46 protein-coding genes, 1 tRNA gene and 1 pseudogene (1 of these 48 running past the window's edge) are annotated in these 57,671 nt (G+C 57.3%); 14 read left to right on the top strand and 34 right to left on the bottom strand.

Going from position 1 to position 57,671, the window contains the following annotated elements:
• The 10 genes in view from ACSBQV_RS15415 to phnF are tightly spaced (at most 16 nt apart) and all read right to left on the bottom strand, a layout consistent with a single transcriptional unit that may run on beyond the window.
• Window positions 1-176, bottom strand: the start of a protein-coding gene (locus tag ACSBQV_RS15415; RefSeq protein ID WP_015376431.1) for a DapH/DapD/GlmU-related protein. Its footprint begins 427 nt before the window's first position; the window shows 176 of its 603 coding nt (coding positions 1-176); it begins with the start codon at window positions 174-176; the stop codon falls past the left edge of the window.
• Window positions 173-742 carry a ribose 1,5-bisphosphokinase gene (gene phnN / locus ACSBQV_RS15410; protein ID WP_016929305.1) on the bottom strand — a complete coding sequence of 190 codons (570 nt, stop codon included), beginning with the start codon at window positions 740-742 and terminating at the stop codon, window positions 173-175. The genes ACSBQV_RS15415 and phnN overlap by 4 nt, the downstream gene beginning before the upstream one ends.
• A complete protein-coding gene (gene phnM / locus ACSBQV_RS15405) occupies window positions 742-1,878 on the bottom strand; it encodes an alpha-D-ribose 1-methylphosphonate 5-triphosphate diphosphatase (RefSeq protein ID WP_033638888.1) in 1,137 nt (378 codons plus the stop codon). Before phnM ends, phnN begins: the two co-directional genes overlap by 1 nt.
• The gene (gene phnL, locus ACSBQV_RS15400; protein WP_099783274.1) at window positions 1,878-2,582 is read right to left on the bottom strand and encodes a phosphonate C-P lyase system protein PhnL; all 705 of its coding nucleotides are present in this window, start codon (window positions 2,580-2,582) and stop codon (window positions 1,878-1,880) included. The genes phnM and phnL overlap by 1 nt, the downstream gene beginning before the upstream one ends.
• 16 nt (window positions 2,583-2,598) lie before the next feature.
• Window positions 2,599-3,387 carry a phosphonate C-P lyase system protein PhnK gene (gene phnK / locus ACSBQV_RS15395; protein ID WP_033636845.1) on the bottom strand — a complete coding sequence of 263 codons (789 nt, stop codon included), beginning with the start codon at window positions 3,385-3,387 and terminating at the stop codon, window positions 2,599-2,601.
• Complete coding sequence (locus ACSBQV_RS15390; RefSeq protein ID WP_060426495.1) at window positions 3,387-4,247, bottom strand: alpha-D-ribose 1-methylphosphonate 5-phosphate C-P-lyase PhnJ; 861 nt, start codon at window positions 4,245-4,247, stop codon at window positions 3,387-3,389. Before ACSBQV_RS15390 ends, phnK begins: the two co-directional genes overlap by 1 nt.
• Window positions 4,240-5,325: a carbon-phosphorus lyase complex subunit PhnI gene (locus ACSBQV_RS15385; protein ID WP_099783272.1), complete on the bottom strand. Its 1,086-nt coding sequence runs from the start codon at window positions 5,323-5,325 to the stop codon at window positions 4,240-4,242. Before ACSBQV_RS15385 ends, ACSBQV_RS15390 begins: the two co-directional genes overlap by 8 nt.
• On the bottom strand, window positions 5,325-5,906 hold the full coding sequence (gene phnH, locus ACSBQV_RS15380) for a phosphonate C-P lyase system protein PhnH (RefSeq protein WP_099783270.1): 582 nt from the start codon (window positions 5,904-5,906) through the stop codon (window positions 5,325-5,327). The genes ACSBQV_RS15385 and phnH overlap by 1 nt, the downstream gene beginning before the upstream one ends.
• Before the next feature lie 3 nt (window positions 5,907-5,909).
• The gene (phnG, locus tag ACSBQV_RS15375; protein WP_016929298.1) at window positions 5,910-6,353 is read right to left on the bottom strand and encodes a phosphonate C-P lyase system protein PhnG; all 444 of its coding nucleotides are present in this window, start codon (window positions 6,351-6,353) and stop codon (window positions 5,910-5,912) included.
• Complete coding sequence (gene phnF / locus ACSBQV_RS15370; protein WP_015376439.1) at window positions 6,354-7,082, bottom strand: phosphonate metabolism transcriptional regulator PhnF; 729 nt, start codon at window positions 7,080-7,082, stop codon at window positions 6,354-6,356.
• A 227-nt stretch (window positions 7,083-7,309) separates the two neighbouring features.
• Between phnF and ACSBQV_RS15365 the strand changes: the two genes are divergently transcribed.
• The 4 genes from ACSBQV_RS15365 (at window position 7,310) to ACSBQV_RS15350 (ending at window position 12,504) form a co-directional block, all read left to right on the top strand.
• Complete coding sequence (locus tag ACSBQV_RS15365; RefSeq protein WP_099783268.1) at window positions 7,310-8,365, top strand: permease; 1,056 nt, start codon at window positions 7,310-7,312, stop codon at window positions 8,363-8,365.
• A 41-nt stretch (window positions 8,366-8,406) separates the two neighbouring features.
• Window positions 8,407-8,589: a hypothetical protein gene (locus ACSBQV_RS15360; RefSeq protein WP_099783374.1), complete on the top strand. Its 183-nt coding sequence runs from the start codon at window positions 8,407-8,409 to the stop codon at window positions 8,587-8,589.
• 602 nt (window positions 8,590-9,191) lie between these two features.
• Window positions 9,192-11,732: an N-6 DNA methylase gene (locus tag ACSBQV_RS15355; RefSeq protein WP_434991461.1), complete on the top strand. Its 2,541-nt coding sequence runs from the start codon at window positions 9,192-9,194 to the stop codon at window positions 11,730-11,732.
• The gene (locus ACSBQV_RS15350) at window positions 11,716-12,504 is read left to right on the top strand and encodes a retron system putative HNH endonuclease (RefSeq protein WP_099783264.1); all 789 of its coding nucleotides are present in this window, start codon (window positions 11,716-11,718) and stop codon (window positions 12,502-12,504) included. The genes ACSBQV_RS15355 and ACSBQV_RS15350 overlap by 17 nt, the downstream gene beginning before the upstream one ends.
• A 275-nt stretch (window positions 12,505-12,779) precedes the next feature.
• On the opposite strand, the gene nrdG is transcribed toward ACSBQV_RS15350, so the two are convergent.
• The 3 genes from nrdG to ACSBQV_RS15335 form a co-directional block, all read right to left on the bottom strand.
• Window positions 12,780-13,244 carry an anaerobic ribonucleoside-triphosphate reductase-activating protein gene (gene nrdG, locus ACSBQV_RS15345; protein ID WP_099783262.1) on the bottom strand — a complete coding sequence of 155 codons (465 nt, stop codon included), beginning with the start codon at window positions 13,242-13,244 and terminating at the stop codon, window positions 12,780-12,782.
• Window positions 13,245-13,411: 167 nt separating this feature from the next.
• A complete protein-coding gene (gene nrdD / locus ACSBQV_RS15340; protein ID WP_099783260.1) occupies window positions 13,412-15,550 on the bottom strand; it encodes an anaerobic ribonucleoside-triphosphate reductase in 2,139 nt (712 codons plus the stop codon).
• Between the two features lie 244 nt (window positions 15,551-15,794).
• On the bottom strand, window positions 15,795-16,709 hold the full coding sequence (locus tag ACSBQV_RS15335; protein WP_033651455.1) for a LysR family transcriptional regulator: 915 nt from the start codon (window positions 16,707-16,709) through the stop codon (window positions 15,795-15,797).
• Between the two features lie 104 nt (window positions 16,710-16,813).
• Here ACSBQV_RS15335 and ACSBQV_RS15330 point away from each other — a divergent pair, with 104 nt between their 5' ends.
• A complete protein-coding gene (locus tag ACSBQV_RS15330) occupies window positions 16,814-17,338 on the top strand; it encodes an NAD(P)H-dependent oxidoreductase (RefSeq protein ID WP_042783555.1) in 525 nt (174 codons plus the stop codon).
• A 28-nt stretch (window positions 17,339-17,366) separates the two neighbouring features.
• Here the strand turns inward: ACSBQV_RS15330 and treC are convergent, their stop codons facing one another.
• The 3 genes from treC to treR form a co-directional block, all read right to left on the bottom strand.
• Complete coding sequence (gene treC / locus ACSBQV_RS15325; RefSeq protein WP_099783258.1) at window positions 17,367-19,031, bottom strand: alpha,alpha-phosphotrehalase; 1,665 nt, start codon at window positions 19,029-19,031, stop codon at window positions 17,367-17,369.
• A 197-nt stretch (window positions 19,032-19,228) separates the two neighbouring features.
• The gene (treB, locus tag ACSBQV_RS15320; protein ID WP_099783256.1) at window positions 19,229-20,644 is read right to left on the bottom strand and encodes a PTS trehalose transporter subunit IIBC; all 1,416 of its coding nucleotides are present in this window, start codon (window positions 20,642-20,644) and stop codon (window positions 19,229-19,231) included.
• A 129-nt stretch (window positions 20,645-20,773) separates the two neighbouring features.
• Window positions 20,774-21,721 carry a trehalose operon repressor TreR gene (gene treR, locus ACSBQV_RS15315; protein WP_042783558.1) on the bottom strand — a complete coding sequence of 316 codons (948 nt, stop codon included), beginning with the start codon at window positions 21,719-21,721 and terminating at the stop codon, window positions 20,774-20,776.
• 424 nt (window positions 21,722-22,145) lie between these two features.
• On the opposite strand from treR, the gene mgtA reads away from it, so the two are divergent.
• Both mgtA and ACSBQV_RS15305 read left to right on the top strand, forming a co-directional pair.
• Window positions 22,146-24,854, top strand: a complete 2,709-nt coding sequence (gene mgtA, locus ACSBQV_RS15310; RefSeq protein WP_099783254.1) for a magnesium-translocating P-type ATPase — start codon at window positions 22,146-22,148, stop codon at window positions 24,852-24,854.
• Between the two features lie 267 nt (window positions 24,855-25,121).
• Window positions 25,122-27,512 carry a beta-N-acetylhexosaminidase gene (locus ACSBQV_RS15305; protein WP_099783252.1) on the top strand — a complete coding sequence of 797 codons (2,391 nt, stop codon included), beginning with the start codon at window positions 25,122-25,124 and terminating at the stop codon, window positions 27,510-27,512.
• 29 nt (window positions 27,513-27,541) lie between these two features.
• Here ACSBQV_RS15305 and ACSBQV_RS15300 read toward each other — a convergent pair whose 3' ends face one another.
• From ACSBQV_RS15300 to argF, 9 genes are all read right to left on the bottom strand, one after another.
• Window positions 27,542-28,270: a proteasome-type protease gene (locus ACSBQV_RS15300; RefSeq protein WP_099783250.1), complete on the bottom strand. Its 729-nt coding sequence runs from the start codon at window positions 28,268-28,270 to the stop codon at window positions 27,542-27,544.
• Window positions 28,271-28,345: 75 nt separating this feature from the next.
• The gene (locus tag ACSBQV_RS15295; protein ID WP_099783248.1) at window positions 28,346-29,140 is read right to left on the bottom strand and encodes a transglutaminase family protein; all 795 of its coding nucleotides are present in this window, start codon (window positions 29,138-29,140) and stop codon (window positions 28,346-28,348) included.
• Window positions 29,137-30,063 (bottom strand): alpha-E domain-containing protein, encoded by a 927-nt coding sequence (locus ACSBQV_RS15290; RefSeq protein WP_099783246.1) that lies wholly within the window; start codon window positions 30,061-30,063, stop codon window positions 29,137-29,139. The genes ACSBQV_RS15295 and ACSBQV_RS15290 overlap by 4 nt, the downstream gene beginning before the upstream one ends.
• Window positions 30,057-31,493, bottom strand: coding sequence for a circularly permuted type 2 ATP-grasp protein (locus tag ACSBQV_RS15285; RefSeq protein ID WP_004933380.1), 1,437 nt, complete (start codon window positions 31,491-31,493; stop codon window positions 30,057-30,059). The genes ACSBQV_RS15290 and ACSBQV_RS15285 overlap by 7 nt, the downstream gene beginning before the upstream one ends.
• Before the next feature lie 260 nt (window positions 31,494-31,753).
• A complete protein-coding gene (gene ridA, locus ACSBQV_RS15280; RefSeq protein ID WP_033651447.1) occupies window positions 31,754-32,140 on the bottom strand; it encodes a 2-iminobutanoate/2-iminopropanoate deaminase in 387 nt (128 codons plus the stop codon).
• Window positions 32,141-32,299: 159 nt separating this feature from the next.
• Complete coding sequence (gene pyrI, locus ACSBQV_RS15275) at window positions 32,300-32,764, bottom strand: aspartate carbamoyltransferase regulatory subunit (protein ID WP_033641690.1); 465 nt, start codon at window positions 32,762-32,764, stop codon at window positions 32,300-32,302.
• A 12-nt stretch (window positions 32,765-32,776) separates the two neighbouring features.
• Window positions 32,777-33,712 (bottom strand): aspartate carbamoyltransferase, encoded by a 936-nt coding sequence (gene pyrB, locus ACSBQV_RS15270; protein WP_004933375.1) that lies wholly within the window; start codon window positions 33,710-33,712, stop codon window positions 32,777-32,779.
• A 289-nt stretch (window positions 33,713-34,001) separates the two neighbouring features.
• Window positions 34,002-35,570 carry an ABC transporter substrate-binding protein gene (locus ACSBQV_RS15265; RefSeq protein WP_099783244.1) on the bottom strand — a complete coding sequence of 523 codons (1,569 nt, stop codon included), beginning with the start codon at window positions 35,568-35,570 and terminating at the stop codon, window positions 34,002-34,004.
• A gap of 196 nt (window positions 35,571-35,766) precedes the next feature.
• Entirely contained in the window at window positions 35,767-36,786 is a 1,020-nt protein-coding gene (gene argF, locus ACSBQV_RS15260) for an ornithine carbamoyltransferase (protein ID WP_099783242.1), read from the bottom strand.
• A gap of 162 nt (window positions 36,787-36,948) precedes the next feature.
• Here argF and rraB point away from each other — a divergent pair, with 162 nt between their 5' ends.
• Window positions 36,949-37,374 carry a ribonuclease E inhibitor RraB gene (gene rraB / locus ACSBQV_RS15255; RefSeq protein ID WP_025305115.1) on the top strand — a complete coding sequence of 142 codons (426 nt, stop codon included), beginning with the start codon at window positions 36,949-36,951 and terminating at the stop codon, window positions 37,372-37,374.
• 179 nt (window positions 37,375-37,553) lie between these two features.
• A complete protein-coding gene (gene miaE / locus ACSBQV_RS15250) occupies window positions 37,554-38,318 on the top strand; it encodes a tRNA isopentenyl-2-thiomethyl-A-37 hydroxylase MiaE (RefSeq protein ID WP_015376459.1) in 765 nt (254 codons plus the stop codon).
• A gap of 15 nt (window positions 38,319-38,333) precedes the next feature.
• Here miaE and ACSBQV_RS15245 read toward each other — a convergent pair whose 3' ends face one another.
• From ACSBQV_RS15245 to pepA, 5 genes are all read right to left on the bottom strand, one after another.
• On the bottom strand, window positions 38,334-39,941 hold the full coding sequence (locus tag ACSBQV_RS15245; RefSeq protein WP_099783240.1) for a GMC family oxidoreductase: 1,608 nt from the start codon (window positions 39,939-39,941) through the stop codon (window positions 38,334-38,336).
• Window positions 39,942-40,168: 227 nt separating this feature from the next.
• The gene (locus tag ACSBQV_RS15240) at window positions 40,169-40,672 is read right to left on the bottom strand and encodes a GNAT family N-acetyltransferase (protein ID WP_033636872.1); all 504 of its coding nucleotides are present in this window, start codon (window positions 40,670-40,672) and stop codon (window positions 40,169-40,171) included.
• Window positions 40,673-40,872: 200 nt separating this feature from the next.
• Window positions 40,873-43,749: a valine--tRNA ligase gene (locus ACSBQV_RS15235; RefSeq protein WP_308348912.1), complete on the bottom strand. Its 2,877-nt coding sequence runs from the start codon at window positions 43,747-43,749 to the stop codon at window positions 40,873-40,875.
• Window positions 43,750-43,761: 12 nt separating this feature from the next.
• Window positions 43,762-44,211 carry a DNA polymerase III subunit chi gene (locus ACSBQV_RS15230; protein ID WP_099783236.1) on the bottom strand — a complete coding sequence of 150 codons (450 nt, stop codon included), beginning with the start codon at window positions 44,209-44,211 and terminating at the stop codon, window positions 43,762-43,764.
• An 84-nt stretch (window positions 44,212-44,295) separates the two neighbouring features.
• Window positions 44,296-45,807: a leucyl aminopeptidase gene (gene pepA, locus ACSBQV_RS15225; protein ID WP_004933352.1), complete on the bottom strand. Its 1,512-nt coding sequence runs from the start codon at window positions 45,805-45,807 to the stop codon at window positions 44,296-44,298.
• Between the two features lie 282 nt (window positions 45,808-46,089).
• Here pepA and lptF point away from each other — a divergent pair, with 282 nt between their 5' ends.
• The 5 genes and pseudogenes from lptF (at window position 46,090) to ACSBQV_RS15200 (ending at window position 51,666) form a co-directional block, all read left to right on the top strand.
• Complete coding sequence (gene lptF / locus ACSBQV_RS15220; protein WP_099783233.1) at window positions 46,090-47,184, top strand: LPS export ABC transporter permease LptF; 1,095 nt, start codon at window positions 46,090-46,092, stop codon at window positions 47,182-47,184.
• Window positions 47,184-48,254, top strand: coding sequence for an LPS export ABC transporter permease LptG (gene lptG, locus ACSBQV_RS15215; protein ID WP_033641698.1), 1,071 nt, complete (start codon window positions 47,184-47,186; stop codon window positions 48,252-48,254). The genes lptF and lptG overlap by 1 nt, the downstream gene beginning before the upstream one ends.
• Window positions 48,255-48,406: 152 nt before the next feature.
• Window positions 48,407-49,126: a LuxR family transcriptional regulator gene (locus ACSBQV_RS15210; RefSeq protein ID WP_099783231.1), complete on the top strand. Its 720-nt coding sequence runs from the start codon at window positions 48,407-48,409 to the stop codon at window positions 49,124-49,126.
• A 990-nt stretch (window positions 49,127-50,116) separates the two neighbouring features.
• A tRNA-Leu gene (locus ACSBQV_RS15205) sits at window positions 50,117-50,201 on the top strand.
• Window positions 50,202-50,407: 206 nt separating this feature from the next.
• Window positions 50,408-51,666, top strand: a pseudogene (locus tag ACSBQV_RS15200) (tyrosine-type recombinase/integrase).
• Window positions 51,667-51,861: 195 nt separating this feature from the next.
• Here the strand turns inward: ACSBQV_RS15200 and ACSBQV_RS15195 are convergent.
• From ACSBQV_RS15195 to ACSBQV_RS15180, 4 genes are read right to left on the bottom strand one after another with little or no spacing between them, the layout of a single operon-like run.
• Window positions 51,862-53,448 (bottom strand): Eco57I restriction-modification methylase domain-containing protein, encoded by a 1,587-nt coding sequence (locus ACSBQV_RS15195; protein ID WP_434991460.1) that lies wholly within the window; start codon window positions 53,446-53,448, stop codon window positions 51,862-51,864.
• Between the two features lie 5 nt (window positions 53,449-53,453).
• On the bottom strand, window positions 53,454-54,053 hold the full coding sequence (locus tag ACSBQV_RS15190; RefSeq protein ID WP_158234579.1) for an HNH endonuclease: 600 nt from the start codon (window positions 54,051-54,053) through the stop codon (window positions 53,454-53,456).
• Window positions 54,031-54,684 (bottom strand): response regulator, encoded by a 654-nt coding sequence (locus ACSBQV_RS15185; RefSeq protein ID WP_099783224.1) that lies wholly within the window; start codon window positions 54,682-54,684, stop codon window positions 54,031-54,033. The genes ACSBQV_RS15190 and ACSBQV_RS15185 overlap by 23 nt, the downstream gene beginning before the upstream one ends.
• 20 nt (window positions 54,685-54,704) lie before the next feature.
• On the bottom strand, window positions 54,705-57,299 hold the full coding sequence (locus ACSBQV_RS15180) for a sensor histidine kinase (protein WP_099797263.1): 2,595 nt from the start codon (window positions 57,297-57,299) through the stop codon (window positions 54,705-54,707).
• Window positions 57,300-57,671 lie beyond the last annotated feature (372 nt).

Raw genomic sequence — 57,671 nt, 5'->3', positions numbered from 1 at the left:
GAAACGAACTTGCCGATAGTGGCGTAAAAAATCTGGTTGTGCCCGGCGGTGTAGGAGTAGTCCCCCATCTCCACCTCTTCCAGGATCGCATCGTCGGCCAGATGCACATACTGGCCGAGCCGGGTGCGGTTAAGGGTCACGTTGTCGCCGATTTTCGGCTGGGCAAAGTCGTTCATGGCGTCGCATCCTGAGCTTGTCGGGTGGCGGTTGGCAGCAGCGCCAACAGCGCCGCCAGGGTATCGTCGAGTGGGCCGTCGTTGTGCAGCACCCGGCAGCCGGCGGGCAGACTCTGCTGATATTCCGCCGCCCGCGCCAGCCGCTGCTCGATCTGTTCAGCGCTTTCCCGTCCGCGATCCTGCAGGCGCCGGCGCAGGATCGCGGCGTTGACCTGCAGGCATACCGGCAGCAGCTGCGCACCATAGCGCTGCTGCGCCTGCGGCAGGTGGGCGCGCGAACCGTTGACCGCCACGTCGATCCCCTGCAGCAGCCAAAGATCCACTTCGATCCCGAACGCGTAGCGCTGCTGGTGGGCCTGCCAGTCGAGCGCGAATAGCCCCTTGGCGCGGCGGCGCAGAAATTCGGGTTCGCTCAGCGCGATGTGATTCTCGCAGCCGGCGTCCGCCGGCCGGGTGATGTAACGGTGCGCCACCAGCGGCGCGCGGTCGGCGTCGGCCCGCAGCGCGGCCAGCAGGCTGTCCTTGCCTGCGCCGGAAGGCCCCATCAGGTAGATGAGCCGCGCCATCAGAACACCTGCCTGCCCTGGCGCCACACGTTCTGCACGTAAACGTGCTCGCCGTGCGGCCGCGCCAGCACCAGATCCGCCCGCAATCCTTCGGCGATGGCGCCGCGATCCTGCAGATCCAGCGCCCGCGCCGGGTTGCGGGTGATCATGCGCACCGCCTGGGGCAGATCGTAGGCGTTGCGCTCGTCCGCCGCGAGGCGAAACGCCGCGTCCAGCAGGCTGGCCGGGTAATAATCGGAAGAGAGAATATCCAGCACCCCCAGCGCCGCCAGGTGGTGCGCCGCCACGTTGCCGGAATGGGAGCCGCCGCGCACGATGTTCGGCGCGCCCATCAGCACCTGCAGGCCCTGCTGGTGCGAAGCGCGGGCGGCCGCCTCGGTGGTGGGGAACTCGGCGATGGCGCTGCCCAGCGCGCAGGATTCGGCCACGTGCGCGGCGGTGGCGTCGTCATGGCTGGCCAGCGAGATGCGGCGCGCGCGGCAGTGGGCGGCGATCGCCTCGCGGTTCGGCGCGGCCCAGCGGGCGGACAGGGCGACCTGCTGCGCCTCGTACTCGCTCATCTGCTGATCGTTGAGGTGGTATTTGCCCTGATAATATTCGCGGTACTTTTCGCGCGAGGCGAACTGGCGCTGGCCCGGCGAATGGTCCATCAGCGACACCAGCGACACACCCGGCTTGTCCATCAGCTGTTCGAACAGCGGCAGCGTGCTCTCGTGCGGCAGCTCGCAGCGCAGGTGCAGCCGGTGCTCGGCGCGGTTCACCCCGGCGCGCTGGCTGTGGATCACCGCGTCGATCATCTTCTGCAGGTTTTCCAGCCGGTGGCCGCCGTCGCGCACGTCGCCGATCGCCACCGCGTCCAGCACCGTGGTGATGCCGTTGGCCACCATCAGCGCGTCGTGGCTGCTCATCGCCGAATGGGCCGGCCAGTCGACGTTCGGGCGCGGGGTAAAGAACTTGTCCAGGTTGTCGGTGTGCAGCTCGATCAGCCCCGGCAGCAGCCAGCCGCCGTCGCCGTCCAGCGCCTGCGGCAGCCGGCTCGGGCCGTCGGCGAAGCTGCGGATCACGCCGTCCTGCATCTCCAGCGAGCCTTGCACCACCTGGTCATCCAGCACCAGCTTAACGTTATTGACGATCATCAGAGGGCCTCCAGCGCCTGTGGCGCCTGCATGTCATAAAGCCGGTCGGCGACCCGTTGGCGGACGCCTTCATCATGGAAAATGCCGACGATCGCCGCGCCGCGCGCCTTGGCGCGTTCGATAAGCTGCACCACCGCCGCGCTGTTGCGGCTGTCGAGCGAGGCGGTCGGTTCGTCCAGCAACAGAATGGGGTAATCGACGATAAAGCCGCGCGCGATGTTTACCCGCTGCTGCTCGCCGCCGGAGAAGGTGGACGGCGCCAGCGGCCACAGACGCTGCGGCACGTTGAGCGCAGCGAGCAGCGCTTCGGCGCGGTCGCGGCACTCGGCGCGCTCGACGCCCTGTTCCAGCAGCGGCTGCATCACCACCTCCAGTGCGCTGATGCGCGGGATCACCCGCAGGAACTGGCTGACCCAGCCCAGCGTATGGCGGCGCACCGCCAGAATCTGGCGCGCGTCGGCGCTGACCATGTCCAGCCAGTCGCCCTGGTGGTTGATCCAGATATGGCCGCTGTCCGGCAGGTAGTTGGCGTACAGCGAACGCAGCAGGGTGGATTTGCCGCTGCCGGAGTGGCCGTGCAGCACCACGCATTCGCCGCCGTGGACCGTCAGGTTGGCGTCGTGCAGCACCGGCAGGCGGGTGCCGTACTGCTGGTGCAGCACAAAGGTTTTACTGAGATGTTCAACTCGGATTTGCATAGTCATCTGTTATCGCCTTGGGTTACGACAGCACCGAAGAAACCAGCAGCTGGGTGTAAGGATGGTGCGGATCGTCGAGCACCCGATCGGTCAGGCCGCTCTCCACCACTTCGCCCTGTTTCATCACCAGCAGGCGGTGGGCCAGCAGCCGCGCCACGCCGAGATCGTGGGTGACGATCACCGCCGCCAGCTGCATCTCCACCACCAGGTTGCGCAGCAGATCGAGCAGGCGCGCCTGCACCGACACGTCCAGCCCGCCGGTCGGCTCGTCCATAAACACCAGCTTGGGGTGGGTGACCAGGTTGCGGGCGATCTGCAGCCGCTGCTGCATGCCGCCGGAGAAGGTGGTCGGCAGATCGTCGAGGCGCGACAGCGGGATTTCGACGTCTTCCAGCCACTGACCGGCCTGGCGGCGAATGTCGCCATAGTGGCGCTGGCCGATGGCCATCAGCCGCTCGCCGATGTTGCCGCCGGCGGAGACCTGCGGCCGCAGCCCGTCGAGCGGGTGCTGGTGCACCACGCCCCAGTCGGTGCGCAGCAGGCGGCGGCGATCGCTCTCCGCCATGGCGTACAGATCGTGTTCCTGGCCCGCCTGCGGGCGGTAAAGGATCTGCCCGCGCTGCGGCGCCAGCCGCGCCGAGATTGACTTTAGCAGCGTGGTTTTGCCGGAGCCGGATTCGCCGACGATGCCCAGCACTTCACCGGGGTAGATATCGAACGACACGTCGCTGAAGCCCTTGCCGGGGGCGTACAGGTGGGTGAGCCGGTTCACCGACAGCAGCGGGGTGGTGCTCAAAGGGGTGGAAGTCATCAGTGCTGCGCCTCTTGCGAAGATTGCGCCAGCTGCTGCCGGCAGTAGTCGGTGTCCGAACAGACGAACATGCGGTTGCCTTGATCGTCGAGCACCACCTCGTCGAGATAGCTGTGGCGCGAACCGCACAGCGCGCAGGGTTCGTCCCACTGCTGCACGCTGAACGGGTGGTCGTCGAAGTCCAGGCTCTCCACCTTGGTGAACGGCGGCAGGGCGTAGATGCGTTTCTCGCGCCCGGCGCCGAACAGCTGCAGCGCCGGCATCATGTGCATTTTCGGGTTGTCGAATTTCGGGATCGGCGACGGATCCATCACGTAGCGATCGTTGACCTTCACCGGGTAGGCGTAGGTGGTGGCGATATGGCCGTAGCGCGCGATGTCTTCGTACAGCTTCACCTGCATCACGCCGTACTCCTCCAGCGCGTGCATCTTGCGGGTCTCGGTTTCGCGCGGTTCGATAAAGCGCAGCGGTTCCGGGATCGGCACCTGATAGATCAGGATCTGGTCTTCGCGCAGCGCGGTTTCCGGAATGCGGTGACGGGTCTGGATCAGCGTGGCCTCCGGCGTGCGTTCGGTGGTGGCCACCCCGGCGACGCGCTGGAAGAAGCGGCGGATCGACACCGCGTTGGTGGTGTCGTCGGCTCCCTGGTCTATCACCTTCAGCACGTCGGCGCGGCCGATGACGCTGGCGGTGAGCTGAATGCCGCCGGTGCCCCAGCCGTAGGGCATCGGCATCTCGCGGCCGCCGAACGGTACCTGGTAGCCGGGGATCGCCACTGCCTTCAGGATGGCGCGGCGGATCATGCGCTTGGTCTGTTCGTCCAGATAACCGAGGTTATAGCCGGTCAATACTTCACTCATCGCGGGCCTCCTGGCGCTCGCTGTATTCCTGTCGCAGCCGCTTGAGCAGCTCCAGTTCGGCCTGGAAGTCGACGTAGTGCGGCAGCTTGAGATGGGAGACGAAGCCGGCGGCCTCGACGTTGTCGGCGTGGGCCAGCACGAACTCTTCGTCCTGCGCCGGGCCGGCGACGCCTTCGCCGTAGTCCGGGCTTTGCAATGCGCGATCCACCAACGCCATCGCCATCGCCTTGCGTTCGGCGCGGCCGAACACCAACCCGTAACCGCGGGTGAAGTGCGGCGGGTGGTCCTTGGGATCGACGAAGCCATTGACCATTTCGCACTCGGTCAGCAGGATTTCGCCGATATCGATGGCGAAACCGAGCTCTTCAGGCACGATCTCCACCGAAACGTGGCCGGTGCGGATCTCGCCGGCGAACGGGTGGTTGCGGCCGTAGCCGCGCTGGGTGGCGTAGCCGAGCGCCAGCAGAAAACCTTCGTCGCCGCGCACCAGCTGCTGCAGGCGCGCCGAGCGCGAGCAGGGGTAGACCGGTGGGTTGCGGGTGATGTCGTCCGGCGCGCTGCCGTCGTCCTGTTCCTCCCGCGCCAGCTGCTGGCGGCACAATAGGTCGAACACGTGGCCGCAGTTGTCCGGCAGCGGTTCGTCGGCCTGCGGCGCACGCGGCGCCTCGCCTTCCGCCAGCCGCGCGAAATCCAGCAGCCGGTGGGTGTAGTCATAGGTCGGCCCCAGCACCTGCCCGCCGGGCAAGTCCTTGTAAACCGCCGAGATGCGCCGCTCCAGCCGCATGTTTTCGCTGGCCAGCGGCTCACTGACCGCCAGGCGCGGCAGGGTGGTGCGATAGGCGCGCAGCAGGAAGATCGCCTCCACCAGATCGCCGCTGGCCTGTTTGATGGACAGCGCCGCCAGCTCGCGATCGTAGATGCCGCCTTCGGTCATCACCCGATCCACCGCCAGCCCCAGCTGCTGTTCGATTTGTTCCGCGCCGATCGCCGGCAGCGCCTCGTCGCCGCGCCGCAGCTGTTCCTGCAGCTGATGGGCGGCCTCAATGGCTTTTTCGCCCCCTTTTACCGCTACGTACATCAGCACACCTCCACGCGGGTGGTCCGCGGGATCGCCAGCAGGCGATCGCCGCAGGTCAGCAAGATATCCAGCCCCAGCGGGAAGCGCTGCGGGCGGTTGACCAGGTAATCCAGCAGCGCCGGCGGCAGGCGCGGCGCTATCAGGCGTTGGCTCTCGATGCCGGGGCCGGTCAGGCGCAGCGCGGCGCCGTTCTCCAGCTCGCCGAGCTGTACGATGACCGTGGCGCCGCATTCCGGCGAGATTTCAGTGCCGTGCGGCAACGCCTGCAGATCGGCGGCCTGCAGCTGCTCATCGAACAGGGCAAAACAGACCTCCTGCGCCGCGGTGGCCAGCGCCGCGCCGCTGTGAAAACGAATGTTTGTTAGCACTTGCTCACTTTTAAGCGCAGCGCACAGCTGCAGCGGCGTTTCCTGATCGGCCAGCGTCAGCAGCGCGGCGGTGCTGGCGGCGTTCAGCGGCGCCCAGGCCGGGCCGGCCGGCAGCGTCACCCGGTGGCCCGGTTCGCTCAAGGCTTTAAGAATCAAACGGAAAGCGTGCTGTGATTGATCTATCGGTTGCTCAAAACCGGTCAATAAACTCATGGCTTAATCCCCTCGCACCAGCGTAAAGAAGTCCACCCGGCTGGCGGCGATCGCCCGGGCGCGCAGCTGGCGCTGTTCGTGCTGCAGCGCGGCCAGCGGCGCGATCAGCTGTTGTTGCAGGCGTTCGCCGTGTTCCGGCTGTTGCAGCAGCGCATCGGCCAGCGCGCACAGCTCGGCGTGCGCCTTGTCGCGCCCGGCGATATAGCTGTAGCCGTAGCCGCCGTTGTCCAGCTGCACTACCGCACGGGTGACCGTCATGTCCCCCAGCACGAAGCGGCGGCCGGTGGCGCCCATGCGCCCCTGCAGCTGGGCCAGGCCGATCTCCGGCGCGCGGATGCTGCGGTAACCCGGGCTGAGGTTCAGCGCCTGCCAGTGGCTGCGCAGCTGCTCGGGCCGGCTGTGCGCCAGCACCGACATCCAGCGTTGTCTCGACTCTAAGGCGTGCATTCAGTGCTCCATCGTCAGTTCAATCATGTCGGCGCGGGCCAGGCTGACGGAGTATTCCGCCACGTCTTCGCCGCCGCTGCGGACGTTAAGGGTGCGCACGCACAGCAGCGGCGCGTGGGTGGCGATCTCCAGCAGCCGGCTCTCTTTGGCCTGCGCGCGGCGCGCGCTAATGCGCGTCTGGCGGCGGGTCAGCGGCTGCTGGAGGTGCTGTTCGATAAACTGGTGCAGCGAACCGCTGTGGAACTGCTGCAGCGCCGGCCACCAGTCCAGATCGGGCAGATAATGGTCGATCACGCTCATCGGCACGCCGTTGACCCGGCGCAGGGTGCGCAGGTGGATCACCATTTCGCCTTCTTCACGCGAGAGTGCGCTGGCGACATGCCCATTGCACGGGCGCAAGACAGCGAGTAAGCGCTCACTGGTGGGGTGGCTGCCCTGCTCGAACAGGTTCTGGCTGAAGCGGGTGTTGGCGTGCAGCGGGTAGTCGTAAGGCCGCATCAGCACCAGAATGCCGACGCCGTGGCGGCGCTGCAGCCAGCCGCGCTCCACCAGCTGATCCACCGCGCGGCGCAGGGTGTGGCGATTGACCTGATAACGCTCGGCCAGCTGCTGTTCCGAAGGCAGGTAGTCGCCGCAGCGGTATTGCGTGCGCAGCTCCTGTTCCAGCTGTGCGGCGATCTGCTGATAGCGGGTGGGGTAAGTGGTCGGATGTCTAGATAACTCCATCATAATAAAAACCTCGTCATGCCGATGGCGGTGCGATGAAGGCGGAAACGGTGCGTTTCATCGTGCGTCTACCCTGTGGTTTTCACGTTGGCATCATGGTGCCGGGCGCAGATGACAATCGCGTTACGCGTCGGTGGCGAACAGATGAACTATTTAGGACAGCCCAGGCGTGCACGGGCGGCGGCGGCGCGCTATGCTGGCGCCTTTGTTGACTGACTCTGGCCGCTACCATGCCGCAATCTCTGAATGCCCCTGAACCCGCCCCACGCGCCTGGCCGCTGTGGAAACCGATCCTGTTTCTGCTGGTGGTTGCCGTCGGCCTCTACTACGTCAAATGGCAGCCTTACTACGGCAAGGCCTTCGTGGCGGCGGACAGCCACTCGATCGGCAAATCTATCCTGGCCGACGGCGCCGCGAGCCCCTGGCTGGCGGCTTGGCAATATGCGCTGGTCTACTTCACCGCGGTATGGAAGGCGGCGCTGCTCGGGGTGCTGTTAGGTTCGCTGGTGCAGGTGCTGATCCCGCGCGACTGGCTGGCGCGCACGCTCGGCCACCGGCGTTTTTCCGGCACCGTGCTGGGGGCGCTGATCGCGCTGCCGGGCATGATGTGCACCTGCTGCGCCGCACCGGTTGCCGCCGGCATGCGCCGCCAGTCGGTATCCAGCGGCGCCGCGCTGGCCTTTTGGCTCGCCAACCCGGTATTGAACCCGGCGACGCTGGTATTCATGGGATTTGTGCTCGGTTGGCCGTTCGCCGCCATCCGCCTGGTGGCGGGTGTAGTGATGGTGCTGGGCATCGCCTGGCTGGTGCAGCGCGTGACCGCCAACGATCCGCAGCCCGCCGCGCCGCAGCCGCCGCTGATGACGGCGCAGAGCGATGAGCGGCCGTTCCTTGCCCGCTGGGGCAAAGCGCTGTGGGCGCTGTTTTGGTCGACCATCCCGATCTATGTGCTGGCGGTGCTGGCGCTGGGCGCGGCGCGGGTCTGGCTGTTCCCGCACGCCGACGGCGCCGTCGACAATAGCCTGCTGTGGATCATCAGCCTGGCGATCGTCGGCTGCCTGTTCGTTATCCCCACCGCGGCGGAAATCCCGATCGTGCAGACCATGATGCTGGCGGGCATGGGCGCCGGCCCGGCGCTGGCGCTGCTGATGACCCTGCCGGCGATCAGCCTGCCTTCGCTGCTGATGCTCAACAAGGCCTTCTCCGCCCGGGCGCTGTGCCTGACGGCGGCGCTGGTGGCGCTGTGCGGCGCACTGACCGGCGTGGTGGGGATGGGGTTGGTGTAACGGATTCATGACCCGATGCTGTCTCAATGGAGGAGATGGAAATGGAACAGCGGAATAAACCTGAAATGGACGTAGAGGCGATGTTGCTGGAGCAAGCGTTGCGTGAAAGGGTGGATGCCGCCCTTTCACGCTTAAGAAACGGCACCGCTGTTTATCTCAGCCATTCGGAGGTAGAAAAAGGAATGGCTATATTTAAGGCGAGAGTCCGGGAGCGTTATCGATGAGAGTTTTTGACTGCGTTCATCCAGGCCGGGACAGTTAGTATCTACGTATTAGCTAGTAGTTTGCTTTGGGTGAGGAGCGAGTCTAACATTGTGTTGCTTAGACAATGATAATAGGTCACGGTGGACGTCGGTACTCACGAGGTTATCTGGGCCGATCTAGCCCCTAAATAACGTAACAGACTTAGAAACCTTCATGGGACTTATCCATCAGCCCCCATACAAAATCAGAGACATGTTAGCCGACGGGACTTGTTGTGTGGCCTGATGACTATGGACTCTTACTAAGAGATAGCAACTTCACTAATACAAATATGGTGTTCAATGAAAGGTAGATGAGGTTATCTCTTGAGTTCAAATACGAAACATCTGCCCTTGTGGTTGAACAAGTGGAAAGCTATTGCTCTCAACGTTGACTTGCTACAAGCTATGAAGCTAGCGCTGTCGTGAATGCAGGATACAAAGAAGGCGATATCGCCAGCATACTAATAAAAATCAGATGATGGCAAGTTGAGCTGATCTTTTTTATGAGGAGTAAAAATAAATAATGAAATTTTAAAATTTGTTTTGATATATAATTCCTACATTTAAAAATGAGATAAAAAATGGTATATGATGATGAAGACCTAGAGCTTGCTAAGGCTCAGGCAAGAGAAATATGGAAGATGCTTGATTATGTTAGAGGAGCATCACCTATATCTAGCTATCGTTCACTTGCGTATTCAATATTTTTCATTCGCTATCTACAATCTAATACAGGTCAGCACTTTGAAGCGCCAAGGTTCGATAGTTTTAATGCTATTTCCAATTATTCTTATGAACTGATAAATTGTGCCGTTCAACTTGGGTTCATTAATAATGAAGTATCTGGTTTTCTGTGTGATTACTTAGAGAAGACACTGCGATTATTCGAAAACATTGATGAATCTTTTGTTCGCCATGCAATAAAAGATGGCGTGATGAGTAAACATCACTCCATAGCATCGCTTTCTTTGTCTGAACTAGATTTACTCTTTGCAGAAAATGAAGGCAAATCAGGTGGTGAATTTTATACTCCAAGAGACGTAAACAACTTGGTTGCAGCAATTGGGTTGAGTTATCAACCAAAATCAATATGTGACCCGTTCGCAGGAGCAGGGAATACTGCATTTTCTTTTGCTGATATAGATTATAAAATAGTTACTATTGATACTCAAGAAGTTAACAAGGATGCTTACTTTAAATTGATAATAAGCAGGATTATTAGGGGGATAAAAGGTAGAGACTATTTGGGTGACTCTTTATCGCAACCAACTTATCAGCAAAATAAATATGATCTAATCGTTTCTTTTCCACCTTTTGGAATGAAAATCCCGAAGGCTACTCGGGATAATATTCACTATAAAGCGCGTAATAAGTGGCTAGATATAGCCGGAAATTTACCAGAAAGTAGAAGTGACTGGTTTATAACTTTATCAATGCTGCAGGCCCTTTCTGAGGGAGGCAAGCTATTAGTCGGTATGCCCTCTGGGGCTTTAACAAGAGGAGGCTCGGAGGCTAGGGTTCGCCAATATTTGGTCTCTCATGGGATTATCGAACAAGTAATTCTACTGCCTAAAAATATCCATTACTCGACGTCTATCTCAACCGTGCTTCTTGTCCTCAATTCAGGATCAAACATAACAAATAGTAGAGGAGTTAAATTTGTCGATGCCTCACTTTTTTATGAGCCTACTCGAGGTAGAAATGTTCTCACGCCAGATAATATCAATGAGATCGTGGAAGCTATTCATAGCGATGGCCGATTTAGTATTAGCTTGCATCGTAGCCAAATTGCAGAGAGAGATTTTAATTTAGATCCTTCACTTTATGTACGTAAAGATCTAAAGGTTAGTGAAGTTACTGTAAAAAATTTCAGAGGCTACTCTGAATTTAAAGTTCCAATGCATCCTTGCTTGACTGTATTAGTTGGGGAGAATGGTGCAGGTAAAACATCAATACTAGAAGCCCTAGCATGTGGTCTTGGTCCTTTTCTTACCGCTATGCCTGACGCAAAAGGGAAACTGATAAAAAAATCAGATATTCGTATAGATTCAAAAGGGATTGCTAGCTATGCCCGGATATCCATTGAAACAACATCAAGTCTGAGCTGGGATCTCGTGGCAAAAGGGAAAGATGTTTCTGAACCCCCTAAAATAGGAACAACGGCACTCACCAGTTATGCTAGTCATCTTGTAGATAGTCAGTCTGAATTCCCACTGATTGCTTATTATGGAACTAGCCGTGCTCTTAATTCTACAAACTCTAAAGTTGCAATAAATCCATTCGAGAAAGAAGTTCGTGGAGAAGGTTATGACTCTGCTCTGGATGCCAAGGTCAACTACGGAATCATAAAAAACTGGTTTTCAAAAATTGAAGTTGATGAGCTTAGAAAACGTGATGAACTCAAAGACCACAAATTTATTCACCCTGCTAAGAAACTTGTTTCCGAAACTGTTTACCAGATCGTAGAACGAGCCACGAGCTTAGAATTCGACAAGGATAGTAATGATGTTGTGGTGCATTGGAAAAATGAAAAGAATGAATACGTAAAGCTTACATTGGAGCAATTGAGTGAAGGTTATAGAAATATGGTTGCACTTACCATTGACTTAGTGAGACGCGCTTATTTACTCAATCCAACTAGTTCTAACCCATTAGCAGTGAACGGAATAGTCTTAATTGATGAAATTGAGCTTCATTTGCACCCGAGATGGCAGCAGAAGATTCTTAATGATCTTACTCACTTGTTTGAGAAAATCCAGTTCATTGTTACAACACATAGTCCTCAGGTTCTAACAACCGTAAAAGCCGACTCTATTCGTATTGTTTCTGCCGATGCAGTCGAAGCGAAATTAGTAAAAGGGACCAGTACTTACGGATCTGAAAGTTCAAGAATGTTGGAAGATGTTTTAGGTGGTAGTATTAGGCCTCAACACATTGAAATTGTTAAAAAATTAAATCGTTACACTAAATTGGTAGAGGCCGACCAATGGGATACAGATGAGGCTTTAGAGCTCAAAAAAGTTTTATACGAATGGGGCGGACAGACAGAAGCGGAACTTCAAAGACTAGAAACAGATATTCGTATTCGTGAGTTCGAGCGTGACAATGAAAATAATCAATAAGGGTGTGGAGCCCAATCGATTCGGTGCATTCAGAGCTGCTCACCCTGATGCTTTATGGGAGAGAGATGAGGACTCAATTGGAGAGGCTTTCCGTTGTTGTAGTGCAAGATATCAGGAGACTCAGCAACAATTACGAGCGGATCAAGGTAATTTATGTGCATATTGTGAACAGGATTTATTGTCTGGAACTAATGGGGCACTAGATGACTGTCGAATTGAGCATTTTCACCCAAAGTCGAAACGAGAACTAGGAGAGCCTAATTGGGGGCTGGAGTGGAGCAATTTATTAGCAGTTTGCTGTGGTGGAAATCAAAGTAGAGTTGTTAATCCTGAGGAGAGATTTGATATTGAGCCAGAAAATTATTCTTGCGATGTACCGAAAGGTAATAAAATTTTGGATCAAATTATCTTAAACCCCCTACGATTACCTAACTTAAATATTTGGAGGTTCAGTCGTTCTACAGGGGAGATTTCTGTAAATGAGAAGTTGTGTTTATCACTAGGGCTAGATGTCGAAATGGCACACCAAACAATTGAGAAATTAAATTTGAACTCTCCGCGCTTAATGAGATTCAGGAGAACTGTTATGGATAACCTCAATAATCTGATTACAGAAAGTTTGAAGAGTGGGAAAACAGTAGACCAAGCTGTTAGTTCTATTGCCATATCAATATTCCGGAGAAATAGAGCAGGTGACTGGCCATCTTTTTTTAGTACTGCAAGGTTTTATCTAGGCCAGCAGGCTGAGCTTGTTTTAGCTCATCCAATTTAAAGCTTCAGAGAGGCTGACTTTGACGGTCTCTTCTGTATGTTTACACTATTCCTACTAGCTAGGCTCCAAGTTGATTTGTTTATTCTGTGATAATCAGCAAGTTCAAGGCCCTGAGTTTAACTGCAGGGCCCTTATTACCTGTATCCCACAAACCAACATGGCATGATGCAAGTAATGCCCGCTCTTGGCACAGACCCGCCCATCAGATTGTCTCCATACTGTAGCCATACCCGGTTGAACTGGGGCTAACACGTGTTGAGGAAAGTACCGCTAGCTCATCGCAACCTATGCACCACCTGGTTGCTGCTGCCGCGCCAGATCAGCGCCGGGTCTTTCAAATCCTGCACGAACTTGCCGTCGATCAGTACGTTGATCCTGTCCACCACCTGCATTTGCTGTGCGTCCAGCTCCGCCAGCCGGTAGCCGGTCCACAGCCAGATATCCTTGCCGGAGCACTCGGCGCGCACCCGTTTCACCAGCGTTAAGATGCGCGGCACGTTGGCCGGATGCAGCGGATCACCGCCGGAGAGCGACAGCCCCTGGCGCGGCACGCGGGTATCGTTCAGATCGGCGATGATGCGGTCTTCCAACGCCGGGGTAAACGGCTGACCGGAGTTGAGCCGCCAGGTGCTTTTGTTGTAGCAGCCGGGGCACTGGTGCACGCAGCCGGCGACAAACAGCGTGCAGCGGGTGCCGGGGCCGTTGACGACGTCGATCGGGTAATACTGGTGATAATTCATGTGAGGCCTGCCCATCAGGCTATTTTACTGGCCATTTTGCCTCCGGCAGGGCTCCCAATCCTCACGTACTGCGTGTACGCTGCGGTTGGTGCGCGCTGGCCGAAGGCAAACCGGCTGCGACAATCACGCCTGATGAACAGGCTTTTGCCTAGGTTGCACGGCGTTTCTCAGCCGAGCTGCCCGTTGCCGAGGTGTTTCACCCGGCGTTTCACCTCTTCCTGCTTGCCGGCGTTGAACGGCCGGGCATCGGGGCTGCCGAGATAGCCGCACACCCGGCGGGTGACCGAGACCTTGGCCGAGTCGTGATTGCCGCATTTCGGGCAGGTGAAACCTTTGCTTGTGCAGGAGAATTCACCGGTGAAGCCGCATTCGTAGCACTCGTCGATCGGCGTGTTGGTGCCGTAGTAAGGCACCCGGGTGTAGCTGTAGTCCCACACGTCTTCCAGCGCCTTCAGGTTGTGCTGCAGGTTCGGGTACTCGCCGTAGCAGATGAAGCCGCCGCTGGCCAACGGCGGGTAGGGCGCTTCGAAGTCCAGCTTGTCGTACGGATTGACCTTCTTCTCCACGTCGAGGTGGAAGCTGTTGGTGTAATAGCCCTTGTCGGTGACGCCCGGCACCACGCCGAAATCGGCGGTGTCCAGCCGGCAGAAGCGATCGCACAAGTTTTCGCTCGGCGTGCTGTAGAGGCTGAAGCCGTAGCCGGTCTCGTCTTTCCAGGCGTCGACGGCGGCGCGCAGCTGCGCGACGATCGCCACCGCTTTGGCGCGCAGCGCCTCGTCGTCATACACGTGGTTTTTGCCGCCGAACAGCGCGTTGATGGTCTCGTGCAGGCCGATGTAGCCCAGCGAAATCGAGGCGCGGCCATTCTTGAAGATATCCGCGATGTTGTCGTCGGCCTTAAGCCGCACGCCGCAGGCGCCTTCCATGTACAAGATTGGCGCCACCCGCGCCTTGATGCCTTCCAGCCGGGCGATGCGCGTCATCAGGGCCTTTTTCGCCAGCTGCAGGCGCTGATCCAGCAGCGCCCAGAAGCGCGACTCATCGCCCATCGCCTCCAGCGCGATGCGCGGCAGGTTGAGGCTGATGACGCCGATGTTGTTGCGGCCGTCGTGCACCAGTTCGCCGTCCTGCTCGTAGGTGCCGAGGAAGCTGCGGCAGCCCATCGGCGTTTTGAACGAGCCGGTGACTTTAACCACTTGATCGTAGTTGAGGATGTCCGGGTACATGCGCTTGCTGGCGCACTCCAGCGCCAGCTGCTTGATGTCGTAGTTCGGATCGCCGTACTGGTGGTTGAGGCCGTCGCGGATGGCGAACACCAGTTTGGGGAACACGGCGGTCTTACGGTTTTTGCCCAGCCCGGCGATGCGATTTTTCAGGATTGAGCGTTGGATCAGGCGCGATTCCCAGCTGGTGCCGAGGCCGAAGCCGAAGGTGACGAACGGCGTCTGGCCGTTGGCGGTGTGCAGGGTGTTGACCTCGTACTCCAGCGACTGGAAGGCGTCGTAACACTCTTTCTCGGTGCGCGCCATGGCATAGCCTTTGGCGTCCGGGATCTGCCATTCTTCCGCCACCTGCAGGTGTTTGCGGAAGCTCTCGTCGACGAACGGCGCCAGAATTTCATCGATGCGGTTGATGGTGGTGCCGCCATAGATATGGCTGGCGACCTGAGCGATGATCTGCGCGGTCACGGCGGTGGCGGTGGAGATCGACTTCGGCGGCTCAATCTCGGCGTTGCCCATCTTGAAGCCGTTGGTCAGCATGCCTTTCAGATCGATCAGCATGCAGTTGAACATCGGGAAGAACGGCGAGTAGTCGAGATCGTGGTAGTGAATTTCGCCGCGTTCATGGGCCAGCACCACGTCGCGCGGCAGGATGTGCTGCTTGGCGTAGTGTTTGGCGACGATGCCCGCCAGCAGGTCGCGCTGGGTGGGGATCACCTTGCTGTCCTTGTTGGCGTTTTCGTTCAGCAGCGCGCGGTTGCTTTGCTCGACCAGGCCGCGAATTTCCTGATTCAGGCGGCCGCGCAGTTCGCGCGCCACGTCGCGATCGTGGCGGTATTCGATATAGGCGCGCGCCAGCTGTTTGTACTCGCCGGCCATCAGCTGGTTTTCCACCGCCTGCTGGATCTCGTGGATATCGACGCGCGGCTGCTGCTCCATGCGCTGAGCGACCACGCGGGCGACGGTGGCGCAGTAGTCGGCATCGACCACGCCCACCGCCAGCGCGGCGCGCTCGATGGCCTGCGCGATGCGCGCTTCGTCAAAAGGTACCTGGCAACCGTCCCGCTTAATCACTACTGGTTTCACGTTGTACTCCTTGTTCCCCGAGGGAGCGTTCATACCCGCCTGGCGTGGCGAGCAACCGTCAAATTTCGCTTATCCACAGGGCAAAGCCGCAGCGCGCAAGGGCTGTGGCGGTGTGTGGATGATTTTGTGGATAACTACTATATATAGGTGTTCGCAATTCTTAATGCACTATATATAGATATTGGCGCGATTCTTTTGATGTAGAACAAGGAAAACGGAAGAGCGTGTGCAAGCTGAACAGTCGTCAATCGCCCGCCGGCCGATCGCGAAAATGTTCCAGCAGAAAATCCACCCAGACGCGCACCCGCGGCGGCAGATCCGCCGAAGCGTAATAGAGCCACAGCTGCACCGGGCGCGGCCAGCATTCCGCCAGCACCGGCCGCAGCGTGCCCTGCTCGAAGTGTTTCTCGACGTACCAGCGCGCCAGGTTGACGATGCCGAGACCGGCCAGCGCCGCATCCAGCAACATCTCCGGGCGGCTGGCCACCAGCCGGCCGTTCAGATCCAGCGCCAGCGTTTCGCCCTGATGGCGCAGCTGCCATTTGACGTGGCGGCCGTTGGCCGGGTTGCGGTGCAGCAGGCAGTCGTGCCGCAGCAGATCGTGCGGCGTTTGCGGTTCACCGCGCCGCGCCAGATAGTCCGGCGACGCCGCCAGCACCATGTGCATCGGGTAGAGCGGGCGGGCCACCAGCCGGCTGTCGGGATCGACCCGGCTGCCGATGCCGACGTCGAAACCTTCGCCCACCAGATTTACCACCCGGGCGTCCAGCGACAGATCGAGATCGATCTGCGGATAGCGCGCCAAAAATTGCGGGATCAACGGCATCAGCATCCGGCGGCCGAAGCCGGGGATCATCGTGACGCGCACCACCCCGGCAGGCGCCTGCCGTTCGCCGCCGGCGCTTTCCAGCGTCGCCGCCAATGCCTGCCACAGCGGCGCTACCTGCGCCAGCAGCGCTTTGCCCTCGTCGGTCAGCAGCACGTTGTGGGTGTTGCGCTGAAACAGCCGCAGCGCCAGCTTCTCTTCCAGCGCGCGGATGTTTTTGCTGACCGCCGCCGGCGTCACGCCCAGCTGGCGAGCGGCGGCGGAGAAATTTTGCGCCTGCGCGGCGGCGAGGAAGGCCGGCAACAGGCGGTGTACGTCAAAGGGCAGCGACATAGTGGTTGATACTTTCAGTTGAAATTGAAATGACCTCTAACAGCCTACACCCGCAGCGGCGGAAATGGAAAAATGCCTCATCTTCTTATGACCGAGGAATCGTTATGTCGCGCATTTTAGTGTTAACCGCCCACCGCACCCCCGACGAGTCGCGCATTAATAAGGCGCTGATCGAGGCCGTACGCCCGCTGCCCAACGTGACCGTTCACGAACTGATCCGCGCGTACCCGGATTACCGCATCGACGTGGCGCGCGAACAGGCGCTGCTGCAGAGCCATGATGCGGTAGTGATGCTGTTCCCGTTTTACTGGTACAGCTCACCGGCGATCCTCAGCGAGTGGCAGGATGCGGTATTAACCTACGGTTTCGCCTACGGCAGCGAAGGCACCCAGCTGCACGGCAAGCCGCTGCAGCTGGTGGTGAGCACCGGCGGCGACGCGCAGGCTTATACAGCGCAAGGGTATAACCGTTATCCGGTGCAGGATCTGCTGCTGCCGTTCCACGCCATGGCCAACCTGACCGGCATGGATTATCTGCCGCCGCATCTGGTGCAGGGCGTGAGCGACATGAGCGATGAGCAGTTGGCGCAAGAGGCCGCCGGCGTGGCGGCGCTGCTGGGGAAATGGTAGGGCGCAGCGTTCGCCGCGCCCTGCGGGGTCAGTCTTCGAGCAGCCACCACACCGCTTCGAACGGCCGCAGCGTCAGCGCCTGCGGCTGGTCCGCCGAATCGGCGTAGTTGCTCATCAGCGGGCGCCATTGCGCGGAAGCTTCCACGCCTTCCGCCGCCCAGGCCAGCGGTTCGCGGCTCAGGTTGGCCGCCACCAGCAGGCGCTGGCCGTTCCAGCTGCGCTGATAGCACCACAGCGCCGGGTGTTCCGGCGCCAGATCCTGATAGTCGCCGTGGGTCAGCAGCGGATACTGCTTGCGCAGGGTGATCAGCTGGCGATAGGCGTAAAACACCGAGTCGAGATCGGCCAGCGCCGCGTCGGCGTTGATCTGCGGGTAGTTCTCGGCGCAGCCGATCCACGGCGTGCCGGTGGTGAAACCGGCGTGCGGTGCGGCGCTCCACTGCATCGGCGTGCGGCCGTTGTCGCGCGATTTGTCGGCCAGGATTGCCAGCAGCTCGGCGTCGCCGCGGCCCTGGGCGCGCAGTTCGGCGTACATGTTCAGGCTTTCCACGTCGCGATACTGCTCGATGGCGCGGAAGCCGGGGTTGGTCATGCCGAGTTCTTCGCCCTGATAGATATAAGGCGTGCCCTGCATGCCGTGCAGCACCATCGCCAGCATTTTGGCGGCCGGCACCCGCAGTGCGCCTTCATCGCCGAAGCGCGACACGATGCGCGGCTGATCGTGGTTGCACCAGAACAGCGCGTTCCAGGCGCGGTTATGCATCCCTTGCTGCCAGTGGCGGAAGATCTGCTTCAGTTCCACGTAATCCGGCGCCGCCCGCGTCCATTTTTCACCGCCGGCGTAGTCCACCTTCAGGTGATGGAAGTTGAAGGTCATCGACAGCTCTTCGCCGCTCTGCGCCGCGTAGCGCTGGCAATGCTCAAGCGTGGTGGAGGACATCTCGCCCACCGTCATCAGGCCGCGCGGCTGAAACACGTCGCGGCTCATCTCCTGCAGGAACTCGTGGATGCGCGGGCCGTCGGTGTAGAAGCGGCGGCCGTCGCCCTGGTTGTCGGACGGGAAGTCCTGCTGTTTGGACACCAGGTTGATCACGTCGAGACGCAGCCCGTCGACGCCTTTGTCCGCCCAGAACTGACACACTTTCTTCAGCTCTTCGCGCACCGGCGGGTGCTCCCAGTTGAGATCCGCCTGCTCGGCGGCGAACAGGTGCAGGTAGTACTGGCCGCTGTCGGCGTGCCACTGCCAGGCGTTGCCGCCGAACTTGGAGCGCCAGTTGTTCGGCGGCGTTTCACCGTCGCCGTCGCGCCAGACGTAGAACTGACGATACGGGCTGTGGCGATCCTGCGCGGCCTTGAACCACGGGTGCTCGGTCGAGGTGTGGTTGAACACCATGTCCATTACGATGCGGATGCCGCGCTGGTGGGCGGCGGCGACCAACTGCTCGAAGTCTGCCATTGTGCCGTAAGCCGGATCGATGGCGCAGTAGTCCGCCACGTCATAGCCGTTGTCCACCTGCGGCGATACGTAGACCGGCGTCAGCCAGATCGCGTCCACGCCCAGTTCCTGCAGATAGTCCAGCCGCCGGGTCACCCCGGCCAAATCGCCGTAGCCGTTGCCGGTGCTGTCCTGAAAACTCTTCGGATAAATTTGGTAGATGACGCCGTTCTGCCACCAGGGGGTTGGGTTGCTCATAACTGGACACCTTTGAATCGTGACAACAGGCCCGTACCCTTCATCTTTCAAACTGCAGCGTTGTTGGCTGCTGGCGCTGCACCCCAGTCACTTACTTGAGTAAGCTCCTGGGGATTTGCACCCTTGCCGCCTAGCTACAGCTCGAAAGCTATAGGGTATTTCCGGCCCCTACATTCATGTTGCGTATTTTGCGTCAATCAAACCGGCAGCTCGCCGCGGGCGGCCTTGCGTTTGTAGACCATGATGGTCAGCACCAGCGGGATGACGATCGCCACCAGAATCGCCAGCGAGTAAATCAGCCAGAACTGCGGCTTGATAGACAGAATGCCCGGCAGGCCGCCGACGCCGATGCCGTTGGCCGTCACGCCGTCCAACCCGCAGATAAGGCCGGCGATCGCGGAGCCGATCATCGCGCACAGCATTGGGAAGCGGTATTTGAGGTTGATGCCGTACATCGCCGGTTCGGTCACGCCGAGGTAGGCGGAGATCGCCGCCGGCACCGAGATTTCACGCTCGTTGGCCTTGCGGCTGATGATGATGATGCCGAGCACCGCCGAGGCCTGCGCTATGTTGGACAGCGCAATCAGCGGCCACACCGGGGTGCCGCCCATGCTCTGGATCATCTGCATGTCGATGGCCAGCGTGGTCTGGTGCACGCCGGTGATCACCAGCGGCGCATACAGGAAGCCGAACAGCGCGGCGCCCACCGGCGCGAAGCTGCCGGTCATCACCGATTTCACCGCCCAGGCGACGCCGTCGCCGATCATGCGGCCGAACGGCCCTATCAGCGCGTGCGCCAGGAACACCGCCAGCAGCAGCGAGACCACCGGCACCACCACCAGATAGAGATAGTCGGGAACGATCTTTTTCAGCCGGGTTTCGATCCAGCCCAGCGCCATGCCCGCCAGGATCGACGGGATCACCTGCGCCTGATAGCCCACTTTCTGGATCACGAACCAGCCGAAGTTCCACACTTCCGGCGTTTGCTGGCCGAGCAGGTAGGAGTTCATCAGCTGCGGCGACACCAGGGTGACGCCCAGCACGATGCCGAGCACCGGGGTGCCGCCCATCTTTTTCACCGTCGACCAACAGATGGCCACCGGCAGGAACATGAAGATCGCTTCACCGAGCAGCCACAGGAAGTCGTAAACGGTTTTCCACGCCGGGTGCATCTGCGCCAGCGTTTGGCCGCCGGACATCGGGATGTCGCCGATCACGTTGCGGAAGCCGAGGATCAGACCGCCGCTGATCAGCGCCGGCAGCAGCGGGAAGAAGATCTCGGCGAAGTGGGAGATGGTGCGCTCGGTCCAGGTCATGTTCTGGCGCGCGGCCACCTTGGCCTGCTCCTTGTCGGCCTCGTTGACGCCGGTGCTGGCGATCAGCGCCTGATAGTAGTCGCCGACGTCGGTGCCGATCACCACCTGGAACTGCCCGGCGTTGGTGAAGCAACCCTTGACCATCGGCAGCTCTTCGATCTCTTTCGGTTTCGCCTTATTGGGATCGTTGAGGACGAAACGCAGCCGGGTAATGCAATGGCTGACGGTGGCGATGTTCTCGCGGCCGCCGACCAAAACAATCAGGCGATCAATATCCTGCTGTTTTACTTTGCTCATTATGGGATACCTGCAGAGGTGTTGACTGAGTAATGATCAAAGCTTAGCCACTCGGCATTTTGAATGAAATGGGAACGTTCCCGGTTTGGGGCGAGGATCACAAAATGACGAAAAATGGTCAACTTCCGATCAGGAAAGTTTGCTGGGCACCACCAGGCGGCGGATCCCCTGTTCGCCGCTGAGCTGCGCCAGCAGCTGCTGCGCGGCCAGCAGGCCGGCGCTGCCGTAGCCGAACTCCACCGACAGGGTGTCGGGGAACAGGAAGCTGAGCAGCGGGGTGTTGCCGATGGCGCATACCTGGATGGCGCGCGTCGGCTGTTGTTGCAGGTATTTGATCGCCCCCAGGGCGATGCTGTCGGAGGCGCAAATCAGCGCGCTGGTGTGCGCGTCAATCACTTCGGCGGCGTGCTGGAAACCGCTCTGGTAGCTCAGTTCGCCCAGCGTGGCGCGCGGCGTGAGCGTGAGGCGTTCACAGGCGTCGAGATAGGCCTGATAGCGGCGCTGGCCGGTGGTGGCGTCGCTGAGCTGCACCCCCAGATAGCCGATATGCCGATGCCCTTGCTGATACAGGCGATCCATCAACAGGTTCACCGCGCCGGCGTCGTCGTAGCAGACGGACGAGAAGCCGTCGTATTCGCGCACCATCACCACCATTTTTTCCTGCCACGGCTTGAGCATCGCCGCGGTCAGGCCGGTGAAGCCGAACAGGATCACGCCGTCGACGTTGCGCTGATGCAGTACGTGCAGATGCTCCTGCACCAGGCGGGTTTCGAACTGGCTCTCCATCACGATCGGATCGAAGCCTTGCTGATACAGCAGCGGCAGCATGGTGCGCACCGCCTGGTTTTCCGACGGCGAGTCGAGACGGGAAACGATGATGCCCACCACTTTGTCGCTTTGGCCGCGCATGGCGCGCGCCGACTTGGAGGGCGTAAACCCTTGCTGACGGATCACCGCTTCCACCCGTTCACGGGTTTGCGGGCTCACGCTGCCTTCATTGTTCAGCACGCGTGAGACGGTGGATTTGCCTACGCCGCTCAGGCGCGCGATGTCCTTGATGGTCAGCCGGTTTTGCATGGTTTACTTTTCGTTGAGGTGGACAGGCGTAACATAAAAGCCTGTAAAACAATGCCCGTCAGCATAGCTCATTTTCCGACGCGGATCTTGATGCAAAACGGGATTGTGACATTGCGATGAACGGCCGCTCCTGCCGCTCTGTTTTTCCCTTTACCGGAGGTTATTCCCCATATGGACCCCGACCCGACTGCTTTAGACACTCACTCGGTTCTCCGGTAAAACCTCTCCGCCTGGCGCTGCTGTTTTACCGGTGAAGTACATCACGGTAACCGGTAGCGCGCGCTTCGTCGTTCGCTCCTGCTGCTGAAAAAAAGAATAAGGATCTGCGTTGGCAGAGGCTTTTTGGCGCACCCGCCATTCGCCCGGCCGATGACGATCCCCGTTTACCCGCTGCCGTGAGGCACCGGGCGACGAGGTGCGACCCATGAAACTGAAAAAACTCCCCCGTCAGCTGCTGGGCCTGTTCGCCCGCGGCCTCCCGCGCCGTTTGGTGCGCCGCGACAGCCTGCTGGACAGCGTCGGCGGCGCTGCGCGCGACATGCCGGCCGGCCTGGCGCAGCAGCGGCTGGAATGCGCCGCCGCAGAAACGATGCAGCTCTTTGAGCGTTTTCACAGCCACCCGGAAGGCATCACCGCCCATGAGGCGGAACAGGTGCGCCAGCGCTGCGGCGAGAACGTCATCGACGATCAGCAGAAAGAGGCCTGGTGGCAACACCTCTGGCACTGCTACCGCAACCCGTTCAACCTGCTGCTGACCGCGCTCGGCATGATCTCTTACGCCACCGAGGATCTCACCGGCGCCTTGGTGATCGCGCTGATGGTGCTGATCTCCACGCTGCTGAATTTCATCCAGGAGGCGCGATCCAACCGGGCGGCCGACGCGCTGAAGGCCATGGTGAGCAACACCGCCACGGTGATCCGCAGCGATGCGCTCACCGGCAGGAGCGAGCACGTGGAGCTGCCGATCGCGCAGCTGGTGCCGGGCGATATCATCAAACTGGCGGCCGGCGACATGATCCCGGCGGATCTGCGCGTGCTGTCGGCCAAGGATCTGTTCATCAGCCAGGCGGCGCTGACCGGCGAATCGCTGCCGGTGGAAAAATCCGCCGCGCCGCAGTTGCCGGCGGCCGATCCGCTCGACTGCCAGAACCTGTGCTTCATGGGTACCAACGTGGTCAGCGGCACCGCGCTGGCGATGGTGATCGGCACCGGCGGCGGCACCTATTTCGGCCAGCTGGCGCAGCGCGTCACCAGCCAGGATGAGCAGCCGAACGCCTTCCAGAGCGGCATCAGCAAGGTCAGCTGGCTGCTGATCCGCTTTATGCTGGTGATGACGCCGATCGTGCTGCTGATCAACGGCTACACCAAGGGGGACTGGTGGGAGGCGGCGCTGTTCGCGCTGTCGGTGGCGGTCGGGCTGACGCCGGAGATGCTGCCGATGATCGTCACCTCGACGCTGGCCAAAGGGGCGGTGAAGCTGTCGCGCCAGAAGGTGATCGTCAAACGGCTGGACGCCATCCAGAACTTCGGCGCGATGGACATTCTGTGCACCGACAAGACCGGCACCCTGACCCAGGACAAGATCGTGCTGGAGCGCCATACCGACGTGTTCGGCGCCAGCAGCGAGCGGGTGCTGCGCTACGCCTGGCTGAACAGCTTCTACCAGACCGGGCTGAAAAACCTGCTCGACGTGGCGGTGCTGAGCTGCGCGGAGCAAAATCAGCAGCCGCAGGCGCTGCAAAACTACCGCAAGGTGGATGAGATCCCGTTCGACTTCGTGCGCCGCCGCATGTCGGTGGTGGTGGCCAAAGACAACGAGTATCACGAGCTGGTGTGCAAGGGCGCGCTGGAAGAGATGCTGGCGATTTGCAGCCACGTGCGCCACGAAGACGAGGTGATCCCGCTGAGCGAGGCGCTGCTGGCGAGGATCCGCCGCATCACCGACGATCTCAACCAGCAGGGGCTGCGGGTGGTGGCGGTGGCCAACAAGATCCTGCCGGCGCAAACCCATGAATACGGCGTGGCGGACGAGTCGGATCTGATCCTTGAAGGCTACGTCGCCTTCCTCGATCCGCCGAAGGAAAGCACCGCGCCGGCGCTGGCGGCGCTGAAACAGAACGGCGTCACGGTGAAGATCCTCACCGGCGACAACGAGCTGGTGGCCGCCAAAGTGTGCCGTGACGTCGGGCTGGAGGCCGATCATTTGCTGCGCGGCAGCGAGATCGAGCAGATGGACGACGAGCAGCTGGCGCAGGCGGCGGCGCGTACCACGGTGTTCGCCAAGCTGACGCCGCTGCACAAGGAGCGGATCGTCAAACTGCTGCGCCGCCAGGGGCACGTGGTGGGCTTTATGGGCGATGGCATCAATGACGCGCCGGCGCTGCGCGCGGCCGATATCGGCATCTCCGTCGATTCGGCGGTGGACATCGCCAAGGAAGCGGCGGACATCATCCTGCTGGAAAAAAGCCTGATGGTGCTGGAGCAGGGGGTGATCGAAGGGCGCCGCACCTTCGCCAACATGCTGAAATACATCAAGATGACCGCCAGCTCCAACTTCGGCAACGTGTTCAGCGTGCTGATCGCCAGCGCCTTCCTGCCGTTTCTGCCGATGCTGCCGCTGCACCTGTTGATTCAGAACCTGATGTACGACATCTCGCAGATCGCCATCCCGTTCGATAACGTCGACGACGATCAGATCACCCAGCCGCAGCGCTGGAACTCTGCCGATCTGGGGCGGTTTATGGTGTTCTTTGGGCCGATCAGTTCGATCTTCGACGTGCTGACCTTCAGCCTGATGTGGTGGGTATTCAAGGCCAACACGCCGGAAATGCAGACGCTGTTCCAGTCCGGCTGGTTCGTGGAAGGGCTGCTGTCACAGACGCTGATCGTGCACATGATCCGCACGCGCAAAATTCCGTTTATCCAGAGCCGCCCGTCCTGGCCGCTGTGCATCATGACGCTGGCGGTGATCGCCACCGGCATCGGCCTGGTGTTCTCGCCGCTGGCCGGCTTCCTGCAGCTGCAGGCGCTGCCGCTCGGTTACTTCCCGTGGCTGGTGCTGATCCTCGCCGGTTACATGGTGCTGACCCAGTGCGTGAAAGGCTGGTTCGTGCGCCGCTACGGCTGGCAATAACCCGTTCGCCCCCTCCGGCCGGGAGGGGGCAACTGTGATCCCGTCCGCTTTTTCACCACAACGGTTGGACATCTGTTCTGTGCTGAGTCTTTATCTACAGCGTTGGCTGTTTTCCCCTGCGCCTTTCAAGCCACCGCGTTGTTGGCTGTACGCCCGCCCCCCAGTTACTTAGCAGACCTAAGCGCCTGGGGATGCGGGCGCTTGCCGCCTAGCGGTGGTTTGAAATTCATTGGGGATATTTTGTTTTTTTCCTCTGAGGAATTTCCGATGCACAGACCTTTCCGTTATACGCTACTGGCTTCATCGTTATGGTTTTCTTGCGGCGCGCTGGCGCAGCCGGCGGGTGATTTGCCGCTGATGCCCTGGCCGCAGCAGGTTGACGTGACGCAACCGGCGGGCAAACTGATTTTGGATCGCCGGCTGTCGTTAAGCCTCCAGGGTGACGAACTGGGTGACGCGCTGCCGCGCTGGCGCCAGCGCATCGAGTTGCAGACCGGCTGGACGCTGGCTCCGAGGGAAGAAGCAAACGGCGCGGCGATCAAGGTGGTGATCAAGGACCGGGTGGCGGCGCAGCCGCTGCCGGGCAGCGATGAGAGTTACCGGCTGGCGGTCACGCCGCAGGGCGCCACGCTGACCGCCAACACCCGCTTCGGCGCGCTGCGCGGCATGGAGACCCTGCTGCAACTGCTGCAGACCGATGGGCAAAACACCTTCCTGCCATTGGTGGATATTCGCGACGTGCCGCGTTTTCCGTGGCGCGGCGTGCTGCTGGATTCGGCGCGCCATTTCCTGCCGCTGCCGGACATTTTGCGCCAGCTTGACGGCATGGCGGCGGCCAAGCTCAACGTATTCCACTGGCACCTGACCGACGATCAGGGCTGGCGCTTCGCCTCCGAGCATTACCCCAAATTGCAGCAGCAGGCCAGCGACGGCCTGTTTTACACCCGTGAGCAAATGCGGCAGGTGGTGGCTTACGCCACGGCGCGCGGCATTCGCGTGGTGCCGGAGATCGACATGCCGGGGCACGCCTCCAGCATCGCGGTGGCCTATCCCGACCTGATGAGCGCGCCGGGGCCGTATCGCATGGAGCGCGAGTGGGGCGTGCATAAGCCGACGCTCGATCCGACCCGCGACGAGGTGTATCAGTTTGTCGATACGATCGTCGGCGAGCTGGCGGCGATCTTCCCCGATCCTTATCTGCACATCGGTGGCGACGAAGTGGACGCCAGCCAGTGGCGGGCGTCGCCGTCGATTCAGGCGTTTATGCAGCAGAACGGGCTGGCGGATACCCATGCGCTGCAGGCCTACTTCAACCAGAAGCTGGAAAAAGTCCTCGAGAAGCACCAGCGGCAGATGGTCGGCTGGGACGAGATCTATCATCCGTCGCTGCCGCGTTCGATCGTCATTCAGTCCTGGCAGGGGCAAGACTCGCTGGGCGCCAGCGCGCAGGATGGCTATCAGGGCATTCTCTCCACCGGTTTCTATCTCGATCAGCCGCAAAGCACCGCCTATCACTACCGCAATGAAATTCTGCCGCAGCCGCTGGGGATCGAAACGGCGGTGCAACCCGGCGAGCAGGCGCAAAGCTGGCGTTTCAGCATGCCGCGCCTGAAGGGCAGCGCGGTGGAGGGCAGCTTCACGTTGATCGAGGGCAAGCAGGGCTGGCGCGGCTTTATCGATTTCAACGGCAAATCGCGCCGCGCGGTGCACGATATCGTCTGGCGCACGCCGCAGCAGGTGACGTTCCGCGTCGATACCTGGATGGGCGACACGCGGCCGGTGTTTACGCTGCAACAGGACAAGCTCAGCGGCTATACGTTGGTCGGCAACGTGCGTTACCCCACCCAGGGCGAGAAACTGGCGGCGGCGCCGGCGGGCAAGATGCCGGTGGTGCCGGATGAGAAGGGGCAGGCCAAGATCCTCGGCGGGGAAGCGGCGCTGTGGGCGGAAAACGTGCGCGCGCCGCTGATCGATCTCAAGCTGTGGCCGCGCGCCTTTGCGGTGGCGGAGCGGCTGTGGTCGGCGCAGGACGTCACCGATGAGAACAACATGTACCGGCGGCTGGCGGCGATCGACGCCTGGTCGGTGGTGTCGGTCGGCCTGCAGCAGCACGCGGAAACGGCGCGCGAATTCACCCGGCTGAGCAACAGCGTGCAGATCGCGCCGCTGCAGATCCTGGCCGAGGCGGTGGAACCGGCGCAGTATTACACCCGCCAGCACCTGAAGTTCCAGGCCGGCAACTATCATCAGTTCGAACCGCTGAACCGCTTTGCCGATGCGCTGCCGCCGGAGAGCGAGGCGGTGCGCGCCATGCATGCGCAGGTCGCGGCTTTGCTGAAGGATAAGCGCGATAAGGCGGCGGCGCAGGCGCTGCGCGAACGGCTGCAGCGCTGGCAGGCGAACGGCGCGGCGCTGCAGACGGCGATCGCGGGCAACCGCACGCTGCGGGAGCTGGCGCCGGTGGCGCAGGACGTTGATGCCCTGGCCGCATTGGGGTTAACGCTGCTGGAGCGCTATCAGCAGGACAAACCGCTGAGCCGGGCCGAGGCAGAACAAGCGCAGCGCCGGCTGGATGCGGCGGCGCAGACGCGCGACGAAGTGGTGATTGCGGCGGTGTACCCGCTGGAGACGTTGCTGCGGGGGTTGCAGGTGCAATGAGGCGGACGGGCTCGTATGAGCCCGGATCCCTACAGCTGCAGCGGCGGCAACTGGGTAAAAATGCTGACCAGCCCTTCGCCCCAGCCTTTACGGATGGCGCTGAAGTACGGATGGTCTTCGGTAATGCGGTATTGCCGGGTATGGCTGAAGCTGTCGCGCGGGTAGATCATCACGTCGAGCGGCAGCCCGACGGACAGGTTGCTGCGCAGGGTCGAATCCAGTGAAATCAGCGCGCATTGCATCGCTTGTTCCAGCGGCGTGTCGTAGTGCAGCACCCGGTCGATGATCGGTTTGCCGTATTTGCTTTCGCCTATCTGAAAATAGGGCGTGTCGCGGGTGGCTTCGATAAAGTTGCCTTGCGGGTAGATATGGAACAGCCGCATCTCTTCCCCGCTAATTTGGCCGCCGAGCAGCAGGTTGCAGCTGAAATCGGTGGTGCTGCCGCTTTGCTGCGCCTCGCTGTCGCGCTGGGTCACCTCGCGCACCGTTTCCCCCACCAGCGTGGCGGCGTCGTAGAGGCTGGGAGCGTTGAGCAGGTTGGGGCGTTCGGCGTCCTTGCTGCGGTGCAACAGCAAACTGATGATGCTCTGGGTGGTCGCCAGGTTGCCGGCGCTTTGCAGCACCAGCGTGCGATCGCCGTCCTGTTGGAACACGTGCAGTTTGCGGAAGGTGGAAATATGGTCCACCCCGGCGTTGGTGCGCGAATCGGACGCAAAGACCAGCCCGGACGACAAACGCATGGCCACACAGTAGGTCATACTACAATCCCTCAAAACAAGACCGGCACACCGCCAACGCGCAGCGTGCCCGAAACATTTTCCATCGGCAAGCGGCTACTGGCCGGTTGGCATCATGTGTACGGCGGCGATGGCGCTCATGTCTTCGCAGCCGCCGCCCAATCGCATGCCGCGCACCGGGCAGGCGTCCAGATAATCGATGCCGACCGCCAGCTTAAGGTGCTGATTCGGCATGCGCGTATTGTTGGTCACGTCGAAGCTGTGCCAGCGTTCCTCCACCCACACTTCCGCCCAGGCATGGGTGGCGACATGGGTCGAGTCTTCGCTGTACAGGTAGCCGCTGACGTAGCGCGCCGGGATGTTCAGGCTGCGGCAGCAGCTCAGGAAGACATGCGTATGATCCTGACACACGCCGCTGCCGGCGGCGAAAGCCTCGGCGGCGCTGTCGGTCACGCGCGTGGAGCCAGGGCTGTAAGGCATTTTCAGCAGCAGTTCGCCCATCAGATGTTCCAGGCCGCTCAGCACCGCCTGCGGTTGATGATAACGCAGGGCGAAGGCCTGAATGGCGTCATCGGGTTGAGTCAGCGGGCTATGGCGCAGAAATACCAGCGGCGACAGATGCCCGAGCGCCCGATCTTCGACGCCGTCTTCAATCTCCACTTCCCCGAACACCCGAATGGTGATGGCCTGATGCGGTTCATCAAGCGTCAGCACGTGCAGTACGTTGCCGAAGGCGTCGGTGGTGCGCACCGCGTCATCCGGCAACGACAGTTGCCAGGAGAGGATGCGCTGATGGGGCGAATCCTGCGGCGTCAGCCGCAGATATTGGGTGCTGCGCTGCACCGGCTGGGCGTAGCGATAATGGGTGTTGTGCTCAATATTCAGTTTCATTGCGCCTCCAGATAAGTGTGATGGATGCTTTCGGCGATGCCGTTCACCTGGCCGAGAAAGGCGCTCAACCACTCGCCCAGGCCGATCTTGTTCAGGTCCTTCATGCTGCTGAAGCGCAGCTCGGCATGCAGGGTGTGTGCCAGACGTCGCGGTTGGTTGGCGCCGCCGCCGATCAGTTCCAATTGCTGCACCATGTCGCCGATGCAGGCCAGCAGTGAACGCGGGATTTCATTGCGCAGAATCATCAGTTCGGCGATGGTCTCGCGGCTCAACGGCTGCTTGTAGATGCTGTGGTAGGCTTCGCGCGCGCTCACCGCCCGCAGCAGCGTGTCCATGCGGTAATATTCGCGCACCGGGTCGCCGTCGATGTCCATCAGCGTGTTCTTCACCTCCAGCAGACGGGCGGTGCCGTCGGCCCGCTCCAGCAGGGTGCCGAGGCGGATAAAGCGCATGGCGTCGCTGCGCAGCAGCGTGCCGAACATGGCGCCGCGAAACAGATGGGCGCGCTCCTTCACCCAGTCGAAGAAGGCATCGGCGCCCACCGAGCCGATGCCCTGGCGGCGGATCAGTTTCATCTCTATCCAGGTGGCGTTGATGCACTCCCAGACTTCGGATGACAGGCTGCCGCGCACCGCGTGGGCGTTGTTCCAGCCCATTTGCAGGCAGCTGAAGATGCTGCTGTGGTTACGGTTGTCGAGCGCGAAGAAACTGACCAGATTGGGCATCGTCAATTCCGGGTAGGCGGCGGCATACAGCTGGCCGGTGCCGGTCAGGTTGAGCGGCACCTGCAGATCCTGATCGCCGCCGTCGCGGATCGGCATCATCGACAGCTTGTTGGTGACGTCCAGCACCCGGGCGATGCTTTCCGCCCGCTCCAGATAGCGGGCCATCCAATAGAGTTCACTGGCGGTGCGGCTCAGCATAGGTCGTCCTCCAATACCCAGGTGTCCTTGGTGCCGCCGCCCTGCGACGAGTTCACCACCAGCGAACCTTCCGCCAACGCCACCCGGGTCAGGCCGCCGGGCACCAGGCGGATCTCCGCGCCGCTGAGGGCGAACGGCCGCAGATCGATATGCCGCGGCGCCAGACCATCGTTGACGAAGGTCGGGCAGGTGGACAGCGCCAGCGTGTTTTGCGCAATGTAATTCTGCGGGCGAGACAGCAGCAGAGCGCGGAAGCGGGCGAGCTCGTCCTTGCTCGCCGTGGGGCCGATCAACATGCCGTAGCCGCCGGCGCCGTGCACCTCTTTCACGACCATCTGTTCGAGGTTGGCCAGCACATACGACAGTTCGTTTTTATGTCGGCACTGCCAGGTCGGCACGTTGTTGAGGATCGGTTCCTCTTGCAGGTAGAAGCGCACCATATCCGGCACGTAGGGGTAGATCGATTTGTCGTCGGCCACGCCGGTGCCGATGGCGTTGGCCAGCACCACATTGCCGGCGCGATACACCGACAGCAGCCCCGGTACGCCGAGCATCGAGTCCGGCCGAAACGCCAGCGGATCGAGGAAGGCGTCGTCCACCCGACGATAGATCACGTCCACTTTGCACGGCCCGGCGGTAGTGCGCATGAAGACCGCGCCGTCCTTGACGAACAGATCGGCGCTTTCGACCAGCTCCACCCCCATCTGCTGCGCCAGGAAACTGTGCTCAAAATAGGCGCTGTTGAAGCGGCCCGGCGTCAGCACCACCACGGTGGGATCGTTGATGGGCGAGCTTTCGCGCAGCGTTTGCAGCAGGTGCGACGGGTAGCGCTCCACCGGCGCGATGCGTTGCCGGGCGAACAGTTCCGGATAGAGACGCATCATCATTTTGCGGTTTTCCAGCATGTAAGAGACGCCGGACGGGGTGCGCAAGTTATCTTCCAGCACGTAGTATTGGCCGTCGCTGTTGCGGACCATGTCCACGCCGACGATATGCGCATAGATATCGCGATGCAGATCAACGCCTTGCATACAGGGTTGATACTGATCGTTGGCCAGCACCTGCTCCGCCGGAATGAGGCCGGCCTTCAGAATATGCTGCTGGTGGTAAATGTCATGCAGGAAGGCATTGAGCGCCTGTACGCGCTGGCGAATGCCGCGATCGAGCATCGCCCATTCGGCGGCTGGAATAATGCGCGGCACGCTGTCGAACGGGATCAACCGCTCGGCGCCGTCATCGTCGCCGTAGACGTTGAAGGTGATGCCCACCCGGTGAAACAGCAGCGCAGCCTCTTCCCGCTTGCGTTGCACGGCCTGGTGATCGGCCTGCTGCAGCCATTGCCAGTAGGCGTCGTAGTGGCCACGGTGTTTTCCCTCAGCCAGAAGCATCTCATCAAAAAACGGTGAAGCGGAAAGATTGATATTCAGCATCGTCACCTCGTCGACATTGCAGGCTGTCAATCAATCGAGCATAAAACGTGCCAAGGCGATAACGGGCGAAAATGGCGCAGAGCGAGGCTGCCGCGGCGAAAAACGCCCGTTCGCGGTGCAGGTCTGGCGTGACGACGCCTTAATATAGGGCGAAAAGGCGGCGGCGGTGAGCGCTAAAGGCGCAGGGACGGCAGGCTGTCGGGGCAGAGCAGAAATAAAAACGGCCAGTCTGCACTGGCCGTGATGCGCGTGACCGTCGATTAACGACGCACGGCGATGGCTTCGATTTCGATCTTCACGTCTTTCGGCAGACGCGCCACTTCCACGCAGGAACGGGCCGGGAACGGCGCGCTGTGCTCGGTGAAGAAGGCTTCGTACGCGGCGTTGACGGTGGCGAAGTCATTCAGGTCTTTCACGAACACGGTGGTTTTCACGATGTCGGCAACGGTCAGGCCGGCGGCTTCGACGATCGCTTTGACGTTTTCCAGCGACTGGCGCGCTTGAGCGGCGACGTCGTCGGCGACGGCGCCGGTTTTCGGATCGACCGGGATCTGGCCGGAAGTGATGATCATGCTGCCCAGATCAACGCCCTGCACGTAAGGACCAATGGCTGCCGGGGCGAGTTCAGTGCTGATGTTACGTGACATGTTTTCTCCTGATAAACCCGTTGTCTTTCACGCCGCCGCGCGGTCGGCCGCAGCGTAAAATTCGGTGGGTAGCAACGTGGGTAGAGTGATTTTCAGAGGACCCATTATAGGGCGTCACCGGGAGAATAACAGCGCCATCTCCCGGCGCCCATGCCGGGATTAGTCCGCCTGCAGCACCACCTGATGCTCGAACTCTTTTTCGCAGTAGCGGCACTTCAGGTGTACTTCACCGTCGCGCGATTTGACGCTGAAGCTCGACGCCACCGGCTCGCTGCGGCTGATGCAGTTGCCGTTCGGGCAGGTCAGCACGCCGTCGATGTGGTCCGGCAGGCTGAGGGTCAGCTTGCGCACCACTTCATAGTTGTCGATGCGATTCACCGTGGCCTTCGGCGCGTACATCGCCAACTGGTTGGCCTGCTGCTCGGTCAGGAAGGTGTTCTCGATCTTGATCAGATCCTTGCGGCCCAGCTCGTTGGAGGGCAGGTTCAGGCCGATGGTTATGCGCTGGTCGGTGGCGGTCAGCTTGAACAGCGTCAGCAGCTTGAAACCGATCTGCGCCGGAATGTGGTCGATCACCGTGCCGCATTTGATCGCTTCGACCTGCAGTTTGTTGTCGTGAGTCATGGCGGTTCCCCCTTAAAGAGCCAAATCTGCGTTGAGCACCAGCGCCAGCAGCGCCTGACGGGCGAAGATGCCGTTGCCCGCCTGCTGGAAGTAGTAAGCGTGCGGCGTTTTATCCACGTCGGTGGCGATCTCGTCGATGCGCGGCAGCGGGTGCAGCACCTTGAGGTTGGCGCGCGCGCCGGCCAGATCTGCGGCACGCAGCACGAACTGCGCCTTCACGTTGGCGTACTCGGACGGATCGAGGCGCTCTTTCTGCACCCGGGTCATGTAGAGAATATCCAGCTCCGGCACCACTTCTTCAATGCTGCCGTGCAGGCTGTACTCGATGCCTTTCTCTTCCAGCATTTTCAGGATGTAGGCCGGCATCGCCAGCGCGTCCGGGGCGATGAAGTAGAAACGGTTGCCTTCGAATTTGGCCAGCGCCTGGGTGAGCGAGTGCACGGTGCGGCCGTACTTCAGATCGCCGACCATAGCAATGCTGAGGTTGCTCAGGCGCCCCTGGGTTTCCTGGATGGTGAACAGATCCAGCAGGGTCTGGGTCGGGTGCTGGTTGGCGCCGTCGCCGGCGTTGAGCACCGGCACGTTGCCGGAGAACTCCGAGGCCATGCGCGCCGCGCCTTCCTGCGGATGGCGCATCACGATGGCGTCCACATAGGTGCTGATCACCGAGATGGTGTCGGCCAGGGTTTCGCCTTTTTTGCCGAGCGAGGTGTTGCTGCCGTCGGCGAAACCGACCACCGAGGCGCCGAGGCGGTGCATCGAGGTTTCGAACGACAGGCGGGTACGGGTCGAGGCTTCGAAGAAGCAGCTGGCGATCACCTTGTGTTTCAACAGTTCCGGCTGCGGGTTGGCTTTCAGACCGGCGGCGGTGCGCAGCACCAGCTCCAGATCCTCGCGGCTGAGATCGTTAATAGAGATGATGTGTTTGTGATACAGCGGGTTGGCCATTTTTCACTCCTCCTCGACGCGTGCCCGTGGCGCGGGACTTTTTAAGGCAAAAAAAAGCCCCTCAATGAGGGGCTTGAAACGATCGGTTTAGCAACAGGAGAAACAACGGCAGCTGGCCGCCGATAGGCAGTCGGTTTTGTCGATTGCGGCTAACAAAACAAACGTCGTTTTTCATGCTTTCTCCTGGCAAATTGTGGCGCATTATACTCGCGCTTTTCGCCACTGCAAGCGTTAAAACGCCGTTTTTTGCCGCCCCGCAATCGATTGGCCGGCGATGGCCGCCCGCCGGCTATTTGCTGACGCGATCGTAGTAGACCATGTCGGCGTTCAGCCCCTGCTGGTAGCCTTTGACGTTGTCGCGCAGCACCACTTCGGTTTTGGCCTGATCGATAAACACGTACGGCGAATTGCGCTGCAGTTCCTGCTGCATGGCGGTGTACAGCGCGCGGCGCTTGGCCGGATCGGCTTCGGCCAGCGCCGCCAGCGTCTGCTTATTCAACTGCGGGATCTGCCAGCCGTTCAGCCCGGCCACCGTGCTGCTCTTGCCGTCGTTGTAGGCAAAGGCGCTGGCGTTGGAGTGAGCGTCGAAATAATCCGGGATCCACAGGCGGATTGCCGCCTGATGCTGCCTGGCGCGCACGCGGGAGTAAACCTGGCTGCCCGCGGCCGGCAGCAGCTCGACCTTCACGCCGGCGGCGGCGAAGCTGCCCTGCAGCGCCTGCGCGATGGTGATGAACGGCGGTTTGTTCTCGACGTCCAGCGTAAAGGCGGCGTGGGTGATGCCCGCCTTGGCCAGGATGGCTTTCGCCTTGGCCGGATCGTAGCGGAACGGGTTGGTCTCCAGCGCGCCCGGCAGCCCGACCGGCAGGAAGCTCTGGTGCACGAAGTATTGGCCCTTCAGCAGATCCTGGGTGATGCCCTGATAATCCACCAGATAGCGCGCCGCCTCCCAGAAGGCCGGGTTGTTCAGCAGCGGATTGGCGCCGTTGCCGGTGTTGAATACCAGGTAGTTTTGCTCGGCGGACGGGATCTCCAGCACCTTAACCCCCGGCTGGTTCTTCAGCGTGTCGGTCTGGTCGGCGCCCAGTTCGCGGGCGATATCGGCGTCGCCCTGCTGGACCAGCAGGCGGCGGGTGGCCGGATCCGGCACGTTCTTGATGATGATGTTTTTCAGCTGCGGCTTGTCGCCCGGCGTCGTGGGGTTGGCGTCCAGCACGATCGCCTGATGCGGCTGATAGACGCGCATCTTGAACGGGCCGCTGCCGGCGGAGTGCATTTTCAGCCAGGCGTTGCCGAAGTCGCCGTCTTTAACGTTGGCCAGCGCCGCTTTGCTGTCGACGATCGAGGCGATCGGCGTCGAGAGGATATTCAGCGCCACCGCCGGGCTGACGTCCGCCGTCCAGCGCAGCTGCACGGTATGGTCGTCGATCTTCTTCAACTGCGCGTCGATGTTGTCCGGCTGCCAGCCGAGCACGTTGAGGATGAACGCCGGCGATTTGTTCATTTTCACCGCGCGGCGGTAGGAGAAGATCACGTCGTCGGCGGTCAGCGGGTTGCCGGAGGCGAACGCCTCCTGCGGCCGCAGTTTCACCGTCAGCGTTTTGGCCGCCGCATCGCTCTGCCAGCTTTCCGCCAGCACCGGCGCCACCTTGGCCGGATCGTCGCGATCCGCCTGCACCAAGCGCTGGTACAGGCTGGGCACCGTCTGGATGCTGGAGAGTTCGTTGGCTTCCGCCGGATCGAGGCTGACGATGTCATCCAGCGATTGCACCACCACCAGCGTATTCGGCGGCGTGGCGGCTAACGCGGCGGCGGGCAGGGCGGCGAGCAGGAACAGCGGCAAGAGTTTGGTTTTCATCGATGTGTATCCCCTGAAGGCGCCGCAAGGCGGCGCTGCGAACGGTTTGTTATCGTTGGTTTTTACGGCGCGGGCGCCGTCGGCCTGTCAGGGTAGAACCTTTGTCCGCGGCGGGCAAAGGCCAATGCGCTATTTGATATTCCAGGAATATATTAGCCGCCCTGGCCGGGGGCGCCAGGGCGGAGGGAGAGGCGTGTCAGAGCGTTGCGCTCAGCGTGGCGACCAGCACCGCCTTGATGGTATGCAGCCGGTTTTCCGCCTGATCGAACACCACGCTGTGCGCCGACTCGAACACCTCGTCGGTCACTTCCATGCCGCCGTGCAGATCGTACTGCTGCGCCATCTGCTTGCCGAGCGTGGTTTGGTCGTCATGGAACGCTGGCAGGCAGTGCAGGAACTTCACGTTCGGGTTGCCGGTCAGTTTCAGCATCGCCATGTTGACCTGATACGGCCGCAGCAGCGCGATACGCTCCTGCCAGGTCTCTTTCGGTTCGCCCATCGACACCCACACGTCGGTGTAGAGGAAATCGGCGTCTTGTACCCCTTCGGCGATGTCTTCGGTCAGGGTGAGTTTCGCGCCGGTTTGCTGCGCCAGCGCCTGGCATTCGGCCACCAGTTCCGGCTGCGGCCAACAGACCTTCGGCGCCACCAGCCGCAGATCCATGCCCGCCAGCGCGGCGGCTTCCAGCAGCGTGTTGCCCATGTTGTTGCGCGCGTCGCCGACGTACGCCAGCTTCACTTCGTTCAGCGCCTTGCCCGGCAGGTGTTCCTGCACGGTGAGCAGATCCGCCAGCAATTGGGTAGGGTGGAACTCGTCGGTCAGGCCGTTCCACACCGGCACGCCGGCGTGCTGCGCCAGGGTTTCCACCAGTGCCTGGCCGTAGCCGCGGTACTGAATACCGTCGTACAGGCGGCCCAGCACCCGGGCGGTGTCTTTCATCGACTCTTTATGGCCGATCTGGCTGCCGCTCGGGCCGAGGTACGTGACCTGCGCGCCCTGATCGAATGCGGCAACTTCGAAAGAGCATCGCGTGCGGGTTGAGTCTTTTTCGAAGATGAGCGCAATGTTTTTGCCCTGCAGCCGGCGCTGTTCCCGCCCCTGCTTCTTGGCCTGCTTCAGATCGGCCGCAAGCCGCAGCAGCGCCTGCAGCTCGGCGGGGGTGAAATCCATTAACCTCAGAAAGTGACGTTGGTAGAACGCATTGCCGGTGCTCATAGTCCGATTCCCTGATTGCTTAATTGAATTAAAATTCACTTTATATGTATGAATATTCAATTTCAACCCCAGTGAGGAAATCTTTCACGTTTATCGTGGAAGCAATGTCGGCGGTGTGTGAAAATAGAAGGAATGAAGGCCATTTGACTTGAGGATATAGGCATGGCAAACCGCGAATTGCTGGAAGAACAACGTGAAGAGACCCGCCTGATCATCGAAGAGCTGCTGGAAGACGGCAGCGATCCGGACGCGCTCTACACCATCGAGCACCACCTGTCCGCCGAGAAATTTGAGGTTCTGGAGCAGGCCGCCGTTGAAGCCTTCAAGCTGGGCTACGAAGTGACCGACGCCGAAGAGCTGGAAGTGGAAGACGGTTCGATGGTGATGTGCTGCGACGTGATCAGCGAAGTCGGCCTGAACGCCGAGCTGATCGACGCTCAGGTCGAGCAGCTGGTGGCGCTGGCGGAGCGCTGCGGCGTCAACTACGACGGCTGGGGCACCTACTTCGAAGATCCGAACGGTGAAGACGGTGAGGATGACGAAGACGGCGACTATATCGACGAAGACGACGACGGCAAACGCCACTAATTCCTTTCCTATTAATGCCTGTGGGCCGGCTCTCGCCGGCCCCTGATATCCCCGTCGTCTTTCAAGCTGCAGCGTTGTTGGCTGCACTCTCTCACCCCAGTCACTTACCTGAGTAAGCTCCTGGGGATGAGTGAGCTGGCCGCCTAGCTGCAACTTGAAATACATAGGGCAATGACGCCATGACATACCAATCCCTGCTAGCCCCGATTTTAAGCTTCCTGCACTGTGAAACTCCCGACGCCTGGATCGACGCCGCGCGCCGTCCGGAAAACCTGCAGCTGTTGCTGACCGACCACCTGGTGTGCGAGCTGAAAGCCGCGCAGACCGGCATGTGGCTGATCCGCCGCTACGTGGCGGACAAAGAGAGCGGCGACGCGCTGTTGGCGCTGCTGCGGCCCTACGAGGCGTTTCTGCACGAAGCGCAGGGCGCGCCCGATACATTGTTCCGTCAGGGTCAGTTCACCCGCAAGATCCTGCCGAAAAACGGCTCGGCCTACGGCCAGGATCTGGCGGATCGCATGGTGCTGCTGATCAAGGAAGAACTGCATCATTTCTCGCAGGTGCTGGAGATCATGCAGGCGCGCGGGATCCCGTATCGCAAGATCACCGCCAGCCGCTATGCCAAGGGGATGATCCGCGAGATCCGCACTCACGATCCGGCGACGCTGATCGACAAACTGATCTGCGGCGCCTACATCGAAGCGCGATCCTGCGAACGCTTCGCCAAACTGGCGCCGCACCTGGACGATGAGCTGAACCGCTTTTACGTCTCGCTGCTGCGATCCGAAGCGCGCCACTATCAGGACTATCTGACGCTGGCGGAACAGATCGCCGGCGGCGACATCAGCGAACGGGTGGCGCATTTCGGCCGCCTCGAAGCTGAACTGATCCTGTCGCCGGACAGCGAGCTGCGTTTTCACAGCGGCGTGCCCGCCGCCGCCTGACGTTGAGGCGCGTCCTTACTGCGGCGCGCCCAGCAACAAATCCACCGCCTTTTCCGCCAGCATAATGGTCGGCGCATTGGTATTGCCGCTGGTGAGCTGCGGCATCACTGAGCAGTCGATCACCCGCAGCCGTTCAAAACCGTGTACACGCAGCTGCGGATCGGTCACCGCGTCCTGCGGCGACGGCCCCATGCGGCAGCTGCCCACCGGGTGATACACCGTCTTGCAGAAGTTGCGCACGAAGGCTTCCAGCTGCGCGTCGTCGCGCGTCCATTCCGGCTGCGGCATCAGCAGATCTTTGATCAGCGGTTTCAGGGCCGCGGTTTGCAGGAAGCCCAGGCCGAACTTCACCGCGCGCACGCTACCGGCCAGATCGTCCGGGTGGCCGAGGTAGTTAGCGTGCAGCTTGACCGGATCGCGCGGGTTGCTGCTGCGCAGCAGCACTTCGCCGCGCGCCTTCGGCTGCAGGTAGCCGACCTTGAGCGTGAAGCCGTGAATGTTCGGCAGCGGCTCGCCGGGCACGTCGTCCCAGCTGTCGAGCATCGGCAGGAAGTGGATCTGCACGTCCGTGCGGCCATCGCCCTGGCTGTCGGTGAAGGCGGCGCCTTCCAGCACGTTGGACGAAAGCACGCCGCTGCGAAACGCCAGCCACTGCGCACCGTGGCTCAGCGCCTGCAGGCCGCGATCGGCGCCGAACAGGCTGATCGGCTCGCGGGTGCTGACGTTGATCGACATGTGCAGGTGGTCGTGGAAGTTTTTACCCACCGGCAGATCCGCCCGCACCTCGATGCCCAGCTGCTGCAGGTGGTCGCGCGGGCCGATGCCGGACAGCATCAGCAGCTTCGGCGAACCGACCGCGCCGGCGCTGACGATCACCTCTTTGGTGGCGAGTGCGGTCACTTCCGCGCCGCCGTTCTGGCTGTAGACCACGCCGGTGGCGACGTTGCCCTCGAAGGTCAGCCGGTGCGCCAGGGCGTTCAGTTTCACCACCAGCCGCCGTTCGTCGCGCACCGCCTTCAGGTAGGTGCGGGCGGTGCTGGCGCGCTCGCCGTTGCGGGTGGTGGTTTGGTAGAAACCGACGCCGTGCTGGCTGTCGCCGTTGAAGTCGTTGCGATAGGGCAGGTTCAACTCCTGGCCGGCGCGGATAAACGCCATACTCAGCGGATGGCGATAGCGGTTCTCGCTGACCGGCAGCAGCCCGTCGGCGCCGTGGTAGTCGTCGGACAGGCTTTCGTTGGCCTCGGCGCGTTTGAAGTAGGGCAGCACCTCCCGGTAGCTCCAGCCGGCGCAGCCATAGCGTTCGGCCCAGTCGTCGTAGTCCTGCGGCTGGCCGCGCAGGTAGATCATGCCGTTGACCGAACTGCTGCCGCCCAGCACCTTGCCCTGCGCGATCTGCATGCGGCGGTTATTGGCGTGCGGTTCCGGCTCCGTCTCGTAGGGCCAGCTTTTTTTGGCGATGATCTTGGCCACCCCGGCCGGCATCTTGATAAACAGGTTATTGTCGTCGCCGCCGGCTTCCAGCAGCAGCACCCGCGCCTGGGTGCGGCGGATCAGCTGCGCCGCCAGCACGCAGCCGGCGGAACCGGCGCCGACGATGATGTAATCAAAGGTATTTTCCGACATGACAGCTCTCCGTGCGCGATTGGGATACTGGCAGAGTAGCGCGGGGGAGCAAGCGGTCAATTTACGATCGTTAATTTATTAACGAACTTCACATTAAATTTACATCGCGGTTTTTAACGTCAGTTTATCTGCTTGAAAAACGGCGTTATAGCGAGTTTTACTGATTGATTGCGATATTAATAAAAAAGGCGCAGCAAGCTGCGCCCTGATGAAGAGGCGGGGGGCGATTACAGCGTTTTCAGCATGGTGACTTCGCAATCGACGTGGCCGGTGGCGCCCATCGCGTGGTCGATGTGTTCAAAGCCCAGGTGTTCGTACAGCGCGACGGCCTGCGTCAGGCTGGCGGTGGTCTCGAGGTAACAACAGCGGAAGCCGTGCCGGCGGGCGAAATCCAGCGCCTGCAGCGCCAGGCGTTTCGCCAATCCCTTGCCGCGCAATACCGGCAGGAAATACATCTTCTGCAATTCGCAAATATCGTCTGCGCCGCCCTGCAGCGGCGCGATGCCGCCGCCGCCGGCGACCTGGCCGTCCACCTCGATCACCCAGTAAGCGCTGCGCGGCAGGCTGTAGAGCTGATACAGGGCGTCCAGATTGGGATCGGAGACGGTATAGCCTTTATCCGCCGTCAGGCCGTGCTCGGCGGAGACTTCGCGAATGACGTGAGCAATGGCGGCATTGTCTTCCGCCGTAATGGGGCGCACCAGCAGGCGCGCCGGGGTTGCTGTTGTCATGTTTACACTCGCCATTGAAAGAGACCACGTTCGTTTTTCGTTTTTATCGCAGCACGAAACGCGCCGGGGATTATTTCCCGGCGGCGTCCCTGCAGCAGTAATATCTTGTAATAACATCTAACCCGGCCCGGATGCAACGGCGATAAAAAAACAGCGGGGAAGACCCCGCTGTTTTTCAGGCGTTGGCGTGAGCCGGTGGATTACAGCGCGGCGATGGTCGCCTGCTGTTCCTGCAGCTTCACTTTGCCTTCTTTGCAGGCCGCCAGGCGATCGCGTTCTTTGGCGACCACCGCTTCCGGCGCGCGCGCCACGAAGCCTTCGTTCGCCAGCTTGCCTTCGATCGCGGCGATTTCCGCATCCAGTTTGCCCATCTCTTTGGCCAGACGCGCGATCTCGGCGTCCTTGTCGATGAAACCGGCCATCGGGATCAGCAGCTCGGCGCCGTCCACCAGCTTGGTGACGGAGACCGGGCCTTTCTCACCGGCCGGCAGCAGCGCGATGGATTCCAGGCGCGCCAGGCGGGCGATAAAGCTCTGGTTCTCCTGCACGCGGCGCTGGGCGTCGGCGCTGCAGTTGCGCAGCAGCACGTCGAGCGCTTTGCTTGGCGCGATGTTCATCTCGGCGCGGATGTTGCGCACGGCGATGATGGTTTGTTTGATCCACTCCAGATCGTTCAGCGCCTGCTCGTCTTCCAGCGCGGCGTCGTAGGCCGGGAACGGCTGCAGCATGATGGTGTCTGCGGTCGTGCCGGTCAGCGGCTTCACGCGCTGCCAGATGGTTTCGGTGATGAACGGAATGATCGGGTGTGCCAGGCGCAGCAGCGCTTCCAGCACGGTGATCAGCGTGTGGCGGGTGCCGCGCTGTTCCGCTTCGCTGCCGTTGCTCACCACCGGCTTGGTCAGCTCCAGATACCAGTCGCAGAACTGGTTCCAGGTGAATTCGTACAGGATGTTGGCCGCCAGATCGAAGCGGTAGGTGTCCAGCGCTTCGCGGTAGGCTTTCACCGTGCGGTTGAATTCGGCCAGGATCCAGCGATCCGCCAGCGACAGCACTTTCTCGCCGCCGTTGAAGCCGCAGTCGTGCGCTTCGGTGTTCATCAGCACGAAGCGGCTGGCGTTCCACAGCTTGTTACAGAAGTTGCGGTAGCCTTCCAGGCGCTTCATGTCCCAGTTGATGTCGCGGCCGGTCGAGGCCAGCGCCGCCAGGGTGAAGCGCAGGGCGTCGGTGCCGTGCGGCTCGATGCCGTTCGGGAACTGTTTCTCGGTGCGCTTGCGGATCTTCTCCGCCAGCTGCGGCTGCATCATGTTGCCGGTGCGTTTTTCCAGCAGATCTTCCAGCGAGATGCCGTCGACCATGTCCAGCGGATCGATCACGTTGCCTTTCGACTTGGACATCTTCTGGCCTTCGTCGTCGCGGATAAGGCCAGTCATGTAGACGGTCTTGAACGGCACCTGCGGCTTGCCGTTTTCATCCTTGATGAAGTGCATGGTCAGCATGATCATGCGCGCGATCCAGAAGAAGATGATGTCGAAGCCGCTGACCATCACGCTGGTCGGGTGGAAGGTTTTCAGCGCCTCGGTCTGCTCCGGCCAGCCCAGGGTAGAGAAGGTCCACAGGCCGGACGAGAACCAGGTGTCCAGCACGTCTTCGTCCTGGGTCAGCACCACGTCGGCGCCCAGGTTGTTCTCGCTGCGCACTTCTTCTTCGCTGCGGCCCACGTAGACTTTGCCGTTCACGTCGTACCAGGCCGGGATGCGGTGGCCCCACCACAGTTGACGCGAGATGCACCAGTCCTGGATGTCGCGCATCCAGCTGAAGTACATGTTTTCGTACTGCTTCGGCACGAACTGGATGTCGCCCTGTTCGACCGCTTCCACCGCCACTTTGGCCAGCGGCGCGGTGCGCACGTACCATTGGTCGGTCAGCATCGGCTCGATCACCACGCCGCCCCGGTCGCCGTAAGGCACCGTCAGGTCGTGCGGTTTGATCTCGTCCAGCAGGCCCAATTGATCGAAGGCGGCAACCACCGCTTTACGCGCCGCGAAGCGCTCCAGGCCGCGGAACTCGGCCGGGATTTCGTTGCAGTAGTCGGTGCAGACTTCGCCCAGGGTGTTGAACACTTCCGCTTCCTGACGGATGTCGCCGTCGAAGGTCAGAATGTTGATCATCGGCAGGCCGTGGCGTTTGCCGACTTCGTAGTCGTTGAAATCGTGCGCCGGGGTGATCTTCACGCAGCCGGTGCCTTTTTCCATATCGGCGTGTTCGTCGCCGACGATGCGGATGCGGCGGCCGACCAGCGGCAGAATGATCTCTTTGCCGATCAGGTCTTTATAGCGCAGATCTTCCGGGTTGACCGCCACGCCGGTATCGCCCAGCACGGTTTCCGGGCGGGTGGTGGCGACCACCAGGTAGTCTTTGCCCTCGGCGGTTTTCGCGCCGTCGGCCAGCGGGTAGCGCAGGTGCCACATGGAACCTTTGGATTCGCGGTTTTCCACTTCCAGATCGGAGATGGCGGTGCGCAGCTTCGGATCCCAGTTCACCAGGCGCTTGCCGCGGTAGATCAGATCTTCTTTGTGCAGACGGACAAACACTTCGCGCACCGCGTTCGACAGGCCTTCGTCCATGGTGAAGCGCTCGCGCTCCCAGTCCACGGAGTTGCCCAGACGGCGCATCTGGCGGGTGATGGTGCCGCCGGACTCCGCTTTCCACTGCCAGATTTTGTCGATGAACGCGTCACGGCCGTAGTCGTGGCGGGTTTTGCCTTCTTCCGCGGCGATCTTGCGCTCCACCACCATCTGGGTGGCGATGCCGGCGTGGTCGGTGCCCGCCTGCCACAGGGTGTTTTTACCCTGCATGCGCTGATAGCGAATCATGGTGTCCATGATGGTCTGCTGGAACGCGTGGCCCATGTGCAGGCTGCCGGTGACGTTCGGCGGCGGGATCATGATGCAGAAGCTTTCCTGGCTGGTGTCGCCGTTCGGCTTGAAGTAACCCTGATTCTCCCAATGATCGTACAGCTTCTGTTCGATCTGTTTTGGGTCGTATGCGGTGTCGAGCTGACTGTTTGTCTTTTCCATTCTTTATCGTATTCAGTGAGTTGGCGGCGTAGCCGTGGTCAAATGGAAGCCGACGCTGCGATAGGCCTTGTAACGGTCGCGCGCCAACTGTTTCAGAGTGTCTTCGTAAGGAACGAAGTCTACCACTTCATGGAAAGCGGTAGCAAAATCGGCAAACTGCGGCAGCAGGGCGATCAGCAGATCGCGCGGGGCATTGCCGCGCTTGCCGGGCCAGCACAGTTCCACCGGCGCGCCGTAGTGCGGCCCTTCGCCGGCCAGGTTGTGCGGCACGAATTCATGCGGCTCGCGCTGCCACAGCGCTTCGTCCAGCCGCTGGGCCTGCTCCTGGCTCTCGCAGGCGATCAGCACCCGCTTGCCGGCGCGCCAGCGTTCGGCGGCAACGGCGCAGGCCACGGCCTCATGGGCGCTGAGCGCGCCTGACGGTTCCGCGTTCTCGAGCAAATAAAACGTCGCCTGTTTCATTAAGGATCCACCGCTGCCGATAAAAAAATGTAGGGGCACAGCATGCTGTGCCCCTTGGGATTATACCTGAATTACCGCTCAGATTTAATCGTCGCCGTTCAGGCCTGCACGGTTGAGCAAGAACTGAGACAGCAGCGCCACCGGACGGCCGGTCGCGCCCTTGGCTTTACCGGAGCGCCAGGCGGTGCCGGCGATATCCAGGTGCGCCCAGGTGTACTTGCGGGTGAAGCGCGACAGGAAGCAGGCGGCGGTGATGGCGCCGCCAGGGCGGCCACCGATGTTCGCCATGTCGGCGAAGTTGGAGTCCAACTGCTCGTAGTACTCGTCGGCCATCGGCAGGCGCCAGGCGCGGTCGCCGGCCTGCTCGGAAGCGCCCAGCAGCTCGTGCGCCAGCGGGTTGTGGTTCGACATCAGGCCGGTGATGTGGTGGCCCAAGGCGATCACACAGGCGCCGGTCAGGGTGGCGATGTCGATCACCAGCTCCGGCTCGAAGCGCTCGACGTAGGTCAGGGTGTCGCACAGCACCAGGCGGCCTTCGGCGTCGGTGTTCAGCACCTCGACGGTCTGGCCGGACATGGTGGTCAGCACGTCGCCCGGACGATACGCCCGGCCGCCCGGCATGTTTTCACAGCCGGCCAGTACGCCGATCACGTTCAGCGGCAGGTTCAGCTCCGCCACCACGCGCATCACGCCGTACACGGTCGCCGCGCCGCACATGTCGTATTTCATCTCGTCCATGCCGTCGGCCGGTTTGATCGAGATGCCGCCGGAGTCGAAGGTCAGCCCTTTGCCTACCAGCACGATCGGCTTAGCGTCCGGATTTGGGTTGCCCTTATATTCCATCACCGACATCAATGATTCGTTCTGCGAACCGGCGCCGACCGCCAGATAGGCGTTCATGCCCAGCTCTTTCATCTGCTGTTCGCCGATGACGCGGGTGGTGATGTTAGTGCTGAAGGCGTCCGCCAGTTGGCGGGCCTGCGAGGCCAGGTAGCCGGCGTTACAGATGTTCGGCGGCATGTTGCCGAGATCTTTGGCCGCCTTGATGCCGGAAGCCACCGCCAGGCCGTGCTGGATGGCGCGCTCGCCGCTGGTGAGCTCACGGCGGGTCGGCACGTTGAACACCATTTTGCGCAGCGGACGACGCGGCTCCACCTTGTTGCTTTTCAGCTGATCGAAGGTGTAGAGCGTCTCTTTGGCGGTTTCTACCGCCTGACGCACTTTCCAGTAGGTGTTGCGGCCTTTCACGTGCAGTTCGGTCAGGAAGCAGACCGCTTCCATCGAGCCGGTGTCGTTGAGGGTATTGATGGTTTTCTGGATCACCTGCTTGTATTGGCGCTCATCGAGCTCGCGCTCTTTGCCGCAGCCGATCAGCAGGATGCGCTCGGAGAGAATGTTGGGCACATGGTGCAGTAGCAGCGTCTGCCCGACCTTGCCTTCCAGTTCGCCACGGCGCAGCAATGCGCTGATATAACCATCACTGATTTTGTCGAGTTGTTCTGCGATAGGGGACAGGCGGCGCGGTTCGAAAACGCCGACTACAATACAGGCACTGCGCTGTTTTTCCGGGCTACCGCTTTTTACACTGAACTCCATGCACTCTCCTGAATCTTAAAGACAAAGGCGGACGCTACGGCTAGAATAACCGACTCCGTAACGATCTCCTGCCATTTGAGTTAACGGATTATGTTAACCTGAACGGCATAAATTGCTCTGTTTTGGCGACTATAAGCAAGTTCCTATAGGACACCCAAACGGCTTGATGTTGTAATACTATTTTAGCTGTGAAGGTTGCCATATGATGAGAATAAATGGCGGATTAACGATGAAATTATCGATTTTCCTGCAAAAAGACAAGTTTTCACAGGCGTAATAAGCGTGATCATCATAAGATATCTGGTACGGGAAACGCTCAAGAGCCAAATCGCCATCCTGTTCATCCTGCTTCTGATCTTCTTTTGTCAGAATTTGGTCAGGGTGTTGGGCGACGCGGTGGACGGCAATATCCCGACAAACTTAGTACTCTCTCTGCTCGCGTTGGGCGTGCCGAAAATGGCGCAGCTCATCCTGCCTTTGAGCCTGTTTCTCGGCTTGCTGATGACGCTTGGGCGGTTGTATACCGAGAGCGAAATCACCGTCATGCACGCCTGCGGGCTGGGTAAACGCACCCTGATTATCGCCGCCATGATCCTGGCGCTGCTCACCTCTGCGATCGCGGCGGTGAACGTATTTTGGGCCGGCCCCTGGGCCTCGCGCTATCAGGACGTGGTGGTGAACGAAGCCAAGGCCAACCCGAGCATCGCCGGGCTGGCGGAAGGGCAGTTCAAACCCTCGCAGGACGGCAACGCGGTGCTGTTTATCGGCAACGTGAAGGGCAGCACCTTCAACGACGTGTTCCTGGCGCAGCTGCGGCCGAACGGCAACCAACGCCCGTCGGTGGTGGTGGCTGAGCACGGCAACATCGTGCAGCAGAAAGACGGCTCGCAGGTGGTGACGCTCGACAAGGGCACCCGCTTTGAAGGCACCGCGTTGCTGCGCGACTTCCGCATTACCGACTTCACCGACTACAAGGCGGTGATTGGCCACCGCACCGTGGCGGCGGATAACACCGAATCCGAACAGATGTCGATGCAGACGCTGTGGGAATCCAACGATCCGGACGCGCGCGCCGAATTCCACTGGCGCCTGACGCTGGTGGTGTCGGTGGCGCTGATGGCGCTGCTGGTGGTGCCGCTCAGCGTGGTGAACCCGCGTCAGGGCCGCGTGCTGAGCATGCTGCCGGCCATCCTGCTGTACCTGATCTTCTTCTTGCTGCAGACCTCGCTGCGCTCCAACGCCGGCAAGGGCAAGCTGGATCCGATGCTGTGGCTGTGGCTGGTTAACGGCGTTTACTTCGCGCTGGCGCTGGCGCTGAACCTGTGGGATACCGTGCCGATGCGCAAACTGCGCGCACGCCTGAGAGGAGCGGCCTGATGTTTGGCGTATTAGACCGTTATATCGGTAAAACGATTTTCAACACCATCATCATGACGCTGTTCATGCTGGTGTCGCTGTCCGGCATCATCAAGTTCGTCGATCAGCTGCGCAAGGTCGGCCAGGGCGAATACACTGCGCTGAGCGCCGGCATGTACACCCTGCTGAGCGTGCCGAAAGACATCGAGATCTTCTTCCCGATGGCGGCGCTGCTCGGCGCGCTGCTCGGCCTGGGCCAGCTGGCGACGCGCAGCGAACTGGTGGTGATGCAGGCTTCCGGCTTCACCCGCCTGCAGATCGCCGGCTCGGTGATGAAAACCGCCATTCCGCTGGTGCTGCTGACCATGGCGATCGGCGAGTGGGTGGCGCCGCAGGGCGAGCAGATGGCGCGCAACTACCGCGCCCAGCAGATGTACGGCGGCTCGCTGCTTTCGACCAAGAGCGGGCTGTGGGCGAAGGACGGCAACGACTTCATCTACATCGAGCGCGTCTCCGGCGATAAAGAACTCTCCGGCGTCAACATCTACCACTTTAACGATCAGCGTCGCCTGGAGACGGTGCGCTATGCCGCCACCGCCAGCTTTGAGAACGGCCTGTGGCAGCTTTCGCAGGTGGACACCTCGGATCTGACCAACCCGAAACAGGTGACCGGCACCCAGACGCTGACCGGCGAATGGAAAACCAACCTGACCCCGGACAAGCTGGGCGTGGTGGCGCTGGATTCGGATTCGCTCTCCATCAGCGGGCTGCACAACTACGTGAAGTACCTGAAGCAGAGCGGCCAGGAATCCAACAAATACCAGCTCAACATGTGGCGAAAAATCTTCTCGCCGCTGTCGGTGGCGGTGATGATGCTGATGGCGCTGTCGTTCATCTTCGGCCCGTTGCGCAGCGTGCCGATGGGCATCCGCGTGGTGACCGGCATCAGCTTCGGCTTCCTGTTCTATGTACTGGATCAGATCTTCGGCCCGCTGAGCATGGTTTACAGCATGCCGCCGGTGCTGGGGGCGCTGCTGCCGAGCATGCTGTTCCTGCTGATCAGCGTGTATATGCTGCTCAAACGCAAGTAGCGGGGCGATCGGTAGTGAAGAAAGGCGTGGCCATGGGGCCGCGCCTTTTTTGTGGGGGCGGCATGCCCCCGGTGAACCACTCCCCCGACCTGTCGCTTTTCGTCGTGCTATAGTCAACCCTGCGGCATGCGGATAGAGGGAGCGGGCAGTCAATGGAAGACGAATACAATCTCAGCAATATCATCGGCAAGCGCCTGGAAGCGGCGTTGGGGGAGTTGGGCGAGCTCCTGTGGGCGTATGTGGTGTTATCCAAAAAAGACATTTCCTGTATTTTTGGCGTCACCAACTACCCGACTGAATGGGTCAACAAGTATCAAGAGCAGGGGTTGCAGTACATTGATCCGGTGGTGATTACCGCCCGCAACCGCCTGACCCCCTTCGCCTGGGACGAGCAAATCATGGCGGACGCAGGGCTGCATTTTCCCGAACTGTTCGAGCAGGCCCGCGAGTTTGGCGTGACGCACGGCTATACCTTCGTATTGCACGATTACAACAACAATCTCGTCACGCTTTCCTTTGCCTTCAGCGCAGAACAGAAAGCGGAAATCATCCCGGCGCTCATCGAACGTAAAGGTGAAATCTCGGTATTGCTGGCCTCAATCCATGAGTCGTATCTGGCGCTGGCCCCGCCGTCAGATAAAAACGCCGCCGCGCTGGAAGGCAACGCCCGCTTTACCGACAGGGAAAACGAAATCCTCTATTGGGCCAGCGTGGGTAAAACCTACCAGGAAACGGCGATGATCCTGGGCATAAAGACCGGCACCATCAAGTACCATATGTCCAACGTCGTCAAAAAGTTGGGGGTCACGAATGCCCGACATGCCGTGCGCCTGGGGATGGAGCTGCGGCTGATTAAACCGGTGGAGGGATAGGCTGCTCGCTCACGGCAGCTTTCGAACCGGGAAATGACGGGCGTTAATCGGTATTGAGTGGGCAGCGTGGCGGCTCACGAGAGGGAAGCAATACAGCACCGGCCCCGATCTCTGCGCTTTAAAATAATAACCTGCATGAACTGATAAAGGTCTAGTAAGGGACTGTACTTTAGTCTAACTAGTTTCTCACCCCTTAAGGCGATACACTTTCCCGGTAATGTTTTGATAAAAAATATAAAAAAAAAACCTGACCGCGTAGGTCAGGCTGCCAATATTGGCCAACACCAGGGAAAATTTTCTTACATCATCTTAAAGCTATTAACTCTGCAGAGGCAAGTGTTCTCTGCTGGTTTTTACGCCTTGAGTTGCTATTTTGTTACGTATGTACGCTATTTTCTGGTGATTTTAGATAACCCCCATCTAACCGAAATAGCGTCTCTCCCCTGAAGGCAGCATTCCGCTTCTTTATTTCCCCATCTGACATTCATTAATGAAAAAATAGTGTTCTCGGAATGTTGCGCAACCTCATTCTTTATTCGCTGACACATTGGCGTGCAATTATTTGCAGCATTGCCATTGCGGCTGGGGATTATTTTGTTTTTGCCAGGCGCAGGGGGAGACAGTGGCGATGGGCGGGCAGGTGCTACTTTCCGCGTGGCGGGTTCCTGAACCTGTTTCGCCAGTTGGGCGAGCGGCTCTGGTTCGTGGGAGTGAGTGACATACGGTACAGGAGCCATCATTGCTCTGTGCAACGATGCTAGAACCTGGGATCGGATGGTATTGCGTGAGTGTGGCGCCTTATCCTGGATGCTCGTTGCAACAGCCTGCTCACCATTAACAGGGTTGTGAAGGGCGTGGAGCGAGAAGATGGGGCGGACAAACGCGCATGGCGGCGGTTTTTTCGACACTTAACTCATTGAACAACGGATAAGTGTTGCGTGCTGGTCGCGGGAAGGTATAATTCACCCGTTTTCCGCATACTACTTCAGTGCCGAAGTGGCGAAATCGGTAGACGCAGTTGATTCAAAATCAACCGTAGAGATACGTGCCGGTTCGAGTCCGGCCTTCGGCACCATTAAGTACCGCGCGAACAAGAAGCCACCGAAAGGTGGTTTTTTTGTGCCTGGGATCCGCACCACACAAGGCTTTCCGCGATTTTCCTTTCAACAGAAGCCAATCTGAGTCAACCCACATCAAGCCGCCTGTGAGTATAGAAACGAGTATATTTGCTGGTTCTATAATGGTTGTAAACTCAAAGAGGTACATGGATGGAGAACTTTTATGGCTCTGACAGATACCAAAGTGTGTTCTGAGAAACTGCGAAAAAGGAGTACCCCCTTGTCGATGTGGATGGCATGTTTTTGCTTATTCACCCTACGGCTCAAAATACTGGCGGTTCCGCTTTCGTTTTGGTGGTAAGTAGCACCTGATGGCTTCTAGTGTTTACCCCGAAACGTCATTGGCAGATGCTCGTCAAAAAAGGGAAGAGGCAAGAAAGCTTGTTGCTGTCGGTATCGATCCCTGTCAACACAAATGTGCAGTGAAAGAAGAGTAGGCGAAAGAGGCTATTACCTTTGAGTCAGTTACCAGAGAGTGACACGCAGCTAATAAGAAATGGTCAGAGGATCACAGTCGACGCGGGTGCTGAAGAGCCTGGAAGACAATCTGTTTCCTGCTATTGGCAAGCGTAGTATTGAAGAGTTGAAGACCCGCGACCTGCTTGTACCGATTAAAGTTGTAAAGGCAACAGGTCGCTTTGAAGTTGCTTCTCGCCTTCAGCAGCAAACCACAGCAATCATACGATATACGGTGCAAAGTGGTTTGATTGATTACAATCCCGCCCCGCCCAGGAAATGGCAGGAGCAGTTGCTTCCAGTAATCGTGTCCATTGCCCAACACTTTAGTTGAAACGCCTATCTGAACTGCTCTACCGAATTGACGGTTACACGGGACGCCCTTTGACCTGCTAGGCTATTGAGCGAGCGTTGTTAATCTTCATTCGTTCCAGTGAATTGCGATTTGCCCGCTGGTCTGAGATCGATTTCGATACGGCAATGTGGACGATACCGGCTGAAAGACAAGCTATTGAAGGTGTGAAGCATTCAAAGCGTGGCTCGAAAATGCGGACACTTCATCTAGTGCTGTTATCTCGCCAAGTATTAGCAATCCTTAAACAGATTCACAAGAGCAGTGGTGAGCGTGATTTTGTTTTCATTGGCGATCATGATCCTCGCAAACCGATGAGTGAAAACACGGTTAATAAGGCGCGGCGTGTTATGGGCTATGACACAAAGGTCGATATTTGTGGGGATGGCTTCAGGACGATGGCTTATAGCTCGTTGATTGAATCGGGGTTACGGTCGGGGGATGCGGTAGAACGGCAGATGAGCTATATAGAGCGCAACTCTTTGCGCACGGCTTACATTAACAAGGCGGAGCGTCTTGATGATTGTCGATTGATGTTTCAGTGGTGGGTTGATTTTCTGGAAATAAATTGTGATAAGGCTATTAGTCCGTTTTATTTTGGAAGAAATCTTTAAATATCGTTAATAATAAAGAAATAAATTAATTATTTATAAACACATGCTAACCATCTTATAGAAATACAGAGGCTCGGCCTTTGAGTTTGAAATATTTATTTTATATAAGGGGTGTGAATTGGGGTTTTTATACGACAGAGTTAATAAAGGTTGCATATAGTTACCCAACCCTACCGGTAGAGTTGGGTAACTATATTAGATTTTTAATCTACGGTGAATAAGTTTTTTATATATGCTAAGTATTTTTTTGAATTCATTTTCATCTACAAAATCTGATAATACATCCCTGCCACTAGTTAATAAGATTTCATCAATATTAACTTTGTTGTTAAAGTTTTCAGAAAAAGTTAAAAAATCTTCCGGTGACGTTTCTCTGTATGGGATCGGAAGCTTTCTAAATTCGTTTGGAACAAGTTCTAATACGCCGCCACCATAATATCTCCCATATAACTCAGCAAAGCATAAAGTTAAAGGGTTGTAAAATGAGTAAATTAAAGAGTCAATGTTGTAATCTTCATTAGCAGTAAGATTATATGCAGCATCTGTTGTAAGGATTTCACAATCATTTTTATGAATCTTAGGGTATTCACTACATCTTTTAAAGAAAAAGCCTTCACCAGGTGATACTTTTGGCACAATGTACCATTCTTTTCTTCTTTGACATTTGTACCGCTGATGAATCTCTAAAGATTCGCCAAGTTTCAAATAGTCTTCAACTCGTTCACATGACTCCCTAACGTAATTAGTTAAGTCAACGAAAAAACTCGGTTTGTCTAATTTAACCAGATGTTCGAAATCATTTCTGCTGAAAATTATTTTCTTTTGAAAAAACTGACTCTTTTGAATTATTGGGAGAGCGTAATTGTGTAGGGAATATTCTACTATTTTCTTTTTCGAAACTATGAAAAAGTTATTAGCTGCAGTTACTATCCCTGGTCTGGATGTTACATAATTCCCTATTTCTTTCAATTTACTAGATATTTTCGTTAAGAAAATTAATTCGGAATCAGATAAGCTTAATGAGCTCCATTTAATATTACTGTCTTGAGAAATTAACTCTCTGCACTCATTTTTGGAGTGGTATATTAGGTTGGTTTTGTTCTTCTCATTTTCATGAAATGAGAGATTATTTACAAATAAGCCTTTCTCTTTGGCATTCTTATATGCGAATAGAATTATAGTGTCTTGCTCAGTTTTATCAAAAGCTAACTTGTTTGAAGTGTATATTTCGATTCGTGAAAATTTTGATGTAAGATATGACTGTATATAACTACCGAACTTAACTTGTAATAAATCGAATGGAAGAACTAAAGCCATAACCCCATTTTTATCAAGCATTTTAGTGCAGCGAATAATAAATGAAGTCCATATGTTTTTATCTGCTAAGGTTGGTATTGATGCTGCTAGGAGTATATCACGGCATTTCTCTATTTGTTCTTTCGCTAAATGCTTTTTGGAAATATATGGTGGGTTGCCTATGATAATATCAAAATTGTGCTCGTTCTCATAATATAAAAAATCATGGTTTATAACTTTAATGTTTTTTTTGTTAATGAATTTTTCATTAAGAGATTTCGCGGATTTACTATTTATTTCAACTAGAGACGCGTTTATAGATGATTGAGATTTTTTTTTCATAAGGCTATCTATGAAACGCCCATCACCAGCACTTGGTTCGAGAACGTTAACGCTCTTCGTTTTCAAAATCTTAGGCGAAATTTTATCTATAATAAAATCAATAAGAAATTGTGGTGTATAAAAAACCCCGAATTCTTTACTCATTGTTTTTACAATTCTCGTTGTAGTTGTCGGTATTTATCCATTTGGTCGATGACGTCTAACAATAATGACTTTAACTCGACATGTAATGGATTGTTCTCTGGGGTTTCTTTAAGTTTTTGGCTTATTCTTGGCACCAGTTCATAAAAATAATCAGCTAACCAAAATATTTCATGACGTCTTAAACCAAATTTAAGTTTGTCATACATGTACTTTGCTGCTGAATTACCCTCTTTATATCTTATTTTCCCTGATGAGTCTCTATAAAACGCCTCAGAGTATTGGGTGTCACAAGGCTCAATATATCCAATGCCGTTGCGAATAGACTCGTTCTCATTATTACCACACCAGTCATTACTTTTGGCAATATTACAAGTTGGGCAAGAGTAAACCAAATTACTATATTCATTTTCTAGATGTTTAAACTTGCTTTTGGGAGCAAAGTGATCGATGTGAAAACATTTTCCTGAACCGTAATATACATGATGAGCTCCGCAGTAGCCACAACAGCAAAAAAAATCCTTTGATAAGGCTTCTTTATATGAGTTATATTTATTTAATTTTTTTTGTGCTGTTCGTTTTGGATCATTTTTTCTCAGTGGGAACATATAAAGCATCCAGTTTTTCTAAAATATCTTCAGCACGAACAACTAATTCCTTAATGTTCTCAACATGCTGTAAGTTTTTTAAGTGTTTTGGTAATTTCACATCGTTATTTAAGCTAGACTCTAAAAAATCATCTAATTCAATGAGCCTGTTCTCTTGTTCTAATGTCAAGTTATTTAATGATGTTAGCTCTGCAAATTCACTAGATGCTCTTTGTAATTCATTAATGTAATGTTCGATGCTTTTACGGATTTTAAATTCAAATAGCTTTTTACTTTCTGTATCGCTGCCAAATGGAATGCTTTTGCTGTATACTATATGTGTGTCGAAAGATTCCGAAATGGCATCATCTGCAAATGACGTTAAGATAATACAAGGGAAATTTCTTCGCTTATTTCTAATAGAGTCAAATACTTTCACTCCATTATAATTAATGTTAACATATTCATTGATTTGGAAATCAATGACTAATATATCTAAGTTGCTTGAATTGATTTCATCTATTAATTCTTCAATAGATGACTTAGGTTTGAAGTCAATAAACTCATATATATCATATTTTTTTATGAAGTCGTAGAAACGTGCTATATCTGACTCATCTTCGTCAAGGTATCCCATCCTAAATTTATTCATAAGTATCTCCTTTTCTTTACTTATGGGAATATTATTTCAAGTGAAAAACCTGAAGTGCTTGGTAATATTTCACAAGTGGCATTGTATTGTTCAAGTGATTTTTTTACTAACCACATACCCATACCAGTACCGATTTCTTTACCCGAATTATCCCGTTTTGTGGTATAGGTTGCTTGAAAGATATCTTGTGCATTTTTGATATCCTTGCTTAATCCGGGTCCACTATCCTTATATTTAATATGGAACCCATCAGGTAGTTTTTCAGTGGAAATTTCTATATTTCGAAACTCACTCGATACCTCATTGCGAATGAAGACATCTAAGGAGTTTATTAGAAGATTGTTAAAAATACAATCTAAGTCAATTTCATATGACTTTAGGCTATAATCAATGCTTTTATTCTGTAGTGTAAGATTGACACAACGCTCTTCTAATGTATCACTCCATTCAGTTTTGAAATTTTCAAGATAATCTGAAATGTTAATGTATTGCTGGTTTCGTTTATCTTTGCGTATGGTTCTAAGTGTATATTGTAACCACTGCTTTAATTTTTTATCTTCTTTTTCAAATAATTCCAATCGATAATAAGGATTATCATATTTATAGGCATTAGAAAGGGATGCCTCATCAATTAAGGGGGAGATTAATTGCCTTATCTCATCAAACCTACTTCCTAACTTAATCTGAAGATTCTCTAATTCATGAGTAAAAGAGGCGATTGTCACACCACTGGATGCAAATACTCGTAACAGGGAATTCTCCTCACGCATTTCGGTGAGTTCTTGTTCTAACTCCTCTTTTTCCTCTTTTTCTTTTAAATAAACAGTGGCAATGGTTTCGTTATCTGTTTTTTTCGATTTTCGCTTTGAACCATCATTTTTATTTTTATATTTTTGATAAATATCGTTAGCAATTTGTGTGGCTTTTTCTATATCTCGCTTGGATATTTCTCCATCGCTTGGCGATGTGGAGTTCTTTTGATTAAACTTAAGTAGTTCGCTAAAGAAAAAGCTACGATCATCTTCAAATATTTTTATTAACTTTTCAATAATATTCTTGAAGAATAAAAAAGATTCATTCTCTTGAACACCTTCTCGACTGGATTTATCCTCTAGGTATGGATTGTCAATTCTCGAAATGTTGATTACACCAGTGATGTTATTGGGGCTTACTTTCCAGTGTCGATGTCGACTAACCTGAGCAGGGTTAAGAGCTACTCTGTTACCAAGTTCTAACCAATCCCATGAAGAACTGCCTCTTTCTCCGTAAGGCCTGACTCTAAAGTTATCTCTAAATAATTTTATGCCACCATAGCTGTCAAGCCATAGACTGCGTTTAGTTGTATCAATTTTCTTTTGATAATATTTTTCAGTGTCTGATTTATTAGGTACAGCTCGTTTCATGAAATAGAGAGTGAAGGAAAATGGGCCTGTTTTACTTAACTCCATATCACTGATTCCCGGCATTAAATTTGATAAAGGAAAGTTTAAATTTTTTACTTTATCTTTTAAATTTTGTGTTTCATTATTTTGGAAAAATACCGGAGGGATATCTTCTATTCGATACTCATTTCTAATTATTCGCCCAGTTAAATTAAGTTTTTTATCTAAGTTAACTTCTAATTTGTAGTCATAATCCTCGCAAACCTCTGGCTGCAATAGTCCATTATATTTGGATGTGTGATTGCAGAACAAAAATAATTGAAATGATGTATCTTCGGATGGTGGAACTAAAGACTCTAATCTATCCTTTAAGTTTCTTATTGCGAGTTCATTCCAATGATCTCTAACAGACGATATTTTAATAATTGTACCAGTCGATAAAGTTTTCTCTAAATCTAATGGGCTTTTTCTTTTATTTAGCCCTGTCTTTATTTGCTCTATGATTTCAGGGGGGAAAATAGACAATGTGTTTATATTGTTGTTTATGTCAGGAACTTCAATTGTGGCATAGATTTCATTTATGTTCTTTCCATTTTGCTCAAAACTATCCCAATCAACTTTCCAAATTATCCCATTGGATTTTTCAGTTTTTGTTTTTAATGTGCAAAGCCGACCAAGACGGTCCAGAGCAAATCGACCAATTCCTTTTGCTCCAGATTTCGTTCTACCCCCCTTAGATTTAATATCATAGGTTTTATTATCTGTGCCTATTGTCATCCAGTTTTTCTTTATCGTTTCAGAATCCATCCCCTCGCCATTGTCAATGATATAAATATTTGTGAATGAGCCAAAAAAAACTCTTAATTTTTCATTTTCAGCGGCTCTTTCTTTTTTTAATCTTTCTATCTCTTCAGAAATAGTTCCTTTGGTAGGGTTAAATTCATGCCTTTCCCATTCAAACGTAATTTTATTTTGCTCATAAAAATCTTGTAGGTTTAACTGCATATTTAGTGCATGCGATGATAATTGATTGAAACTATCCTCTTTTATTATTTCAGGTGTTATAGGGTAAGGTATATCAAAATAAACAATGCAATATTCTGAATCGGCATCGTATGTATTTTTTACTAATTCTATAACAGCGCCGTCAGATGTCGCAACGTTCTCTCTTCCAATAAGGCGAGCTGTTCGTGCCGAAACATTGAAATTAACAAACTCTTTAGTGTTATCCATAAGCGTTACGAACCTTTTCTTTGAATTGGATATTGATACTGTAAGTTAGATAAACTTTTTGCGAGGGTATTGTGATAAATGTTTCTCATTGTTAGAGAACAGTCATGAATATAGTCTTTGTGTGTTTTAGGTTGTTAGTTATTGAGCTTTTATAATGATTTGAAATTATATATTTAATACTAATTTCATGCATGAATTAAATACTCAATGTTTTTTCTAAAACATAGGTATTTGTACTCTGTTATCTAGTTATATAACCCTTAGTCACTTGTCGAGGTCGTGTGTAAAACCTCATTCGATCATATATTTCGAAAAAAATCATCACGTTAAGTTATTTTTCCGAGTTGCCGCTGATTAAATTCGAGCATAGAT

Source organism: Serratia sp. B501 (assembly GCF_051172315.1).
Taxonomy (GTDB): domain Bacteria; phylum Pseudomonadota; class Gammaproteobacteria; order Enterobacterales; family Enterobacteriaceae; genus Serratia; species Serratia ureilytica.
The sequence above is the reverse complement of the archived record's forward strand: the minus strand, read 5'-3'. Positions and strand labels throughout refer to the sequence as shown.

Bases quoted from the DNA above. Each gene is read 5' to 3' on its own strand.
- phnN (WP_016929305.1), bottom strand. From the start codon at position 742: ATGGCGCGGCTCATCTACCTGATGGGGCCTTCCGGCGCAGGCAAGGAC.
- phnM (WP_033638888.1), bottom strand. From the start codon at position 1,878: ATGATCGTCAATAACGTTAAGCTGGTGCTGGATGACCAGGTGGTGCAA.
- phnL (WP_099783274.1), bottom strand. From the start codon at position 2,582: ATGACTATGCAAATCCGAGTTGAACATCTCAGTAAAACCTTTGTGCTG.
- phnK (WP_033636845.1), bottom strand. From the start codon at position 3,387: ATGACTTCCACCCCTTTGAGCACCACCCCGCTGCTGTCGGTGAACCGG.
- ACSBQV_RS15390 (WP_060426495.1), bottom strand. From the start codon at position 4,247: ATGAGTGAAGTATTGACCGGCTATAACCTCGGTTATCTGGACGAACAG.
- ACSBQV_RS15385 (WP_099783272.1), bottom strand. From the start codon at position 5,325: ATGTACGTAGCGGTAAAAGGGGGCGAAAAAGCCATTGAGGCCGCCCAT.
- phnH (WP_099783270.1), bottom strand. From the start codon at position 5,906: ATGAGTTTATTGACCGGTTTTGAGCAACCGATAGATCAATCACAGCAC.
- phnG (WP_016929298.1), bottom strand. From the start codon at position 6,353: ATGCACGCCTTAGAGTCGAGACAACGCTGGATGTCGGTGCTGGCGCAC.
- phnF (WP_015376439.1), bottom strand. From the start codon at position 7,082: ATGATGGAGTTATCTAGACATCCGACCACTTACCCCACCCGCTATCAG.
- ACSBQV_RS15365 (WP_099783268.1), top strand. From the start codon at position 7,310: ATGCCGCAATCTCTGAATGCCCCTGAACCCGCCCCACGCGCCTGGCCG.
- ACSBQV_RS15360 (WP_099783374.1), top strand. From the start codon at position 8,407: ATGGAACAGCGGAATAAACCTGAAATGGACGTAGAGGCGATGTTGCTG.
- ACSBQV_RS15355 (WP_434991461.1), top strand. From the start codon at position 9,192: ATGGTATATGATGATGAAGACCTAGAGCTTGCTAAGGCTCAGGCAAGA.
- ACSBQV_RS15350 (WP_099783264.1), top strand. From the start codon at position 11,716: ATGAAAATAATCAATAAGGGTGTGGAGCCCAATCGATTCGGTGCATTC.
- nrdG (WP_099783262.1), bottom strand. From the start codon at position 13,244: ATGAATTATCACCAGTATTACCCGATCGACGTCGTCAACGGCCCCGGC.
- ACSBQV_RS15335 (WP_033651455.1), bottom strand. From the start codon at position 16,709: ATGTCGCTGCCCTTTGACGTACACCGCCTGTTGCCGGCCTTCCTCGCC.
- ACSBQV_RS15330 (WP_042783555.1), top strand. From the start codon at position 16,814: ATGTCGCGCATTTTAGTGTTAACCGCCCACCGCACCCCCGACGAGTCG.
- treC (WP_099783258.1), bottom strand. From the start codon at position 19,031: ATGAGCAACCCAACCCCCTGGTGGCAGAACGGCGTCATCTACCAAATT.
- treB (WP_099783256.1), bottom strand. From the start codon at position 20,644: ATGAGCAAAGTAAAACAGCAGGATATTGATCGCCTGATTGTTTTGGTC.
- treR (WP_042783558.1), bottom strand. From the start codon at position 21,721: ATGCAAAACCGGCTGACCATCAAGGACATCGCGCGCCTGAGCGGCGTA.
- mgtA (WP_099783254.1), top strand. From the start codon at position 22,146: ATGAAACTGAAAAAACTCCCCCGTCAGCTGCTGGGCCTGTTCGCCCGC.
- ACSBQV_RS15305 (WP_099783252.1), top strand. From the start codon at position 25,122: ATGCACAGACCTTTCCGTTATACGCTACTGGCTTCATCGTTATGGTTT.
- ACSBQV_RS15300 (WP_099783250.1), bottom strand. From the start codon at position 28,270: ATGACCTACTGTGTGGCCATGCGTTTGTCGTCCGGGCTGGTCTTTGCG.
- ACSBQV_RS15295 (WP_099783248.1), bottom strand. From the start codon at position 29,140: ATGAAACTGAATATTGAGCACAACACCCATTATCGCTACGCCCAGCCG.
- ACSBQV_RS15290 (WP_099783246.1), bottom strand. From the start codon at position 30,063: ATGCTGAGCCGCACCGCCAGTGAACTCTATTGGATGGCCCGCTATCTG.
- ACSBQV_RS15285 (WP_004933380.1), bottom strand. From the start codon at position 31,493: ATGCTGAATATCAATCTTTCCGCTTCACCGTTTTTTGATGAGATGCTT.
- ridA (WP_033651447.1), bottom strand. From the start codon at position 32,140: ATGTCACGTAACATCAGCACTGAACTCGCCCCGGCAGCCATTGGTCCT.
- pyrI (WP_033641690.1), bottom strand. From the start codon at position 32,764: ATGACTCACGACAACAAACTGCAGGTCGAAGCGATCAAATGCGGCACG.
- pyrB (WP_004933375.1), bottom strand. From the start codon at position 33,712: ATGGCCAACCCGCTGTATCACAAACACATCATCTCTATTAACGATCTC.
- ACSBQV_RS15265 (WP_099783244.1), bottom strand. From the start codon at position 35,570: ATGAAAACCAAACTCTTGCCGCTGTTCCTGCTCGCCGCCCTGCCCGCC.
- argF (WP_099783242.1), bottom strand. From the start codon at position 36,786: ATGAGCACCGGCAATGCGTTCTACCAACGTCACTTTCTGAGGTTAATG.
- rraB (WP_025305115.1), top strand. From the start codon at position 36,949: ATGGCAAACCGCGAATTGCTGGAAGAACAACGTGAAGAGACCCGCCTG.
- miaE (WP_015376459.1), top strand. From the start codon at position 37,554: ATGACATACCAATCCCTGCTAGCCCCGATTTTAAGCTTCCTGCACTGT.
- ACSBQV_RS15245 (WP_099783240.1), bottom strand. From the start codon at position 39,941: ATGTCGGAAAATACCTTTGATTACATCATCGTCGGCGCCGGTTCCGCC.
- ACSBQV_RS15240 (WP_033636872.1), bottom strand. From the start codon at position 40,672: ATGACAACAGCAACCCCGGCGCGCCTGCTGGTGCGCCCCATTACGGCG.
- ACSBQV_RS15235 (WP_308348912.1), bottom strand. From the start codon at position 43,749: ATGGAAAAGACAAACAGTCAGCTCGACACCGCATACGACCCAAAACAG.
- ACSBQV_RS15230 (WP_099783236.1), bottom strand. From the start codon at position 44,211: ATGAAACAGGCGACGTTTTATTTGCTCGAGAACGCGGAACCGTCAGGC.
- pepA (WP_004933352.1), bottom strand. From the start codon at position 45,807: ATGGAGTTCAGTGTAAAAAGCGGTAGCCCGGAAAAACAGCGCAGTGCC.
- lptG (WP_033641698.1), top strand. From the start codon at position 47,184: ATGTTTGGCGTATTAGACCGTTATATCGGTAAAACGATTTTCAACACC.
- ACSBQV_RS15210 (WP_099783231.1), top strand. From the start codon at position 48,407: ATGGAAGACGAATACAATCTCAGCAATATCATCGGCAAGCGCCTGGAA.
- ACSBQV_RS15195 (WP_434991460.1), bottom strand. From the start codon at position 53,448: ATGAGTAAAGAATTCGGGGTTTTTTATACACCACAATTTCTTATTGAT.
- ACSBQV_RS15190 (WP_158234579.1), bottom strand. From the start codon at position 54,053: ATGTTCCCACTGAGAAAAAATGATCCAAAACGAACAGCACAAAAAAAA.
- ACSBQV_RS15185 (WP_099783224.1), bottom strand. From the start codon at position 54,684: ATGAATAAATTTAGGATGGGATACCTTGACGAAGATGAGTCAGATATA.
- ACSBQV_RS15180 (WP_099797263.1), bottom strand. From the start codon at position 57,299: ATGGATAACACTAAAGAGTTTGTTAATTTCAATGTTTCGGCACGAACA.